Annotated in this window: 48 protein-coding genes and 2 pseudogenes (1 of these 50 running past the window's edge); 20 read left to right on the top strand and 30 right to left on the bottom strand. The window is 62.4% G+C overall.

All coding sequences use genetic code 11. The features are described 5' to 3' along the window. From WM94_RS14600 to WM94_RS14570, 7 genes are all read right to left on the bottom strand, one after another. A protein-coding gene (locus WM94_RS14600; RefSeq protein ID WP_024086601.1) for an acetyl-CoA C-acyltransferase crosses the window boundary here: on the bottom strand, positions 1 to 1,024 show its 5' portion. Its footprint begins 170 nt before the window's first position; only the first 1,024 of its 1,194 coding nucleotides appear in the window; the start codon lies at positions 1,022 to 1,024; its stop codon lies off the left edge, out of view. An 11-nt stretch (positions 1,025 to 1,035) separates the two neighbouring features. After that, a complete protein-coding gene (locus WM94_RS14595) occupies positions 1,036 to 1,803 on the bottom strand; it encodes an SDR family NAD(P)-dependent oxidoreductase (RefSeq protein ID WP_013971831.1) in 768 nt (255 codons plus the stop codon). Between the two features lie 13 nt (positions 1,804 to 1,816). After that, positions 1,817 to 3,463 (bottom strand): acyl-CoA synthetase, encoded by a 1,647-nt coding sequence (locus WM94_RS14590; RefSeq protein ID WP_061551519.1) that lies wholly within the window; start codon positions 3,461 to 3,463, stop codon positions 1,817 to 1,819. Between the two features lie 122 nt (positions 3,464 to 3,585). Further along, entirely contained in the window at positions 3,586 to 8,016 is a 4,431-nt protein-coding gene (locus WM94_RS14585; RefSeq protein WP_061551518.1) for a dermonecrotic toxin domain-containing protein, read from the bottom strand. A 120-nt stretch (positions 8,017 to 8,136) separates the two neighbouring features. Beyond that, positions 8,137 to 12,645: an NEL-type E3 ubiquitin ligase domain-containing protein gene (locus WM94_RS14580; protein WP_061551517.1), complete on the bottom strand. Its 4,509-nt coding sequence runs from the start codon at positions 12,643 to 12,645 to the stop codon at positions 8,137 to 8,139. A 78-nt stretch (positions 12,646 to 12,723) separates the two neighbouring features. After that, positions 12,724 to 13,746, bottom strand: a complete 1,023-nt coding sequence (locus tag WM94_RS14575; protein WP_061551516.1) for an AraC family transcriptional regulator — start codon at positions 13,744 to 13,746, stop codon at positions 12,724 to 12,726. Between the two features lie 57 nt (positions 13,747 to 13,803). Further along, a complete protein-coding gene (locus WM94_RS14570; protein ID WP_015269648.1) occupies positions 13,804 to 14,667 on the bottom strand; it encodes a LysR substrate-binding domain-containing protein in 864 nt (287 codons plus the stop codon). Positions 14,668 to 14,779: 112 nt separating this feature from the next. On the opposite strand from WM94_RS14570, the gene WM94_RS14565 reads away from it, so the two are divergent. Together WM94_RS14565 and phnX are read left to right on the top strand one after the other, a co-directional pair. Next, on the top strand, positions 14,780 to 15,886 hold the full coding sequence (locus WM94_RS14565; protein ID WP_061551515.1) for a 2-aminoethylphosphonate--pyruvate transaminase: 1,107 nt from the start codon (positions 14,780 to 14,782) through the stop codon (positions 15,884 to 15,886). 34 nt (positions 15,887 to 15,920) lie between these two features. Continuing rightward, positions 15,921 to 16,748, top strand: coding sequence for a phosphonoacetaldehyde hydrolase (gene phnX / locus WM94_RS14560; protein WP_061551514.1), 828 nt, complete (start codon positions 15,921 to 15,923; stop codon positions 16,746 to 16,748). A gap of 189 nt (positions 16,749 to 16,937) precedes the next feature. On the opposite strand, the gene WM94_RS14555 is transcribed toward phnX, so the two are convergent. After that, positions 16,938 to 18,002, bottom strand: a complete 1,065-nt coding sequence (locus WM94_RS14555) for an AI-2E family transporter (protein ID WP_061551513.1) — start codon at positions 18,000 to 18,002, stop codon at positions 16,938 to 16,940. A 133-nt stretch (positions 18,003 to 18,135) separates the two neighbouring features. On the opposite strand from WM94_RS14555, the gene yegQ reads away from it, so the two are divergent. Further along, on the top strand, positions 18,136 to 19,455 hold the full coding sequence (gene yegQ, locus WM94_RS14550) for a tRNA 5-hydroxyuridine modification protein YegQ (RefSeq protein ID WP_061551512.1): 1,320 nt from the start codon (positions 18,136 to 18,138) through the stop codon (positions 19,453 to 19,455). A 9-nt stretch (positions 19,456 to 19,464) separates the two neighbouring features. On the opposite strand, the gene WM94_RS14545 is transcribed toward yegQ, so the two are convergent. Continuing rightward, positions 19,465 to 20,115 carry a hypothetical protein gene (locus tag WM94_RS14545; protein WP_061551511.1) on the bottom strand — a complete coding sequence of 217 codons (651 nt, stop codon included), beginning with the start codon at positions 20,113 to 20,115 and terminating at the stop codon, positions 19,465 to 19,467. A gap of 24 nt (positions 20,116 to 20,139) precedes the next feature. Between WM94_RS14545 and WM94_RS14540 the strand changes: the two genes are divergently transcribed. The 4 genes from WM94_RS14540 to WM94_RS14525 all read left to right on the top strand — a co-directional run bounded on the left by WM94_RS14540 (position 20,140) and on the right by WM94_RS14525 (position 22,324). Next, positions 20,140 to 20,370, top strand: coding sequence for a hypothetical protein (locus WM94_RS14540; protein ID WP_061551510.1), 231 nt, complete (start codon positions 20,140 to 20,142; stop codon positions 20,368 to 20,370). A 14-nt stretch (positions 20,371 to 20,384) separates the two neighbouring features. Then, a complete protein-coding gene (locus tag WM94_RS14535; RefSeq protein WP_015269641.1) occupies positions 20,385 to 20,813 on the top strand; it encodes a DUF411 domain-containing protein in 429 nt (142 codons plus the stop codon). Further along, entirely contained in the window at positions 20,813 to 21,250 is a 438-nt protein-coding gene (locus WM94_RS14530; RefSeq protein WP_013971818.1) for a YqaA family protein, read from the top strand. The genes WM94_RS14535 and WM94_RS14530 overlap by 1 nt, the downstream gene beginning before the upstream one ends. A gap of 75 nt (positions 21,251 to 21,325) precedes the next feature. Beyond that, entirely contained in the window at positions 21,326 to 22,324 is a 999-nt protein-coding gene (locus WM94_RS14525) for an alpha/beta fold hydrolase (protein WP_061551509.1), read from the top strand. 128 nt (positions 22,325 to 22,452) lie between these two features. Here WM94_RS14525 and WM94_RS14520 read toward each other — a convergent pair whose 3' ends face one another. The 6 genes from WM94_RS14520 to WM94_RS14495 form a co-directional block, all read right to left on the bottom strand. Further along, complete coding sequence (locus WM94_RS14520) at positions 22,453 to 23,034, bottom strand: DinB family protein (RefSeq protein WP_061551508.1); 582 nt, start codon at positions 23,032 to 23,034, stop codon at positions 22,453 to 22,455. A 14-nt stretch (positions 23,035 to 23,048) separates the two neighbouring features. Further along, positions 23,049 to 24,155 (bottom strand): cell division protein ZapE, encoded by a 1,107-nt coding sequence (gene zapE / locus WM94_RS14515; protein WP_061551507.1) that lies wholly within the window; start codon positions 24,153 to 24,155, stop codon positions 23,049 to 23,051. Between the two features lie 129 nt (positions 24,156 to 24,284). Next, positions 24,285 to 25,433 (bottom strand): PQQ-dependent sugar dehydrogenase, encoded by a 1,149-nt coding sequence (locus WM94_RS14510; protein ID WP_061551506.1) that lies wholly within the window; start codon positions 25,431 to 25,433, stop codon positions 24,285 to 24,287. Positions 25,434 to 25,456: 23 nt separating this feature from the next. Continuing rightward, positions 25,457 to 25,774: a hypothetical protein gene (locus tag WM94_RS14505; RefSeq protein WP_003256290.1), complete on the bottom strand. Its 318-nt coding sequence runs from the start codon at positions 25,772 to 25,774 to the stop codon at positions 25,457 to 25,459. A 209-nt stretch (positions 25,775 to 25,983) separates the two neighbouring features. Then, entirely contained in the window at positions 25,984 to 26,949 is a 966-nt protein-coding gene (gene speB / locus WM94_RS14500; protein ID WP_061551505.1) for an agmatinase, read from the bottom strand. Positions 26,950 to 26,974: 25 nt separating this feature from the next. Beyond that, on the bottom strand, positions 26,975 to 28,054 hold the full coding sequence (locus WM94_RS14495) for an extracellular solute-binding protein (protein ID WP_061551504.1): 1,080 nt from the start codon (positions 28,052 to 28,054) through the stop codon (positions 26,975 to 26,977). Between the two features lie 102 nt (positions 28,055 to 28,156). On the opposite strand from WM94_RS14495, the gene WM94_RS14490 reads away from it, so the two are divergent. Further along, positions 28,157 to 29,047 carry a LysR family transcriptional regulator gene (locus WM94_RS14490; RefSeq protein ID WP_061551503.1) on the top strand — a complete coding sequence of 297 codons (891 nt, stop codon included), beginning with the start codon at positions 28,157 to 28,159 and terminating at the stop codon, positions 29,045 to 29,047. A gap of 114 nt (positions 29,048 to 29,161) precedes the next feature. On the opposite strand, the gene WM94_RS14485 is transcribed toward WM94_RS14490, so the two are convergent. Beyond that, positions 29,162 to 31,588, bottom strand: coding sequence for a TonB-dependent receptor (locus WM94_RS14485; RefSeq protein WP_054573653.1), 2,427 nt, complete (start codon positions 31,586 to 31,588; stop codon positions 29,162 to 29,164). A 213-nt stretch (positions 31,589 to 31,801) separates the two neighbouring features. Then, complete coding sequence (locus WM94_RS14480) at positions 31,802 to 32,923, bottom strand: sigma-70 family RNA polymerase sigma factor (RefSeq protein ID WP_013971808.1); 1,122 nt, start codon at positions 32,921 to 32,923, stop codon at positions 31,802 to 31,804. A 135-nt stretch (positions 32,924 to 33,058) separates the two neighbouring features. Between WM94_RS14480 and WM94_RS14475 the strand changes: the two genes are divergently transcribed. Beyond that, on the top strand, positions 33,059 to 33,541 hold the full coding sequence (locus tag WM94_RS14475) for an LEA type 2 family protein (RefSeq protein WP_013971807.1): 483 nt from the start codon (positions 33,059 to 33,061) through the stop codon (positions 33,539 to 33,541). An 18-nt stretch (positions 33,542 to 33,559) separates the two neighbouring features. Here the strand turns inward: WM94_RS14475 and WM94_RS14470 are convergent, their stop codons facing one another. Then, positions 33,560 to 33,823 (bottom strand): hypothetical protein, encoded by a 264-nt coding sequence (locus WM94_RS14470; RefSeq protein WP_003256287.1) that lies wholly within the window; start codon positions 33,821 to 33,823, stop codon positions 33,560 to 33,562. Between the two features lie 129 nt (positions 33,824 to 33,952). Here WM94_RS14470 and WM94_RS14465 point away from each other — a divergent pair, with 129 nt between their 5' ends. Then, on the top strand, positions 33,953 to 34,273 hold the full coding sequence (locus WM94_RS14465; RefSeq protein ID WP_003256286.1) for a YqjD family protein: 321 nt from the start codon (positions 33,953 to 33,955) through the stop codon (positions 34,271 to 34,273). A gap of 22 nt (positions 34,274 to 34,295) precedes the next feature. Here WM94_RS14465 and WM94_RS14460 read toward each other — a convergent pair whose 3' ends face one another. Beyond that, positions 34,296 to 34,913, bottom strand: coding sequence for a tRNA-(ms[2]io[6]A)-hydroxylase (locus tag WM94_RS14460; protein WP_013971805.1), 618 nt, complete (start codon positions 34,911 to 34,913; stop codon positions 34,296 to 34,298). Positions 34,914 to 35,067: 154 nt separating this feature from the next. On the opposite strand from WM94_RS14460, the gene WM94_RS14455 reads away from it, so the two are divergent. Then, positions 35,068 to 35,931: a universal stress protein gene (locus tag WM94_RS14455; RefSeq protein WP_061551502.1), complete on the top strand. Its 864-nt coding sequence runs from the start codon at positions 35,068 to 35,070 to the stop codon at positions 35,929 to 35,931. Between the two features lie 315 nt (positions 35,932 to 36,246). Here WM94_RS14455 and WM94_RS14450 read toward each other — a convergent pair whose 3' ends face one another. The 8 genes from WM94_RS14450 to WM94_RS14415 all read right to left on the bottom strand — a co-directional run bounded on the left by WM94_RS14450 (position 36,247) and on the right by WM94_RS14415 (position 43,998). Next, the gene (locus WM94_RS14450; protein WP_013971803.1) at positions 36,247 to 36,450 is read right to left on the bottom strand and encodes a formate dehydrogenase subunit delta; all 204 of its coding nucleotides are present in this window, start codon (positions 36,448 to 36,450) and stop codon (positions 36,247 to 36,249) included. Then, entirely contained in the window at positions 36,447 to 39,329 is a 2,883-nt protein-coding gene (gene fdhF, locus WM94_RS14445; RefSeq protein ID WP_061551501.1) for a formate dehydrogenase subunit alpha, read from the bottom strand. The genes WM94_RS14450 and fdhF overlap by 4 nt, the downstream gene beginning before the upstream one ends. After that, positions 39,326 to 40,894, bottom strand: a complete 1,569-nt coding sequence (locus WM94_RS14440; protein WP_061551500.1) for an NADH-quinone oxidoreductase subunit NuoF — start codon at positions 40,892 to 40,894, stop codon at positions 39,326 to 39,328. Before WM94_RS14440 ends, fdhF begins: the two co-directional genes overlap by 4 nt. Next, a complete protein-coding gene (locus WM94_RS14435; RefSeq protein ID WP_061551532.1) occupies positions 40,888 to 41,370 on the bottom strand; it encodes a formate dehydrogenase subunit gamma in 483 nt (160 codons plus the stop codon). Before WM94_RS14435 ends, WM94_RS14440 begins: the two co-directional genes overlap by 7 nt. Before the next feature lie 466 nt (positions 41,371 to 41,836). Next, the gene (locus WM94_RS14430) at positions 41,837 to 42,412 is read right to left on the bottom strand and encodes a hypothetical protein (RefSeq protein WP_023660676.1); all 576 of its coding nucleotides are present in this window, start codon (positions 42,410 to 42,412) and stop codon (positions 41,837 to 41,839) included. A gap of 110 nt (positions 42,413 to 42,522) precedes the next feature. After that, on the bottom strand, positions 42,523 to 42,810 hold the full coding sequence (locus WM94_RS14425) for a DUF3077 domain-containing protein (RefSeq protein ID WP_015269622.1): 288 nt from the start codon (positions 42,808 to 42,810) through the stop codon (positions 42,523 to 42,525). 103 nt (positions 42,811 to 42,913) lie between these two features. After that, positions 42,914 to 43,168 (bottom strand): hypothetical protein, encoded by a 255-nt coding sequence (locus tag WM94_RS14420; RefSeq protein WP_015269621.1) that lies wholly within the window; start codon positions 43,166 to 43,168, stop codon positions 42,914 to 42,916. Between the two features lie 431 nt (positions 43,169 to 43,599). Further along, positions 43,600 to 43,998: a hypothetical protein gene (locus WM94_RS14415; RefSeq protein WP_223998079.1), complete on the bottom strand. Its 399-nt coding sequence runs from the start codon at positions 43,996 to 43,998 to the stop codon at positions 43,600 to 43,602. Positions 43,999 to 44,048: 50 nt separating this feature from the next. Here WM94_RS14415 and WM94_RS14410 point away from each other — a divergent pair. Then, positions 44,049 to 44,363: pseudogene (locus WM94_RS14410) on the top strand (chitin deacetylase); the annotation flags it as partial. A 33-nt stretch (positions 44,364 to 44,396) separates the two neighbouring features. On the opposite strand, the gene WM94_RS14405 reads toward WM94_RS14410, so the two are convergent. Continuing rightward, positions 44,397 to 45,434 carry a sterol desaturase family protein gene (locus tag WM94_RS14405; RefSeq protein ID WP_061551499.1) on the bottom strand — a complete coding sequence of 346 codons (1,038 nt, stop codon included), beginning with the start codon at positions 45,432 to 45,434 and terminating at the stop codon, positions 44,397 to 44,399. 406 nt (positions 45,435 to 45,840) lie between these two features. Between WM94_RS14405 and WM94_RS14400 the strand changes: the two genes are divergently transcribed. The 5 genes and pseudogenes from WM94_RS14400 (at position 45,841) to WM94_RS29140 (ending at position 50,879) form a co-directional block, all read left to right on the top strand. Continuing rightward, positions 45,841 to 46,710, top strand: a complete 870-nt coding sequence (locus WM94_RS14400) for a GyrI-like domain-containing protein (protein WP_061551498.1) — start codon at positions 45,841 to 45,843, stop codon at positions 46,708 to 46,710. A gap of 202 nt (positions 46,711 to 46,912) precedes the next feature. Then, a complete protein-coding gene (dusA, locus tag WM94_RS14395) occupies positions 46,913 to 47,923 on the top strand; it encodes a tRNA dihydrouridine(20/20a) synthase DusA (RefSeq protein ID WP_061551497.1) in 1,011 nt (336 codons plus the stop codon). 345 nt (positions 47,924 to 48,268) lie between these two features. Beyond that, a complete protein-coding gene (gene tal, locus WM94_RS14390; RefSeq protein ID WP_061551496.1) occupies positions 48,269 to 49,195 on the top strand; it encodes a transaldolase in 927 nt (308 codons plus the stop codon). Between the two features lie 207 nt (positions 49,196 to 49,402). Continuing rightward, a pseudogene (locus WM94_RS14385) lies at positions 49,403 to 50,332 on the top strand (alkaline phosphatase family protein); the annotation flags it as partial. A 235-nt stretch (positions 50,333 to 50,567) separates the two neighbouring features. Beyond that, positions 50,568 to 50,879 (top strand): hypothetical protein, encoded by a 312-nt coding sequence (locus WM94_RS29140; protein WP_082810576.1) that lies wholly within the window; start codon positions 50,568 to 50,570, stop codon positions 50,877 to 50,879. 357 nt (positions 50,880 to 51,236) lie between these two features. Here the strand turns inward: WM94_RS29140 and WM94_RS14375 are convergent, their stop codons facing one another. Beyond that, on the bottom strand, positions 51,237 to 52,700 hold the full coding sequence (locus tag WM94_RS14375) for a P-loop NTPase fold protein (protein WP_061551494.1): 1,464 nt from the start codon (positions 52,698 to 52,700) through the stop codon (positions 51,237 to 51,239). An 823-nt stretch (positions 52,701 to 53,523) separates the two neighbouring features. On the opposite strand from WM94_RS14375, the gene WM94_RS31125 reads away from it, so the two are divergent. Then, positions 53,524 to 53,790 (top strand): antitoxin Xre/MbcA/ParS toxin-binding domain-containing protein, encoded by a 267-nt coding sequence (locus tag WM94_RS31125; RefSeq protein ID WP_082810574.1) that lies wholly within the window; start codon positions 53,524 to 53,526, stop codon positions 53,788 to 53,790. Positions 53,791 to 54,258: 468 nt separating this feature from the next. Then, positions 54,259 to 54,468, top strand: a complete 210-nt coding sequence (locus WM94_RS30455) for a Gfo/Idh/MocA family oxidoreductase (protein WP_371264025.1) — start codon at positions 54,259 to 54,261, stop codon at positions 54,466 to 54,468. 346 nt (positions 54,469 to 54,814) lie between these two features. Here WM94_RS30455 and WM94_RS30135 read toward each other — a convergent pair whose 3' ends face one another. After that, positions 54,815 to 55,309 carry a hypothetical protein gene (locus WM94_RS30135; RefSeq protein ID WP_156485971.1) on the bottom strand — a complete coding sequence of 165 codons (495 nt, stop codon included), beginning with the start codon at positions 55,307 to 55,309 and terminating at the stop codon, positions 54,815 to 54,817. An 812-nt stretch (positions 55,310 to 56,121) separates the two neighbouring features. Here WM94_RS30135 and WM94_RS14370 point away from each other — a divergent pair. After that, on the top strand, positions 56,122 to 57,243 hold the full coding sequence (locus WM94_RS14370; protein ID WP_061551493.1) for a hypothetical protein: 1,122 nt from the start codon (positions 56,122 to 56,124) through the stop codon (positions 57,241 to 57,243). Positions 57,244 to 57,425: the final 182 nt, after the last annotated feature.

Raw genomic sequence — 57,425 nt, 5'->3', positions numbered from 1 at the left:
TGACCTTGTCATGCGGCAGGTCGAGGTGCTTCATGGCCGCCAGGGTGACCACGGCGAAAGCCTCGTTGATCTCGAACAGGTCGACCTCGGCCAGGTTCCAGCCAGTGCGTTTCATCAGCTTGTCGATGGCACCGATCGGCGCGGTCGGGAACAGTGCCGGGGTGTCGGCAAAGGCGGCGTGGCCGTGGATCACCGCCAGCGGCTTGAGGCCGCGCTTGTCGGCTTCGGAGCGGCGCATCAGCACCAGCGCCGCAGCACCGTCGGAAATCGAGCTGGAGTTGGCGGCGGTCACCGTGCCGCCTTCGCGGAAGGCCGGCTTGAGCTGCGGGATCTTGTCCAGGCGCGCCTTGGGCGGTTGTTCGTCGTCCTTGATGACGCGCTTCTCCTTGCCCTCGGTAACCTCGACCGGCACGATCTCGGCAGCAAAGCGACCACTCTTGATAGCGTCCTGGGCGCGGGTCAGCGAGGCGATGGCGAACTGGTCCTGGGCTTCGCGGCTGAAGGCATTGGCCTGGGCGCAGTCTTCGGCAAAGGTACCCATCAGGCGGCCCTTGTCGTAGGCGTCTTCCAGGCCGTCCATGAACATGTGGTCGATGATCCTGCCGTGGCCCATGCGGTAACCGCCACGGGCCTTGTCCAGCAGGTACGGCGCATTGGTCATGCTTTCCATGCCACCGGCCACCACCACATCGGCGGTACCGGCCAGCAGCAGGTCATGGGCCATGATCGCCGCCTGCATGCCCGAACCGCACATCTTGTTCAAGGTGGTGCAGGTGGTGTGCTTGTCCAGCCCGGCGCCCAGCGCGGCCTGGCGCGCCGGTGCCTGGCCCTGGCCAGCCGGCAGTACGCAGCCGAACAGCACCTGCTCGACACTGGCAGCATCGATGCCGGCACGCTCCACGGCACCACGGATGGCGGCGCTGCCCAGCTGCGGCGCGGTCAGGCTCTTGAGGTCGCCCTGCAGGCCGCCCATGGGCGTGCGCACGGCGCTGACGATAACGATCGGGTCATTGGCGAGGGTCATGTTCGCTCTCCTTACTTGGCAGCCATGCGCAGTGCGCCGTCGAGGCGGATAACCTCACCGTTGAGCATGCTGTTCTCGATGATGTGGCGGGCCAGCGCGGCATATTCCTGCGGGCGACCCAGGCGCGGAGGGAATGGCACGCCGGCGGCCAGCGAGGCGCGTACTTCCTCGGTCATGCCGGCCATCATCGGCGTTTCGAAGATGCCCGGGGCGATGGTCATCACACGGATGCCGAAGCGCGCCAGTTCGCGGGCGGTCGGCAGGGTCAGGCTGGCGATGGCGCCCTTGGAAGCAGCGTAGGCCGCCTGGCCGATCTGGCCGTCATAGGCGGCGATGGAGGCGGTGTTGATGATCACCCCGCGCTCGCCACCCTCATCGGCCGCCCCTTCGGCCATGGCCGCGGCGGCCAGGCGCAGCAGGTTGAAGCTGCCGATGAGGTTGACGTTGATGACCTTGGCAAAGCTGGCCAGGCCATGCGGGCCCTGTTTGCCCAGCACTTTCTCGGCACCGACGATGCCGGCGCAGTTGACCAGCCCGTGCAGGCTGCCAAAGGCGCTGACGGCCGCATCGACCGCCGCCTGGGCGGCCTGCTCGTCGCTGATGTCGGCCACCGCGAAACGGGCGTTTTCGCCGAGTTCGCGGGCCTTGGCTTCGACGGCCTGGGCATTGAGGTCGACCAGCATGACCTTGGCGCCGGCCTCGACCAGCATCTGCGCGGTGGCAGCACCCAGCCCGGAGGCGGCGCCGCTGACGATGAAGTGTTTGTTGGCTATTTGCATGATCGGTTTCCTTTCAGGCGCTGGCAGGGGTGGCCTGTTGCGCTTGTTGTTTGGCGACTTCCTGGTTGCGCAGGATGAAGCGTTGCAGCTTGCCGCTCGGGGTCTTGGGCAGCTCGCTGACGAATTCGATTTCCCTTGGGTAGGCATGGGCATACAGGCGCTGGCGCACGTGCTGGCGCAAAGCCTCTTCAAGCTCGGCGCTGCCCTGGTAACCGCTGGCCAATACCACGAAGGCCTTGATCAGCTCGGTGCGCTCCGGGTCCGGTTTGCCGATCACCGCCGCTTCGATCACCGCCGGGTGCTCGATCAGTGCACTCTCCACGTCGAACGGGCCGACCCGGTAGCCGGAGGTGGTGATCACATCGTCGCTGCGGCCGACGAAGCTGATGCTGCCGTCCTGGTTCAGTTCGACGGTGTCGCCGCTGAGGTAGTACTTGCCGACGAAGGCTTTGGTCGGCAGGCCGTGATAGCCCGCGAACCAGCACAGCGGCGACTGCTCGCGGTCGACCGCGAGGATGCCCGGCTGGCCGGCGGGCAGTTCGTTGCCCTGCTCGTCCAGCACCACGATGCGGTGGCCGGGGATGGCAAAGCCGGCCGAGCCGAGGTGTACCGGGTGCTGCAGGCCATGGTGGTTGCACAGCACCATGCCCAGTTCGGTCTGCCCGTAGTGGTCATGGATGGTCACGCCCAGTTCGTCGGCGAACCAGCGGATCACTTCCGGGTTGAGCGGTTCACCGGCACTGCTGACCACCCGCAGGCGGCCCTTGATCGGTGCCGAGAAGTCATCCCCGGCGGCAATCAGCAGGCGGTACGCGGTGGGCGAGCCGGCCAGGTTGGTGATGCCCAGCTTGTCGATCACCCGTGCGCAACTTTCAACACTGAACGGGCCATCGTAGAAGGTGGTGGCATGGCCCAGCGACAGCGGGCCAGTGACCGCGTAATACAGGCCATAGGCCCAGCCCGGGTCGGCCAGGTTCCAGAAATTGTCCTCGGGGCGCAGGTCGATGGCATCGCGCATGTAGCCCTGGAACGCGACGATGGCACGCAGCGGCACTTCCAGTGGCTTGGCCGGGCCGGTGGTGCCGGAGGTGAACATCAGCAGGAACGGGTCGTTGCCCGAGCGCATGACCGGCTCGCATTTGCCTGCGGCTTTGTCCAGGCACTGCTGGAAGTCCAGCTCGCCACTGCGGGCATTGACGGTGATGATGGTCGGGCAGGCGTGCACATCGTCCAGCTTGGCGCGGTTGTGGCTGTCGGTAACGACCACGCGGGCGTGGGACTGCTCCAGACGATGTTCGATGGCCTTGGGGCCGAACGCGGTGAACAGTGGCTGGTACACCGCCCCGAGGCGCCAGGTGGCGAGGATGGTGACCAGCAGTTGGGGGGTGCGCGGCATCAGCCCGGCGACCCGGTCACCCGCACCAACGCCTTGCGCTTGGAGCACATTGGCGAAACGGGCCGCCAGTGTTTGCAACTGATCGAAGCTCAACCGCTCGCTGTTGCCCTCGCGGTCTTCCCAAACCAGTGCGGTCTTGCCCTCACCGGCATGGCGATCGCAACATTCGACACAGGCATTGAGGGTTTCGAGGTTGCCATGCAGCGCCGCCGCAGCGGCCTGGCCATGGTCGAACGCACGAGCGGCCTCGGTGTAATCGCGCATCGTCGGACTCCTGGTTTCTTGTTTTTGGAGTTGAACCATCGGTCCGACGATGTTCGCGCCGCGTTGGCGTCGCGGCAATGGCCTAAGTTGTCAAACTGGATGACCGGTTTGGCCGGTGGCCATCAGCCCGGTGCGCGCTCCAGGCTGATCACGTAGTGCCGGGTCAGCTGCTGTTGCAACGCCAGCCGATCGGCCTGCAGCTGCGCATCCAGTGCCTGTGCCTGGTTCAGATACTGTGCCTCACCCAGTTCATCGCGCCGTACCGCCAGTGCCGCCCGCTGCTCACCGGCGAGTTGCTCCAGGTCGTTGAACGGCTGCGCAAAGTGCTGTTGCACAAAGCGCTGCCAGAACGCGCGCGTGCACAGGTCGGCCACTACATCATCGAGAACGTCCGCCCTTCCCACGGCTGCCTCTGCCGCCTGCAGCCGATGCTCGCTCAACCCGACGGCTGCCGCCCTGATGCGCATTCTGGCAGGCTGGAACGGCAACCTGAGCCTGGTGCGCAAGCGCACCCTGTAGCGCATCGCCAACGTCGCCAGTACTGCAGGCTCAGCGAAGCCTTCGAGGTTTTGCCGCTCGGCTTCGACATACTCGTCAAGGCGGTCCAGGCGGTGCAAGGCGCGCCCCAACGCCAGCAACCTCGGACCATGGGTCTGAGCACCATCGCCTGCCGCGTCGCGCTCGGCATGCAGACGCAACAGTCGGCTGAACAGTTCGATGGCACCGTTGTCATCCTTTACCGCACCGGCTGCCGCCAGTTGCACCTGGCGAGCGAATTCGGCGTCTGTCTCCATCATCGACAGGCACTGCCAGCCCATGCGCAACAGATAAGCCTTGGGCCAGCTGTAGTCCGCCAGGCCTTGCAGAAGCTCCAGCAGATCGAACAGGCGGGCATTTTCGTCGCGGGTGCTCAGCCGGTCCCAAAGCTCACCACGCCCGTGGCTGGCGGAGTCGGAACCGACCCACCAGGCTCGGCCGATCTCTTCCTCCGGGTCCTCCAGCAGCGGCTCCAAGGCATAGAGCTTGCCGTAATCGGCCATGCTCAGGCGGTTGCCATCGACCAGGATGCGCTGGCGAAACTCCAGCGGCATGGCCAGCACGCCGTCAGGCACACCCCGCAGGAAATTGTCTCGCAGGTCGGCTCGTTGCAGGAAGCCACACAGCTCGAGCCCTCTGGGCCACTCGCTGAGCCCGCAGCGGCGCAAATTCAGCTCGATCAGATGAGGCAGGTGATGGAAGCGCATTTCGTATACCCCCAGTGGGCTGTTGTAGCTCAGGTCGAGGTGGCTGAGCAGCGGCAACCCGTTCAGTGCTTCGATGGCATGGGCATCCAGGCGAATGCGGTTATGCCCCAGGCGCAACCGGCGCAGGTTGGTCAGGTAGCCAAGCCCGCGCGGGCAGCGCAACAGCTGGTTGTGGCTCAGGTCCAGCTCCTGCAGGTAGGTAAATGCCCGCAGAAACTCCTCGTTCACCACCCCGATGGTCGTCTCGCTCAGTACCAGGGTGGTTACGTGATAGAAATCGATAGGTGCAGGCATGACCGGCAACGAATCGGTTGGCAAGTCATTCAGGACCAGGCGCAACCCCTGGCGCTTGCCGTCACTGTCGACCTCCACTTGGTCGCCAAGCGCCTGCCAGGCACGCAGCATTCGTTCGGCGAACAACTGACGCCGCGCCCGCGATGTGTCACCCAGCGCAGCGGACACCCAGCGATTGAGCGCGCGGTTCAACTGCTCGTAATCATCCTGCAGCGCCATGAGCGCATCGGCGACCGGCACATTCTGTAGCAGCCAGCGATCAACTTGCGTTTCCAGCGAATCGCCCAGCCCAGGGAAGAATCGCCTGAGGCCTGCACGCAGTTGTTCCCTGGGCGTGGTGGGCAGTGCCGCGCGCCCGCTGAGCAGGTAGCCGACGCGGCCATCGGCAAGACGCTGCCCGGGGTTGAACCAGCGTTCCGTCGGCGCCCAGCCCAGCATGCGGGCGATTTCCCCGTGGGTACCCAGGTGCGCCATGAGTTTTTCGCGCAGGCGCTCGGCATTGGCGTTCTCGGCCAGGCCCAACCGCCCCAGCAGGTTGCGCGACTTGAGCGCGGCCAGCACGGCCTGGAAAACGTCCGAGGACGCAGGTGGCTGCATCGCGAGTTTTCGGCCTCGCCCGTCGTACAGGGCAAAAACACCTTGCTCACGTACCAGCACCCGCTGGTCGACCATGTCAGCAACCGAACCGATGCGCTTCAGCTCCACGGCATCGGAAACAGCTTTTCTCAATGCCAGGCTGAACGCATCCATGGCCTCGACATTCAGCAATGCCAACACCAGCATGCCCGTTTCGTCGCTATATGCGCTCGGCAGATAAAACCCTGCCATCGCCCTGCTCACCTTCGCCACCGAGCACAACGACCTGGCCTGGATGGCCAACCTGTGCGACAGCTGCCCACTGTTGACGAACTGCTGACGGGCCTCGTGACTTGCCCCATCGGCCAGATCGCGCGCATAGGGTTCAGGCAACCCCAGCGCCATCAGCGGCTTGAGCAAAGGCTCCGCCGATTCTGGCAGGCGTGTCAGCCGAGCGAACAGCAGGTCGCTTGACCTTGGTCGGTCCGCAAGCACTGCGGCACGCCCTTTTTTACTGCCCGGTCGGGCCTCGCACCAGGCCAGCAGCTGCAAATCCTGATCGGAGACAGTGTCGCGCTCCAGATCGCGAAAGAATGTGTCGATCCGAGCATCGGCATCGAATGCCCTGAGGGTTTCCCGCAAGCTGGCGGGCGTTCGCCGGTTTTCCACCAGCAGGCCGCGCAGTTCGTCCTCATCGATGCCGGCCATGCGCAAGATCCGCTGCGCCTGCTGGCTATCGAAAGGTTGATTGCGCGGCCAAAGGGTGTCGAGCATCTTCGCAGGGTCGCGCCAGCGCTGCGGCTCATCGTGCATCAGGCGCCAGCCACGTTCGCCATTGTGCAGCACGACCGGGCCATACGCCTCTTCGCGACCGGGATGGCGCAGACGCCAGGGACCATCGGGGTCAGGCCGGTGAACCTCGTAGAAGACTCCGTCGGCCTTTATCCAGCGGCGCCCTCCATCGGCATAGGCACCGTCCGCGCCCAAGGTGACCGTTCCAGGTGTCGAGGCAAAGACCGCCAAGTCACCGGCCCACAAGCGCCCCGCCCCATTGGCGAGCCTTACCGGCTCCAGCGCCGCGACGAACGCGCTGCGCACGAAGGTGACGCCCGCCACCGTCGCGGCGGTGCCCGCCAGTATCTCGGCAACGCCCAGCATGTGCTCCAGCGCCTCGTGCTGATGGCCTCGCAACCAGTCCTGCGTGCCCTCGAAAACCTCCGAGAGGGTGTGGGCCACCAGTTGCCCGAGCAGCAAGCCGCCCACCACCGGAACGAACAGGCCCGCAAGATTGAGCACATCAAGGCCGGCGGCCTTCCACGCCTCATGCCGTTCACGCGACGCGGCTTCATCGGCATCGGCGGTCGGCACCAGCAACAGGCGGCCATCCTGCTTCACCCGGTTTGTCTGCTGTGCAGCCAGCGCCTGGAAAATGTCATGCTGCGGCACGCTGCCATCGAGCTCCAGGTCCGGCTGGTCATCCTCCAGTCGGGCCCGCAGCTTGTGCATGAACCCGGCACGCTGATCCAGGCCGATCAACTGGCTGAATGACTGGCGATAGGGTTCATGGCGCAGCTCGGCCACCAGCGCGCGGTTGATCGAGGCATGGCTGTCGAAGTGTCGCAACGCCTGTACCGGGTCGCTGGGCAGGTAGAGCACGCCACCCTGCGTTTGCCCATGCGTGTCGCGAAGTTGAATCCACACACCATCCGCCACTGGGCAACCGAGGGCTTCGAGCAGGCCCGGGTGGCCCGTGAGGCTGGCAGATCGCCGATCCGCGGGTTTATCCACCAGGGCGTGCAATGCCTCCTTGACCGGCTCGGTAATCTCGCCTTTCAGCGCGGCAACCTGCACGGCCAGGCGCAGCCCGGAGCGTTTGTCTTCACACAAGATGCGCTGTGCCGCGGCATCGAATGTGCGGTCCAGTTCCTGCTGGTACAGGCGCCCGGCATCGAGCTTGCGGCACGCCTCGACCAGTTCATCGGTGCCTCGGGAAAGTACCCGTTCCTGCCCAGGCGCGACCAACCCGGTTCCCAGGTAGAAATCGTTGCTGGCGGCAAAGTTGCGCATCAGGCGGAGCAAGCCGTTTTCACGCCGTTGCCCGTACGTAGGAAATGGCGGCTCAGCGCCGAGCGTGGACGAGAAACGATGGGAAACCTCCAGCCACTCCAACTGCCAGAACGCTACGTCACCCGGCAGCGGCTCGCGCAACAAACTGGCGAATTGCCGTTCGGCGAACTGCTGTGGTGACGGCAGCGCCAGGGTGATCCCGCGCAACCGGGCCTGGGTGGCATGATGGGCTTCCAGGCTTTCGCGCAAGGTGCGTATCTGGCTTTGCGTGGCCTGTTTGAGCCAGGCAGGCAACCGGTCACCGATGAAACCGTCGTGCAAGTGGCTGGAAGATGCAGAGGGGGGCTGTGGGGCGTGTGGTTCGCGGGTCATGGCAGGTCCCTGGATGACTGTCGAAAGCCACGCATGGTGTGCATCCTGCCGGCGCTTGCGCAGAGGGAACCCCTGCGGTAGAAGCAGGGCGGCACACTGCGTGCCGCCCCTGAAGGGCCGTCACTTTGCCTCTGGCACCATGAACGCTTCGCGCGTAAGGCGCTGGGCAAGGCTGGCCAGGGCCTGCTCGCGCTCGTCGCGCAGAGCGTTGCTCAGGTTCCAGTACTCGTCACTGGTCAAGGCCTCCCTTTGCTCGTCCAGTGTTTCCAGCCGCAGGGAGAATTGCGTTTCCAGGCTTTCGAAGTCGTCCGCATGCTCTGCCCGCAGTACCGGCAACCAGAAATCACGCTCGCTTATGAACACGATCCGTTGCTCGCCCGCCTCAACCTCAAGCACTTCCTTGAAGGCCTCCTCCAGTTGCAGCGGCGACACGTTGGCCAGCCTGCCAAACTGCATGTGGCGAGGTTGGCCCAACAGGTCCAGGCGCTGGGCCAAGCCGCTGAGGTAGGCAAGATTGACCTCCACCTCCTCTTCATCATGGTTCCCGCGGCTCCAGCGTCCATCCTGGTAGCGGGCGTCGATTTCTCGCCGGGCGATTTTCTCCACCCAGTGCACGCGAAACAGCCGCTTGGCCAGCTGCAGGCGTGCCGAGCGGGTCGAGATCGGGTCGCCGCCGCGGGTGGCCTGCTCGACATGCATGCGCACCTCAAGGCGGCTGAACACGGTGGAAACGCTGTCCACACAGGTGGTGGGCTCCGCTGCCAGGTCAAACAGCGCCATGCGCGTGGTGGTATCGGCATGGGCGGCATCCAGCATTGCCCATACCCTGAACCCGAGTTCGGCCGGCGCCTTGCTGAATTCGGCCGTGCTCGTCAGTTGCCTGAGCAGCTCGAAGAAAGCCAGGCTGCCGGGCTCGGCATTCAGCGCATCCCATTTCCCTTGCTGCTCCTGCCGCGCCGCTGGGTCCAGGGTCTGCAGCCATTGTTCCCGGGCCGGGGCGTGCCGTTGCGGGCGGGGCGTGGCCAGCAGGCGTTCGGCGGCATAAAGGCGATCGAGATCCTGCACTGGCAGTGCATTGCCCTCCAGGTGCATGGCACGGCGCAACTGCAACGGGGCCTGAAACAAGGCTGCCGGCAACTCGGCTATCTGGTTGTTGCGAAGGTCGGCGAACACCAACAGGCCACACCACTCCAGGCCCCGGGGCAGCGCCGTCATCTGCACGCGGTTCAAACGCAGGATCCGCAGGCTGGGCAACCGCTCGAACTGTAGCCTGATATCGCCGAGCGGGTTGTCACTCAGGTCTAGCGAACGCAAGAGCGCCAGGCCAGTCAGCACATTGGCCTGCGGCTCCGAGATACGAATACGGTTGCGCGGCATCAGCAACTGGCGCAAGGCGGTCAACCGCTCCAGCCCCGCAGGTAGCGCACGCAAGGCGTTGTCGCTCATGTCCAGGCACAGCAGATCGGGGAAGCAGGCGAGGAACCCCGACGGGATGGCATCCAGACCGAGCGCCGACAGGGTCAATTCCGACACGTGCGAGAAGTCCGTCCCGATCGGCAATACAGGCAGGCTGCCCACCGGTACGGCGACGATGCTCAGGCTGAGCACCGCATCGTTGCCGATAGCCCCGACGGCGCGGTCGCTGCGCATCTGCCAGGCACGCCGCAACGAATCTGCGACGCGTCGGCGTGCGCGGCTGGCGCTGCCCGCCACCTCTGCAACCCAGGCCAGCAAGCTGTCATCCAGGCGGCGGTATTCCTGCTCGACACGCAGCAGGTTCTCGAACAGGCCCCCGCGCATGTCCAACAGGCTCTGGACATAGCGATCGACGCCGACATCCCCGATACCGGGGTACAAGGCGCGCACCCGCTGCCGCACCACACGCTCCGGCGAGCCGATGCACGACTGGCAGCCACCCAGTGGATAGCCCGCTCGGCCATCGGCCAAACGCTGCATGGGCGATGCCATGGGCCTTGCCTCCCGCCAGCCGAGCAGGCGCAGCAGGGCCTGCCGGTCACCGGGTAGCCAGGCCTGCATCTGCTCGCGGATTCTGGTCGGCGCATCGGTGCCATTCCAACCCTGTCGCACCCGGTATTCCACGGGCAGGCAAGCGGCCAGCACCTCGAACAGCCCCTCGGGGGCGGCGACCTCGCGCTCATCCGGCAAGCCTCTGTCGTTGTAGAGCTGGAAGCGCCCTTCCCGCCTGACCAGCACCACGTCCTGCTCAAGGTCGGTCTCGGCGAACAGCCGTTCCATCGCCGCCCCAGCATACGGGTCACGACGCAACACCAGGTTGAACCCGGCAGCGCCGGGGCCATGCCGACGCAGCAGGGCAAAGGCCAGCGCCACCACTTCCGGCCGGTAGCTGCCTTGCAGGTACAACGCTTCGCGCATGCGGGTCAGGCGCGCCAACTGTAGGGCCACCCGCGCCTGCTCGGCCAACACCAGCGGCAGGCGAGACTCTGCCTGCATGCGCAAGCGCACAGCCTCGGTGGCATGCTCCAGCACATCGAGGGCATAGGCCTCTGGCAGCGTCGGGAAGTCTCGCTGAACCAATCTCAGCAGCGGGTCGTCGGCCAGGTAAAGCCTGGAGAAATGCTCGAGCATCGCCTCACGCAACTCGACTGCCGCGTCACCGATCGACAGCGCCTGTTCTTCGACGGTTTCATCCTGCAGCTGCAGCCTTTCGATGCACCATTGCCACAAGTCGGAATCGGTATCGGCCTCCCCCGCTTCCAGCTGGCTGAAAAAGGCTTGCGCGCGCGCGTCCACGGCAAAGCGCTGCAAGGTATCGCGCAGCTGCACTGGCATCGCTCGCCGCTCCACCAGCAGGCCACGCAGGTAGGCCTCGTCGACATCCGCGACTTTCAGCACCTGCTCCACCCGCACAGCGTCCATCGCGGCCGCAGCCGGCCAGAGCCGCCCGAGCAACAGCGCGGCGCCCTGCCATTCCAGTGGCCGCTCATAAGCCAGCCGCCAGCCACGCGCAGAGCAGCGTTCCAGCACCGGCCCGAACGCTGCCTCACCATCGGCATGCAGCAAGCGCCAGACGCCATTGGCGGTTTGCCTTACCCGATACAAGGCTCCATTCAACCGCCACCAATGGCGCTCACCCTCGGCTAGCAAGCCGTTGTCGAGCTCCGTCAGCTGTACTGGTGGTGTAATGTCCTGGTAAGGCGCCAGCTCATTGCGCCAAAGCCGTTGCCGGCCATCCTCGGTGATAATCGGCTCCAAGGTTTCGACGAATGCGCTGCGGGCCAGATGGACACCGACAACCACCGCACCGGTGGTTGCCACGCTGAAGGCCACCTGAAGCATATGCGTCAAGGCCTCATGCTGATGGCCCAACTGCCAGTCACGCACGCCCTCGAAAGTTTCGGTCAACAGTTGCCTGGCAAGGTCCGCCAGCAGCAAAGCCCCGATGACCGGCACCAACAGGCCCGCCAGGTTCAGCAATACCAGGCCGGCGCCTTTGAGCTCGTCCAGGCGCTGCTCCGAAGCCGCGTCATCGGCCTGGGCGGTGGGCACCGCAAGGAAACGTGCATCGGCCTTGATTCGCTGAATGTGCCAGGCGGCCATCGACGCAAAACCGTCCCCCGCTTCCAACACCCTGCGGGGCTCCAGGTCAGGTTGTGCATCCTGCAAGCGGGTGGCCAGGGCCTGCTCACAAGTGGCGCGATCACCCAAGGCAATGCGCCGCACGAATGCCTGCCGATAGTCCTGGGTGCCCATCGCCGTGGCCAGGACGCGGTTCGCCTCATCCCAGTTGGTGAACGCGCGCAGGGGTTGCGCCTGATCGTCAGGGGTGTACAGGATCACTCTTTTCAAGCGCCCAGGTACCCCGAAGGGAAACGTGGACTGGTGGCGGGACTGCTCGATCAATTCAACCGCCAGCGCGCCATCCACCCGGCAGCCAAGGACCTGAAGCGCACCGATCTCCAGCTGCAGCGGCCCCTTGATCACGGCGTGTTCATCCTTGCACGCGACACGCAGCAGCAGCAGGTCTTGCGGATCCAGCTGCTGCTTGATGGCCGCGATCTCGACCGCCACGGCCAGTTCCAGGCGCCGGTCGGTGGTCAGGGCTTTTTCAAAGTCAGGGGTCAATACCTGCGCCAGGTGCCGCTGGTAGGCGCTGCCGACATCCACCTCGCGGCACAGGCTGACAATCCGGTCGATGTCTTCGCTCACCACCTGCTCGTCCTGGTGGGCTCCCGGGAGGGTCAAGGCGGTGCCGAGGAAGAAGGACTCGTTGGCCTTGAAGTTCTGCAACAGCTTTTGCAAGGCCGGCATGCGCACGAAGTACGGTTGATAATCAGGGATCAAGCCGGTTCTCACATCCAGCCGTGCGCGTGTTTCGCGCCACACCAGCTTGTCCAGGTCAACCTGCAGCTTCAGCTGGCTGTCCTGACGCAAGGCAGGCTCGAACAGTTGCTTGGCAAAACGGTCCAGAGGCTGCAGGCGGTCGGCGAACCCTGCCATCTGCCGCTGACTCGCAAGATAGGCATTGAAACGCAGTTGCAGCCTGGCAAGCTGCTTGGGCTTGGCCGCCTTCAACCAGGCGGGCAAGCTTTGCGCGATGAAATCTTCGGCGGGGTGAAGCAACTTGGGGTGCAAGGCAGGTTGAGACATCGTCGATTTCCTGGTCAGTGATCGACTTGTCACGATGCTCGCCAGCGGTGGCGACCGGCATTGGGAAGGCGTGGTCCCTTAGCCACCACTACCGCGCTTGAGGACCAGCGCTCGATAATGCCCGGGGTTGCAGCCGAACCACTTGCGAAACGCCTTGTAGAACGAACTGCTGTCGGCAAAACCCAGGCGTTCGGCGATTTCGCTCATGGCTGCGTCTTCCTGGCTCAGCCAGGCAATCGCCAGCTCACGCCGCACACTGTCCTTCAACCCCTGGTAATTCTGACCCTCTTCGGCCAGCCGCCGGCGCAGGGTAGAGGGCGACAGGCACAACTGCCGCGCCAGGCTGTCACCATCGGGCCACTGCCCCGGATCCAGGCGCAGCAGGTCGGTGCGAATGCGCCGCCCGAGGCTGGCCGGGTCACGGTACTTGACCAGGATGTTGCCCGGCGCCTCGGCCAGAAAACGCTGCAGTTCTTCTTCGCTGCGCCGCAGCGGCAGCTCAAGGCATTCGGCAGCGATGATCATGCGTGTGCGCGGGCGCTCGAACTGCAGGTTTTCCGAAAACATCACCCGGTAGTCATCGCAGAACGGCGGTTCGGCACAGCGCAGATCGATGGCCAGGATCGGGATACGTCGCCCGGCCAGCCAGCAGGTCACACCGTGCACGATCATCCAGAAGGTGAAATAGGTGAAAGCGCGGCGCGGGGTGTCACGCGGTTCATTGATGACGATTTCGGCCAGGCCCTGCTGGCGCACCAGGCTTGGCTGCAGGTCTTCAAGCATCAGTGACAGAAACGCCAGCGCGGTTTCCAGGCCAACGCCCAGGGTCGGCTGGCCCATGCTGGCACGGCACATGAACGCCAGGCTGCCGCTGCGCAGACCGCGCGGGTCCATGGCGAAGAACTCATCGTTGCAGCGCCGCGCCAGCAGGCGCCAGAGCCGGGCATAGGACTCGGCGCTGACTCGCGCCGCAGGCAGGTGCAGCTGTTCGACGGCGATACCCGCCCGGGCCAGCAAGCCGATATCGGGCTCGCCAGCGGGGCAGGTCTGCAACAGCGCCTCGCGTACCAGCTGCATGGAAATGGTGTCTTTCTCGCTCATCAACGGTCCTGTCGGCTCAATGCCGGCCATCTTAGGCCGCCCGATTGAAAACAGCCATCACAGCCCAGCCGCCAGACCGAGGAACGCCTGGATCAGGCGCAGCTCACGGCGGCGCTCCAGGCAGCCGATCAGGTGCTGGTTGACCAGGCCGTCACCGGCCAGCGGCCGTGCCACTACCCGCGGGTCATTGGCCACTTCGGTGGACGACACCACGCCAATGCCCAGCTCCGAGGCCACCGCTTCGGTCACCGCCTCGCGGCTATCCAGCTCCAGCAGCACCCGAGGTTGCACAGCGGCCTTGCTGCAGGCCTTATCGAAGGTGCGCCGGGTGGTGGAGCTGGGCTCGCGCAACACCATGATCTGCTGGTGCAGCTCGGCCAGCGGCAAATCACCTTCGCCGCTGGCCCAGGCATGCCCCGCCGGCAGCAAGGCGCACAACCGCGACTCGCACAGGTTCTGCAGATGCAGGCCTTTGCGCGGCTCGATCTCGGTCAGCACGGCCACGTCGGCATGCTCGCTGAGCAATGCCGCCAAAGTTTCCTGGGCATTGCCCAAGCGCAGGTTGACGGTAATGCCCGGGTAGCGCTCGCGCAGCAGCGCCAGCATCGGCATGACCCGGTGCGGGCCATCGGCCGCCACCTCCAGGCGCCCGGTCAGCAATTGGCGATTAGCCTCGAGCATGGCCTGCGCCTCTTCGGCCAGCCCGAACATGGCGCGGGTGATGGCTGCCAGGCGGGTGCCCTCTTCGGTCAACTCAACCCGCCGCGCGGTACGCCGCAGCAAGGTGATCTGGTAGTGCTCCTCCAGCGCCTTCACGTGCCCGGTCACTGCCGGCTGGCTGATGAACAGGCGTGCGGCGGCACGGGTGAAGCTGCCCTCACGGGCCACGGCATCGAAGGCACGCAACTGGAACAGGTTCATATTTATCGGCCTTACTTATAGCTCGGATAACAACAAACAATTTGATTGATGACAGCGCCAATTGCAACCTAGGCCCCGTAGTTTCAGCCCACCGCTTGTGAGGAATAACGGAATGAGCAACGCCCCGATTCTGCTGACCCCCGGTCCCCTGACCACATCAATCCGCACCCGCCAAGCCATGCTGGTGGACTGGGGCTCCTGGGACCGCGACTTCAACCAACTGACTGCCAGTGTCTGCGAGCAACTGCTGGCCATCATCGACGGCAGCGCCAGCCACCACTGCGTGCCCCTGCAAGGCAGCGGCACCTTCGCCGTGGAAGCGGCCATCGGCACCCTGGTGCCGCGTGACGGCAAGGTCCTGGTGCTGATCAATGGCGCCTATGGCCAGCGCCTGGCGAAGATCTGCAAAGTGCTGGGCCGTGCCTACAGCACCTTCGAAACCGCCGAAGACCAGCCGACCACCGCCGCCGACGTCGACCGCCTGCTGGCCGCCGACCCGGCCATCACCCATGTCGCCCTGATCCACTGCGAAACCAGCACCGGCATCCTCAACCCGCTGCCCGAGATCGCCCAGGTGGTCAAAGGCCACGGCAAGCGCCTGATCATCGACGCCATGAGCTCGTTCGGCGCACTGCCGATCGATGCCCGCTTCATCCCCTTCGAGGCACTGATCGCCGCCTCCGGCAAATGCCTGGAAGGCGTACCTGGCATGGGCTTCGTGTTCGCCGAGAAAACCGCCCTGGCCGCTGCCGAAGGCAACGCCCACTCGCTGGCCATGGACCTGCACGACCAGCACACCTACATGGCCAAGACCGGCCAATGGCGCTTCACCCCGCCGACCCATGTGGTCGCTGCCCTGCACGAAGCGCTGCAGCAATACAACGAGGAGGGAGGCCTGCCGGCACGCAACCGGCGCTATGCCGACAACTGCAAGACTTTGCTCGACGGCATGGCCGCCATCGGCCTGCGCAGCTTCCTGCCCGCCGAGATCCAGGCGCCGATCATCGTCACCTTCCACGCACCGAACGATCCCCGCTACCAGTTCAAGGACTTCTACGAGCGGGTCAAGGCCAAGGGCTTCATCCTCTACCCGGGCAAGCTGACCCAGGTGGAAACCTTCCGTGTCGGCTGCATCGGCGTGGTCGGAGCGGATGGCATGCAGGCCGCCGTGAATGCCGTGGCCGAGGTGCTGCGGGAAATGGAAGTGCTGGACATCTGACCCTTTGCCCACCCAATTTCAGGAACAAGCGCACATGAACTACAGCAACCCTACCCAGCTGCAAGCCGCCATCCTCGACTGGGCCGGCACCGTGGTCGACTTCGGCTCCTTCGCCCCGACCCAGATCTTTGTCGAAGCCTTTGCCGAATTCGATGTGCAGGTGTCCATCGAAGAAGCCCGTGGCCCGATGGGCATGGGCAAGTGGGACCACATCCGCACCCTGTGCGATGTGCCGGAAATTGCCGAGCGCTACCGCAAGGTGTTCGGCCGTACCCCGACCGACGATGATGTCACCGCCATCTACAACCGCTTCATGCCGCTGCAGATCGAGAAGATCGCCGAGCACTCTGCGCTGATCCCCGGCGCCCTGGACACTCTCACCGGGCTGCGCCAGGACGGCCTGAAGATCGGCTCTTGCTCGGGCTACCCGAAGGTGGTGATGGACAAGGTGGTGGAGCTGGCCGCGCAGAACGGCTACGTGGCCGACCATGTGGTGGCCACCGACGAAACCCCGAACGGCCGCCCATGGCCGGCCCAGGCCCTGGCCAACGTGATCGCGCTGGGTATCGACGATGTGGCGGCGTGCGTGAAGGTCGACGATACCGTGCCGGGCATTCTCGAAGGCCGCCGTGCCGGTATGTGGACCGTGGCCCTGGTGTGCTCGGGCAATGCCCTGGGGCTGACCTGGGAAGGCTATCGCGCGCTGAGCGCCGAGAAGCTGGAAAGCGAGCGCCAGCGCATCCACGCCCTGTTCGCCGGCTCCCGTCCGCACTACCTGATCGACACCATCAACGAACTGCCCGAAGTGATCGCCGACATCAACCGGCGCCTGACCAAGGGTGAGATGCCGCAAACATCCTGAACGTTTGCGTGATACCTGAAGGTTTGCGCGATAGATGTAGGAGCGGCCTTGTGTCGCGATCGGGCTGCGCAGCAGCCCCAGGGTTTCTGCGTCAATGCGAAATTTGCTGGGGCTGCTGCGCAGCCCGATCGCGACACAAGGCCGCTCCTACAAGGATCGCCGTATCGGCAGACCTCTCTCGAAAAAGTGCTACTCCGGCAACTGCACCCGGGGTTTGGTTGCCGCGAAGATCGCCCAGCTCGACACGAACAGCGCCGCGATCAACGGCCCGATCACGAAGCCGTTGAGCCCGAACACCGCCAACCCGCCCAGCGTCGACACCAGAATCAGGTAGTCCGGCATGCGCGTGTCCTTGCCCACCAGGATCGGCCGCAACAAGTTGTCCACCAGACCGATCACCAGCACACCGAACGCGGTCAGTATCACCCCCGACAAAATCGCACCGGTCAGCAGGAAATACGCCGCCACCGGTGCCCACACGATCCCCGCCCCCACCGCCGGCAACAGCGACAGAAACGCCATCAGCACCGCCCATACCAGCGCACTCGGGATATCCAGCACCCAGAAAATGAAACCGCCCAGCGCCCCCTGGGTAATGGCCACCAGCACGTTGCCTTTTACCGTCGCCCGCACCACACGGTTGAACTTCAGTTGCAAACGGCGCTTCTGGTGTTCGGGCAGCGGCACTGCCAGACGCACCTGGCGGGCGACCTCCGCGCCTTCGCGCAGGAAGAAGAACAACAGGTACATCATGATGCCGAAGCTGATCACGAACTCGAACGTGCCCTGCCCAAAGTTGAACGCCTGGCTGGCCAGCACCTGGCTGCCCTGGGTGGCCCACTTGCTGATCTTGTCGCGTAGCCCGTCGAGGTTGCCCATGCCCATGCTGTCCAGCCCCCGCTGGGCAAAAGCCGGAAGCATGTCCTTGCCGCGCTCGACATAGCCGGCAATATCCAGCTCCCCGTGCTCGATGCGCTGGTACAGGGCGGCTCCCTCCTGCACCAGCAGCGCGCTGGTGATGATCACCGGCAGGATCGCCACCAGCAGGCACACCAGCAAGGTGGCCGCCGCAGCCAGGTTGCGCCTTCGGCCGAAACGCAGCAGCAGGTGGCGCTGCAGAGGGGCGAACAGGATGCCGAGTATCACCGCCCAGAAGATCGCACCGTAGTACGGCAGCAGAATCCAGATGAAGGCAATGGTCACCAGCGCCAGCAGTACTGCCAGGGCTTTGTTCTGCAGGGCGGTCTGGTTCATCGCGGGTCCTCGCATGGCTTATGCGTTATTAGTGCACCGCGCCTTGGCAAAAGTGCCGCCATTTCCTTGATGCAAATCAATACGCGCCGTATCTGCCAGCCCTAGCATCCGCGCCTTTTGCTCCGGTGCGCACATGACCCCTATCGCCAAGCCCGAACTGCTGGCCCCCGCCGGCACCCTCAAGACCATGCGCTACGCCTTCGCCTATGGCGCCGACGCGGTCTACGCCGGCCAGCCACGCTACAGCTTGCGGGTGCGCAACAACGAGTTCGACCATGCCAACCTGGCCCTGGGCATCCAGGAGGCGCATGCCTTGGGCAAGCGCTTCTACGTGGTGGTCAACATTGCCCCGCACAATGCCAAGCTCAAGACCTTCCTCAAGGACCTGGCGCCGGTGATCGAGATGGCACCGGACGCGCTGATCATGTCCGACCCAGGCCTGATCATGCTGGTACGCCAGCATTTTCCGCAGATGCCGGTGCACCTGTCGGTGCAGGCCAACACGGTCAACTGGGCCAGCGTGCAATTCTGGCAGCAACTGGGCCTGAGCCGGGTAATCCTGTCGCGCGAACTGTCGCTCGAAGAGATCGAGGAAATCCGCCAGCAGGTGCCGGGCATGGAGCTGGAGGTGTTTGTCCACGGAGCCCTGTGCATGGCCTACTCCGGCCGTTGCCTGCTGTCGGGCTACCTCAACAAGCGCGATGCCAACCAGGGCAGCTGCACCAATGCTTGCCGCTGGAAGTACGACGCCACCCCGGCCACCGAAAACGCCACTGGCGACATCGTGCGCGAAGTGCAGCCGACGCTGGGCCTGGGTGCACCGACCGAGCAGGTATTCCTGCTGCAGGAAAGCAACCGCCCCGGCACCGAAATGCCGGCGTTCGAAGACGAGCACGGCACCTACATCATGAATGCCAAGGACCTGCGCGCCATCCAGCACGTCGGGCGCCTGGCCGCCATGGGCGTGCACTCGCTGAAGATCGAAGGCCGCACCAAGTCGCACTTCTACTGCGCCCGCGCCGTGCAGTCGTACCGCCAGGCGATCGACGATGCGGTGGCCGGGCGACCATTCGACCGCTCGCTGATGGACAACCTCGAATCCCTGGCCCAACGCGGTTACACCGAAGGCTTCTTGCGCCGCCATGTGCACGACGAATACCAGAACTACCAGCGCGGTAACTCTGTGTCCGAGCGCCAGCAGTTCGTCGGCGAGCTGACCGGGGCACGCGTCGACGGCCTGGCCGAGGTCAAGGTGAAGAATCGCTTCGCCGTGGGCGACCACCTGGAACTGATGACCCCGCGCGGCAACTACCACTTCGATCTCGAGCACATGAGCAACGGCCAGCAGCAACCGCTTCAGGTCGCCCCAGGCGATGGCCACACCATCTACCTTCCTGTTCCCGAGCAGGTGCCGTTGGCCTATGGCCTGTTGATGCGTGACCTGCCAGCTTGAGCGAGGTGGCTAGAGTTCAATCCTGGTAATGGCACCAAGCCGCCGGTCGCCCAATTCCTTACGAATCTGCTGACGAAAAGCGGCGAAACGTTCCAGGTCAAAACGGTAAACAGTGCCGGTGTTCCACACGACGATGTCACGCTGGGTCTCGCTCCAGAATCCGAAGTCGCGCATCTCCATGGTGCCATTGAAGCGAAACGAGTAGACCGCCAGATGGATCTGGCCCTCCTCATCCTTCTGGCAGGGTGTGATCAGAAACGATGAGGCGACGTCGTTCTGCCAACCAGACTGCAGGAACTTGCTGGCGTGTGCACTGATTCGCAGTTCTTGCATGGATGCGCGCGCCAGTTGGGCCAACAGCGTCGGTGTGCTGCCTGTGCCGATGGGCTCGAGACTGGTATCGAAATCGTCATGGTCCCTGATGACCTGGGGCGGTAACTCCAGGGCGGCCGTCCTTACGCAGCCATGTTTCTCCAGGCGATTGCGGAAGCGGTCGAACCAGCTTTTCCATAGTTCGTCCCGGTCGAGAAAGCGGCTTGCGAACTCATCGGCATGGTCCAGCAACGTTTGCACGTCCAGGCGTTCCTCTTCGGACAGGTTTGGTCCGATGCCGATCAGATTGGTCTTGGAGTACAACAGGCAGTCCAGTGGTAGGGTCATGATCAAGCAGGCTCTCAGATAGGTGTGCCGCACGTTAGCCAGCGTGATGACAGGCCGGCATCCGGAACCAGTACCTGGCAGGTAGACTGGCTGCCTGGCAACGCTGGTGAAGGGCAACAGGCCGCGCTGCGCCTGAAGGCCGCTTGCGCTATGCTGCTGGCCAACCGCTGGATACCGGACCGCCCCTGGGGCCGCAACGACACCGGGCGCGAGCAAGCCACAGGCCTGGTCGCCGGTATCCGCCCACATTTTTGAAGGAGTGTTTCATGATGCTGCGTAAACACCTGCTGCCCCTGGGCCTGCTGGCCATCACCGGCCTGGCCCAGGCTGCCGAGACCATCGACGTCTACCGTGACCCCAACTGTGGCTGCTGCAAGGCCTGGATCAGCCACCTGCGCGACAACGGCTTCACCGTCAACGACCATGTCGAGCCGAACATGAGCGAGGTGAAGCAACGCCTGGGCGTGGCGCCACGCCTGGCGTCGTGCCATACCGGGGTGATCGACGGCAAGTTCGTCGAAGGCCATGTTCCGGCCGAGCAGGTGCGCCTGCTGGCCAAGCGCAACGACCTCAAGGGCCTGGCCGTGCCGGGCATGCCCATGGGCTCGCCCGGTATGGAAATGGGTGACCACAAGGATGCCTACCAGGTCATCGGCGTGACCCAGGACGGCAAGGACACCGTGGTCGCCAACTACTGATGCTCAGCCTGTGGGCGCTGTTCCTCAGCGCCTTCGGCGCCGCTACCCTGCTACCGCTGCAATCGGAGGCCGTGCTGGTCGGCCTTTTGCTGCGCCAGCCCGAGGCCTGGGCCACCCTGCTGCTGGTGGCGACCCTGGGCAATGTGCTGGGCTCGGTGGTCAACTGGGTGCTGGGCCGGGCCATTGAGCATCTGCGTGACAAGCGCTGGTTCCCTTTCAGCCCTGCCCAGCTGGAACGCGCGCAACAACGCTACCAGCGCTGGGGGCAATGGTCGCTGCTGCTCAGCTGGATGCCAGTGATCGGCGACCCGCTTACACTGATCGCCGGCATCATGCGTGAGCCGTTCTGGCGCTTCCTCTTGCTGGTGACCCTGGCCAAGGCCGGCCGCTATGGGGTGCTGGCGATGATTACCCTGGGCTGGTTTCACGCCTGGTAACACCTTTCACGTTCCGCGTGGTCCACTGACTGCTACAGTCGCCCCTTCCTACATGGCCCTACACGGAGTGCCCCCATGCTGCGCGCAACCGCCCTGGCCCTGGCCTGCCTCGCCGGCAGTTCGGCCATCGCCGCCGAATCGCCCACCTACGGCCCCCAGCTGGAGGGCTTCAGCTACCCGCATCCGCTCAAGCATTTCGACTTCAAGTCCCAGGGCCAGGCCCTGCAGATGGGCTACATGGACGTGCCCGCCCAGGGCCAGGCCAACGGCCACAGCGTGGTGCTGATGCATGGCAAGAACTTCTGCGCCGCCACTTGGGAAACCACCATCGACGCCCTGAGCAAGGCTGGCTACCGGGTCATCGCCCCCGACCAGGTCGGCTTCTGCAGCTCCAGCAAGCCGGCGCATTACCAGTACAGCTTCCAGCAGCTGGCGAGCAACACCCATGCCCTGCTCGAACAGCTGGGCGTGAAGCAAAGCATCGTGCTCGGCCACTCCACCGGCGGCATGCTCGCCACCCGCTATGCGCTGATGTACCCGCAGCAGGTGGAGCGCCTGGCGATGGTCAACCCCATCGGCCTGGAAGACTGGAAAGCCCTGGGCGTGCCCTACCGCACGGTGGACCAGTGGTATGCGCGCGAGCTCAAGCTGGATGCCGAAGGCGTGCGCGAGTATGAGCGCAAGACCTACTACGCCGGGCGCTGGAAGCCGGAGTACGAGCGCTGGGTGCAGATGCTGGTGGGCCTGAACAAGGGGCCGGGGCATGAAGCAGTGGCGTGGAACTCGGCGCTGATCTACGACATGATCTTCACCCAGCCGGTGTACCACGAGTTCAAGGACCTGCAGATGCCCACCCTGCTGCTGATAGGTGACCAGGACACCACGGCCATCGGCAGTGATATCGCGCCGCCGGAGGTGAAAGCGAAGCTGGGCAAGTATGCAGTGCTGGGGCCGCAGGTGGCCAAGCTGATCCCCAAGGGTGAGCTGATTACCTTTGAAGGCATGGGGCATGCGCCGCAGATCGAGGAGCCGGTGCGGTTCAACCGTACGCTGGTCGAGTGGTTAGGGCGCTAGATCTAAATTGGGGGCCGCTTTGCGGCCCTTCGCGGGCTCGCCCGCTCCCACGGGTAGTGCACAGCTGCCAAAACCTGTGCAGTACCTGTGGGAGCGGGCGAGCCCGCGAAGGGCTGCAAAGCAGCCCCCTACACTTTCCAGACCTGCTCCTCGGTCCAGCCCAGCTCGGCAAAGTCCGCCGCCCGCAACCCCGCCTCTTCCTCGCAGAAAAACTCATCCAGCTGCGGCGGCCTCACTGCCGTATCACTGAGCATCGCATGCACCTGCCCACGATGATGTATCTGGTGCTCGAACAGGTGCGCCAACAACCGCAGCCGTTGCTCGCGCTGTACCCGCTCGGGGCGCACGATGCTCACATAGCGCGCCAGCTCACCATCGCGCAGGCCCCGGCAATAGGCGATCAGCCGGTGATCGGCCTGGGCCTGTTCGGCGTGCAGGTCGGTGCAGGTGGCAAACGGCTGTTCGGGGTCGAAGAAGCGCTCGCCGTCGGCGTCGGGCTGCTCGCCACGCTGCTCGCACTCGAGCATGTGCAGGTAGAACCAGTCCACCGTCAGCAGGTGGTTGAGGGTGGCCTTGATCGACGGGAAAAAACTGCAGCGGGGGGCGACGAATTCGTCCTGGGTCAGTTGCAGGCAGGCCTTGTACAGACGGTGGTTGGCCCAGCCATTGTTGTAGGCCTGGGTCAGCAGATGATGCGACAGCGGCTCCATGGTTCGGCTCCTTTTCAGGCGAAGCGTTGCAGTTGCATCTCCCGTAGCCGGCTCAGGGTCCGTTGGTACGGGAACGCCAGATACCCTTGAGTGTAGAGGGCATCCAGCGGCACCTGTGCCTCCAGGTACAACGCCACCCGGCGGTCGTAGCATTCGTCGACCAGGGCTATGAAGCGGCGCACCGCGTCGTCCTTGGGCGACAGCGCCGGCAGCTCGCGGTCGCCCGCCACCACCCGCGCCGCAGCATCCTCGGTGCCCCGGGCAATACGCCCGGCCCGCTGTTCACCCCCCAGCGCCGGAATGCCCGACACCAGGATGGCCGGGAACCGGTCGCACAGGGCCATGAACTCCATGGCCGCCAGCGGCTGTTCGCACAGGTCGGTGAAACGGCACCAGATGGCCTGCGCGCTGCGCCGCACCACCTGCACCTGCCGGGAGCCGATCGCCAAGGGCTGATCGTGGCCTTCGTCGCCGGGGCTGAGCTGGCGGAACACCTCGCCCAGCTGGCTGGCCTGCCCCGCTTGCGCCACCCAGTAACGCTGGCGCTCGGCGCCGGGGTGCAGGCGGTGGTCCTGCTCGCCGGCTACCGGCAGCACCTGCATGTGCCGCTGGATGGCGGCGATGGCCGGCAGGAACCGCTCGCGGTTGAAACCGTCACGGTACAGCTGCTCGGGTGGCTGGTTGGAGGTGGCGACAATCACCACGCCTTGGTCGAACAGTACCTGGAACAGGCGGCCGAGGATGATCGCGTCACCGATGTCGTTGACGAACAGCTCGTCGAAGCACAGCACGCGAATCTGCCCGGCCAGTTCCCCGGCCAGCGCCAGCAGCGGGTCGGCGGTGCCGTTGAGCTGGAACAGGCGCTGGTGGACCCAGGCCATGAAGTGATGGAAGTGCTGGCGCCGGCTGGGTACCCGCAGGCAGCGGTGGAACTGGTCCATCAGCCAGGTCTTGCCGCGGCCGACCGGGCCCCAGAGGTAGATACCCTGGGTGGGGCGGCCCTGTTCGACGGCCTGGAAACAGGCCTGCAACGCCTCGACGGCGCGGGCCTGGGCGGGGTCGGCGACATAGCCCTGGGTAGTCAGGGCCTGCTGGTAGAGGGAATGGGGATCGATAGCCATGCGGCATTATCTGCACCGGCCTCATCACCGGCAAGCCAGCTCCCACCTCGACCGCATTGGCCCCAAGCCATGCGCTATCCCTGTGGGAGCTGGCTTGCCGGCGATGAGGCCGGTGCATGTGACTTTGGCTCAGCTATCTCCCAATCCAACTTTCAGCAGCGCGCCGTCCTTGTCATCGGTCAGCACATACAGGTAGCCATCCGGCCCCACCCGCACATCGCGGATACGCGCCTTCAGCTCACCCAGCAAACGCTCTTCATGCACCACCTTGTCGCCATCCAGTTGCAGGCGGATCAGCTCCTGGGTAGCCAGCGCGCCAATGAACAGGTTGTGGTCCCAGGCCTTGAACCTAGGGCTGTCGTAGAACGCCATGCCGCTGATCCCCGGCGACTTCTCCCATACATGGTGCGGGTCGACCATGCCCTGCACATGCTCGCCCTTGGCCTCGGGGATCGGCAGCAGCGAGTAGTTGATGCCGTGGGTCGCAATCGGCCAGCCATAGTTCTTGCCGGGTTCGGGAATGTTGATCTCGTCGCCGCCGCGCGGGCCATGCTCGTGGGTCCACAGCTTGCCGGTCCAGGGGTTGAGTGCGGCGCCTTGCTGGTTGCGGTGGCCGAACGACCAGATCTCCGGCCGCACATTGTCCTTGCCGACGAAGGGGTTGTCCCTGGGCACTTCGCCGTCCGGCAAGATACGCACGATCTTGCCTTGCAGCTTGTCCAGGTCCTGGGCAGTCGGGCGCTGGTTGTTTTCACCGAGGGCGATGAACAGGTAGCCGTCGCGGTCGAACACCAGGCGCGAGCCAAAGTGGTTGCCCTCCGACAGTTTGGGCTGCTGGCGGAAGATGACGTTGAAGTTTTCCAGCCGGGCGCGGTCCTGGGACAACTGGCCACGGCCGACCGCCGTACCGGCCTTGCCGTCACTGCCCTCTTCGGCGTAGGACAGGTAGACGGTGCGGTCCTTGGCGAACTCCGGCGACAGCACCACATCCAGCAAGCCGCCCTGGCCCTCGGCCCAGACCTTGGGTACACCGCTGATCGGCGGGCCGACCTTGCCTTCGGCATTGACCACCCGCAAGTTGCCAGCACGCTCGGTGACCAGCATGTCCTTGCCGCCCGGCAGGAACGCCAGGGCCCAAGGGTTGCGCAGGCCATCGGCCAGGGTGCTGACGGTCAAGGTGCCTTCTTCACTGCGGAACTGCTGTTCGGCCGCCGCCTGCGCCAGCAGGGGCAGGAGTGCGGCGGCGGTCAGGGTTACAAGCCAGGGTGCTCGAAGCATGCAGGATTCCTTTCGTAGGGCGCTCATGGCGCGCGCGGGTTGTCGCGCGGTGGTCGGCTGGGCTCCAGGTTCGGGGTTTGTTGCTGGCGGCGCAGGTTGTCGCCATTGCCGATGCCGCGGTTGTCCAGGGTGGGCGTGCGCTGGTACGGGTCGGTGGACGGGCCGCGCACGGGAGGCGTGGCCGGCATGCTGCCCTGGCGGCTGTTGGGGTTGGCGCGCTGGATCGGGCTGTTGTAGGGGTTGTTGTTGCCGGCGGCGAGTTGCAAGGGCGGCTCGGGGGCCGCTTGCGCGGGCAGGCACAGCACCAGGCCGAGGGCCAGGATGGGCAAGGTCGGGGTCATGCTTCACCTCCTGTACGAAAATGCCGCGCCTGGTGGGTTTGATAGCCTAAGGCGCGAAGGGTTCGCGGCAAAAGTGTGAATGCGGGTGGAGATGATTCCTGATGTTTCAGTATGGGCCTTGGGGGCTGCTGCGCAGCCCTTTCGCGACACAAGGCCGCTCCCTGCAGGAGCAGCCTTGTGCTGCGAATGGGCCGCAAAGCGGCCCCAGGTTACTGACCCTTGTCCACCTTGTGCCGCGCCGCATACAGGCACAGCATTTCCATCGCCAGGGTCGCCCCGGCCAGCGCGGTGATGTCGGCATGGTCATAGGCGGGCGCCACCTCCACCAGGTCCATGCCCACCAGGTTGATGCCGCGCAGCCCGCCAAGGATCTCCAGCGCCTGCACCGTGCTAAGCCCACCGCACACCGGCGTGCCGGTACCGGGCGCATAGGCCGGATCGAGGCAGTCGATATCGAAAGTAAGGTAAACCGGCCGCTCGCCCACCCGCTGGCGAATCGCCGCAATCACCGCCTCGGTGCCCTGCCGGTGCACCTGGCGGGCGTCGAGGATGGCAAAGCCCTGGCTGTCGTCATTGGTGGTGCGCAGGCCGATCTGCACCGAGCTGGCCGGGTCCACCAGGCCTTCGCGGGCGGCATGCCAGAACATGGTGCCGTGGTCGATGCGCTTGCCTTCCTCGTCCGGCCAGGTGTCGCTGTGCGCATCGAAGTGGATCAGCGCCAGCGGGCCATGGCGGCGGGCATGGGCCTTGAGCAGCGGGTAGCTGATGAAGTGGTCGCCACCCAGGGTGAGCATGGCGCAGCCTGCTTCCAGAATATGCGTGGCATGGGTCTCGATACTGTCCGGTACCGACTGCGGGGTGCCGCTGTCGAAGGCGCAATCGCCATAGTCGATCACCGCCAGGTGGTCGAACGGGTCGAACGCCCACGGCCAGTGCCGGGCCCAGGCCTGCTGCACCGAGGCGGCGCGGATCGCCCGCGGGCCGAAGCGCGCACCGGGGCGGTTGCTGGTGGCAGTATCGAACGGCACACCACTGACCACCACATCGACACCACGCAGGTCGCGGCTGTAGCGGCGGCGAGAGAAACTGGTAATGCCGGCGTAGGTACTTTCCGCAGCGGTGCCATACAGGCTGTCGCGGGTCATGGCCTGGTCGTTGTTTGCGGCTTGCTCCACGGTCGGGTTCCTTTGTCGTTATCGGTTACTGGCGGCTGCGGAACGCGGTCCACAGGCGGTTGCGCTGGCGCAGGTCGGCCAGGGCCATGCTGCGGTCGGCATACAGACGCTGGCGCACCGCGGCCGACGGGTAGATGTCCGGGTCGTTGCGCACTGCTTCGTCCACCAGCGGCGTGGCCGCCTGGTTGGCGTTGGCGAAGAACAGCGTGTTGGTCAGCGCGGCGACCGACTCGGGCTTGAGCATGAAGGCGATGAACGCCCGCGCGGCCTCGGGGTGCGGAGCGTCCTTGGGAATGACCAGGTTGTCCTGCCACACCAGCGTGCCTTCGCGGGGGATGCGGTAGATCAGCTCGAATGGTTTGCCAGCGCGACGCGCCTGGTCGGCGGCCATCGCCGCATCGCCGTTGTAGGTCAGCGCCAGGCACACGCTACCGTTGGCCAGGTCGCTGATCTGCCGGCCATTGGCGACGTAGCTGATCGACGGCTGCAGCTGGCTCAGCAGGTTCTGCGCGGCGGCCAGGTCGTCCTTGTCCTGGCTGTAAGGGTCCTTGCCCAGGTAGTTCAGGGCCACGCCGATCACCTCCTGGGGCGAGTCGGGCATGGCGATGCCGCAGTCCTTCAGCCGGCTGGCGTACTCGGGCTTGAACAGCAGGTCGAGGCTGTCCAGCGGTACATCCCCCAGGCGCTGGCGCACCGCTTCCACATTCACTCCCAGGCCCAGGGTGCCCCAGGTGTAGGGCACGGCATGGTGGTTGCCGGGGTCGGCCTCTGCGAGCTTGGCCAGCAGGTCCTTGTCGAGGTTGGCATAGCCGGGCATGGCCTGGGGATCGAACGGCTGCAGGGCATTTGCCTTGAGCGCCCGGGCCAGTACGGTTGACGACGGCACCACCACGTCATAGCCGCTACCACCGGTCAGCAGCTTGGTTTCCAGCACTTCGGTGGTGTCGAAGGTGTCGTAGCGCACCTTGTAGCCGGTTTCCTGCTCGAAGCGCTGGAGGGTTTGCGGGGCGACATAGTCGGCCCAGCTGTAGAGGTTGACGACCTTTTCTTCGGCCTGCAGCGGCAAGGCCAGGACCAGGGACAGCAGGCACAACGATCGACGCATGGCGGACACCTCGGCAAATGGGTGGATGCCGCGAGCATGCCAGCCGGGTTACATTGCAGGAATGGCAAGTTTTCAAAGCTGACATTCATCAGGAGCAATGTAATGCTCGGACAAGTGCACGACCCCGATCTGCACCTGCTGCGGCTGTTCGTCACTGTAGTCGAGGCCGGTGGTTTCAGCGCCGCGCAAGGCGTGCTGGGCCTGAGCCAGCCCACCATCAGCCAGCGCATGGCGCAGCTGGAAGCGCGGCTGGGCTACCGCTTGTGCAGCCGCGGCAAAGGTGGCTTTCACCTGACGGAAAAGGGCGCGTTGTTGCTGGACGCCGCCCGTGGGCTATTGCTGAACATCGAACAGTTTCGCCAGCAGGCCAATGGCGTTGCCGGGCGGCTGCTGGGGACCGTGCGCATAGGCATGGCGGAGAGCCAGGACAAGGCGGTGAGCCTGAAGCTGGCGGCGGCCATTGCGGCGTTTCGCAGGCGCGAGGAGGCGGTGCAGCTGGAACTGATCAGTGCGCCACCGGCAGAGCTGGAGCGCTTGTTGCTGGAGCAGCGGCTGGATTACGCCATCAGCTACTTTTCCGGCAACCAGGCAGCCTTCGACTACCAGCCGCTGTTCCAGGAGCGGCAACGGCTGTATTGCGGCAAGGGCCATGTGCTGTTCGGTGAGGCTGGCGTTGGCCGGGAGCGGTTGCTGGCGATGGACCAGGTGCGCCATCCGTACCGGTTTCTCAAGGGCGGCGAGCCGTTCCAGAGCCAGCGCAGCATGGCGGTGGCGGAGCAGATCGAGAGCGTGCTGACGTTCATTCTGTCGGGGCGGCATATTGGCTATCTGCCATGCCATTGTGCGCAAGCTTGGGAGGCTGAGGGGCTGTTGTGGGCGCTGGACCCGGGGCTGGACTTTGTGGTGCCGTTTACCCTGGCCAGGCACCGGGCGCAAGCGGTTGGCGAGGCACAGCAGGCGTTTTCGCAGGATTTGCTGGCGGCGTTTGCCTGAACCGGCCTCTTCGCGGGTAAACCCGCTCCTACAGGGTTCTCACACAGCCTGAGGGCTGCGCCGTGCCTGTGGGAGCGGGTTTACCCGCGAAGAGGCCGGGACAGACAACACCCATCAGTAAGCCATGCTCCAGGTCAGGGTGTAGGTACGTCCACGCCCCTGGTAGTCATACAGGTAAGCCGGCCCGTAGGTCGGCGAGTAGAACAGCGTCGCACGCTGCCCCCAGACCGTGCTGTATTGCTTGTCCAGCAGGTTCTGGATGCCGGCGCTGAAGGTGCCGAAGCCGGTATCCTGGCTGCCCAGCAGGTCGAAGGTGGTGTAGCCGTCGATCTCGTGGTCGGCATCGTCCTTCAGGCTGAAGGCATGGTTGGCCTGTAGCCGCGCACTGCGGCCATCGCCCTTCCAGCCGACGAACGCGGTAGCCTTGGACAACGAGGCATAGCGGGCATCGCGCTTGATCCAGCCGCCATCGACATCCTCCTCCTCGGAGCGGGTCAGGTGCAGGGTGCCACCGGTTTCCCAGCCGGTCTGGAAGTGCCGGGTCAGCGCGCCCTCAAAACCAAAGTCGCGGCTTTTCTGGTCTTCCACATTGATGGTCAGCGTCTGCGAGTCGACGTTGATGATCTTGTCCGACCAGATGTAGTACAGCGCCGCCTGGGCATCCCAGTCCAGGTCGGCATAGCGCCAGCCCAGTTCCACCTGGCGGCTCTTGATGCCGGCCAGCGGGTTGTCGGCCACGCTCAGACCGGGCTTGCCGTAGTACTTGGCCGGGTCGGGCAGGTCGAAGCCTTCGCCGTAGTTGGTCCATACCTGGTGGCCATTCTTGAAGTCGTAGATGGCACCGACGTTGAACAGGTTGACCTGGTAATCGTTGCTGCCACCCGGCACACCCTTGAAGTCGCTGACGTCCACATCCATCTGCTGGCGCCGGGCGCCGCCGGACAAGGTAAGGTTCTCGGTGGCATGCCAGTCCAGCTGCGCGTACACCGACACGCCATCGACCCGGTAGCTGGGGTAGCGTGCGGCCTTGCTTTCCTTTTCCAGCTCCAGGCCACCCGACTCGGACGACGTCTGGGCGTTGAAGGTGGTCTGCTCGGCGTTGAAGCGCTCGCGGTCCAGGTCGACGCCGTAGGTCAGCTTCAGCGCGTCCCACTGCTTGGCGAACAGGCCCTTGAGGCTGGTGACTTCGAAGTTCTGCTGCGAGGCGGCGAAGTACACCCCGCGCGAGCCGGTGGGCGTGGCGCGGTTGTAGTACGGGAACGGGTAGAAGTTGTCGTCTTCCTTGCGGTACGAGGCCTGCAGGTAGAAGTCCTGCCCCAGCACGTCGGTGTGGTGGTAGTTGGCGTTCAGCAGCAGGCGCCGGGTGCGCGGCTCCAGGTCCGACGAGTAGCCGCTACGCAGTTCGGCGTCTTCCAGGTCGGATGGGGCGTTGTAGTTCAGGTTAGGGAAGTAGATACCGGTACTGCCATGGTTGCCCGAGTCATAGTACTGGGCCAGCAGGTCGAGGCTCTGCTGGTCGTTCAGTTGCATCCCCAAGGTGCCGAGCACGTCGATGGTGCGGTTGTATTGCAGGTCGGTCTGGGTGTTGTCGATGAAGATCTGGTCGCCGGCGCCGTCGTAGAAGGCTTCGTTCTGCTCGCCGGAAACCCCCAGGCGGGCGTTGAACCGTTCGTTGCCGCCACTGATCGACTGGGCGAAGCGGGTGGCCAGGTCGTCGCTGTTGTTGAAGCCGCTGCTGGCACCGAGCTGGGTCTCGAAACGCGCCGGGCCGGGTTCGCCCTTCTTGGTCACGATGTTGATGATGCCGCCGGTGGCGCCACCACCGTAGATGGCACTGGCGCCAGACAGCACTTCGACGCGCTCGACGTTGAACGGCGAAATGCTGTCGAACTGGCGTGACAGGCCGCGCGAGCTGTTCTGGCTGACCCCGTCGATCATCACCAGCACATTGCGCCCGCGCATGTTCTGGCCGTAGTTGGTACGGCCTTCCGGCGCCAGGTCGAGGCCTGGCACCAGCTTGCCGATGGCTTCCTTCAGGCTGACGCCGCTGTCGATCTGCTCGCGCAACTGCTGCTGGTCGACCACCCACACGGTGCCGGGGATTTCACTGATCGCGGTGCTGGTGCGCGAGGCCACGCTGACCTCGATCGGCTTGAGATTGACCGCCTGCGGCGCAGCGTCGGCCTTGCGCAGGGTCACCGTGCGGGCATCGCTGAAGTGCCAGCTCATGCCGCTGCCGGACAGCAACTGCTGCAGGGCCTGCTCGATGCTGTAGCTGCCCTGCAAGGCCGGGCTGGATTGGCCGGCGACGTCGCCGGTGGTGTACAGCAGGTGCAGGCCGGCCTGGTCGGCGAACGTGGTCAGGGCGTGGTCCAGCGGCTGGGCCGGCAGGTCGAGCTGGACCTGGCGGGCCTGAGTCTGGGCCTGTTCGGTGGCGGTCGAGGCAAAAGCCTGCAGCGGGCCGACCAGCATGGCCAGGGCACTGCAGGACATCAGGGCATGGTGAAGCGGACCGCGGCGGCGGTGCAAGGGCTTGAGCATCAGAGGCACGAATGAGCTTCCTGACAAGTCGTAAATGAGAATTGGTTGCTGATCAGTCCCACTACGACGATCTGGCTTGCAGGAACTTGCAGTGCCAAATGGAAAATATTTTTATTTCTGTGCCGGCCTCTTCGCAGCACAAGGCTGCTCCTACAGGGATCGCAGTTCGCTGTAGGAGCAGCCTTGTGCTGCGAAGAGGCCGGCACAGGCGAATCAATGAACCACGGCCAACCACGGCAGGTAGGTCACCTTCAGCCCATAACGCTGCTCAAGGGTCCGCAACAGGGCCTCCGGCTCATCGAGGTCGAACACCCCGCTGACCTGCATCGCCGCCAGCTTGCTATCGGACAACACGATCCGCCCATGCCGGTAACGCTCGAGCTCCGCCAGCACCTGCCCCAGCGGCTTGCCGTTGAAGATCAGCTTGCCGCGCTGCCAGGCCATCTGCGTACCGGCATCGGCCGCTACTGCCAGTTCATGCTCGCCAACCTTGGCTTCGCCATGGGCCAATACCACGCGGCCATCACGACGCACGCTGAAGGTGGCCGCACTCCCCTGCACCCGCTCACCGGCCGTGTCGACCACAAAGGGCCGTGAATCATCGGCGGTCTCGAACAAGGCCTCACCAGATTCCAGCACCACCCGCCGCTCACGGTCGCTGAACACCACGCTCAGGGCTGTGGCACTGTTCAGCGTCACCCGCGTGCCATCTGCCAAAGTAATCACCTGTCGCTCACCTACCCCGGTGTGGTAATCCGCCAGCAGCATTGGCGCCTTCTGCCAACCCGCCACACCAACGGCCAACACCAGTGCAGCAGCCACCCCCGCCTGTTTGAGCCAGTTGCGGCAATGGCGCAGGGCCTGGCCGATGTATTTCGCCACCATGCTTTCGGAAACCCCCAGGCGCTGCGCGATCTGCGCCTGGGTCAGGCCGTCGACGCGGTTGAGCAACAGCGCCTGGCGGGCATTGTCGGACAGCTGCAGCAGCGCCTGGTCGAGGATCTGCAAGCGCTCCCGGGCCAGCAAGGCCGCTTCCGGGGCCGGCGCCGGGCAGGCGACCTCACCTGCCCGCTCGCTGTCGTCGTGGCTGGCGGCAATGCGCTGCTCGCGGCGCAAGGCATCGATCGCCAGGTTGCCGGCCACGCGGAAGATGAAACTGCGCGCGTGCAGCACCGGCACCGCCTGCTGGTCGATGTTGACCAGCTTCAGGTAGGTTTCCTGCGCGACATCGGCAGCGCGCTGACGGTCGCTCATGCGCCGGGTCAGGAACTGAAGCAGGTCGTCGTAGTGCTCCTGGAAGCTTGCCAGCAGGCCCGGCGCGGGAGAAGTCAGCATGGGTTCGGGAACGGCCAGTAGGAGAAGTTATCGGGCGTTAATGAGAAACAGTATCTTTCATCTGGACGGTGACTTTCAACGCCGACGCGTATTTGCCACACTGCCCATTCGCCCACTCTGGCAAGGTCGCACCCCATGGCTGCCCGTCTGCACCGCTACGCCCGCCTGTTCCTGGTCCTGCTGCTGGCCTGCGGCCTGGGGGCCTGTGCGCTGTTCCAGGCACGCGACCCGGTCAATATCAGCGTGATCGGTATCGAGCCGCTGCCCGGGCAGGAGCTGGAACTGCGCATGGCGGTGAAGATGCGGGTACAAAACCCCAACGAGGCGCCGATCGACTACAACGGCATCGCCCTGAACCTGGAGGTGAACGGCCAGCCTCTGGCTGCCGGGGTGAGCGACCAGCAGGGGCACATCGGCCGTTATGGCGAAGCGGTGATCGTGGTGCCGGTGAGCATCACGGCGTTTTCCTTCCTGCGCCAGGCCTATGGGCTGGGCCAGGTGGACTCGCTGCAAGGCCTGCCCTATGTGCTGCGCGGCAAGCTGGCCGGCGGGCTGCTGGGGACCGTGCGCTTTACCGACGAGGGCAAGCTGGACCTGCCCAAGGGCGCCTACTGGTAGGCGCCTGGCGGGGTGTGATCAGCGGCTGGCGCTGGCTGCGGCCATCAGCTTGTTGACTTCGCTGCGCACCATGTTGGCGTATTCGGGCGGCGACATGCCATCCAGCTCGGCGCGCACCCACTCGGCCCATTTGCCTTTGCGCCGTGGTTTCTCGGCGATCAACCGTGCCGCTTCGCCCTTGGCCTTGCCCAGGTTGTTCTGCCACAGCTCGAACAGCCGGGCCTTCTCTGCCTCGATCTGCGCCCGTTCCTCGAAGCTCATGTTGGCCAGATTGAAACTCATGAAGGTACCTGCAGGTTTGAAAATGGCCGCTATCTTACACCCAGGTACTGCAACAGCCCAAAGCCGCCGCAACTTTCCCGACGCGCCGGCATCCATTGTTCAAGCCACACCATCGACGAGGACGAGTTCATGGCCCGGAAAAACGCCCCGCTGACCGACAGCGATCAGATCAAGGACCAGGTATTCAGCGAACTGCAGGCGCTGATCGAAGAGTCGGAAAAACTGCTGAACGACAGCGCCGCCCTGGTGGGTGACGAGGCGGAAACCCTGCGCGCGCAGGTAAGCCTCAAGCTACGCCAGGCGCGCAATGCCGCCGACAAGGTACGCAGCAAGGCGCAACCGGTGATGGACGCTACCCAGGACTATATCGGTGGCCACCCGTGGCAGACCGTGGCCATTTCCGCTGGCCTCGGGCTGGTGGTCGGCCTGCTGCTGGGCCGCCGTCACTGACGCCTGGGCCGCCTGGTGCGAATCAGGCGGCCTGCGCCATCGGGATACCGCTGTGGAAGCGCAGCTCCTGGTCCGGTGACTGGATCAGCTCCACCTCCGCTGCACGCACCAGGTCCACCCGGCGGGCAATGTCTGCCTCTTCGCCATAGTTGTGCGCCAGTTTCAGATAACCCTGATAATGGCGCGCTTCGCTCTTCAGCAGGCCGTGGTAGAAGCGGCCCAGTTCCTCGTCCAGATGCGGTACCAACGCGGCAAAGCGCTCGCAGCTGCGCGCCTCGATGAACGCCCCCACCACCAGCGTATCCACCAGCTTGACCGGCTCGTGGGCGCGCACCAGCCGCCGCAGCCCCGACGCATATCGCCCCGCCGACACCGGGCGCAGCGGCACGCCACGACGCTTCATCAGGCGCAGCACCTGCTCGTGGTGCACCAGCTCCTCGCGGGCCAGGCGCGACATCATGTTGATCAGGTCGAGGTGGGTGTTGTACTTGGCGATCAGGCTCAGGGCGGTGCTGGCAGCCTTGAATTCGCAGTTCTTGTGGTCGATCAGCAGGGTTTCCTGGTCGGCGAGCGCCGCTTCGATCCAGGCGTCTGGTGTCGGGCAACCAAGAAAGGCGTCGATTTCGGGGATCAGGGACATGAGCGTGCAACCACAAAGAACTGGCAGGGCCGGCGATTATACCGGCGGCGGCGGGCAGCGCCAGTGACTATGCTTGATGTACATCAAGCGCCAGCGGGGGAAGCGCCGACTATAGTCAGGCATTGGTCGCCACCTTTGAAGGGAGTTAACGCCCATGCAAGCCGTTCGCAGCATCCTCGTCGTCCTCGACCCCGAGCACGCCCACAGACGGGCACTGACCCGGGCCAAGCTGATCGCCGGCGTCACCGGCGCCCGCCTGCATCTGCTGATGTGCGACAAAAGGCATGACCACAGCGCGCTGCTGAGCCTGCTGAGCAGCCAGCTGCATGATGACGGGTACGACAGCGTCACCCATGAGGAGGCCTGGCGCGACAACCTGCACGACACCATCATCTACGTGCAGCAGGCCGAGGGCTGCGAGCTGGTGATCAAGGAACACCGCCCGGACAACCCGCTGAAAAAGGCCCTGCTCACCCCCAGCGACTGGAAGCTGCTGCGCCAATGCCCGTGTGCCGTGCTCATGGTCAAGAGCGAGCGGCCTTGGACCGGCGGCAAGATCCTGGCCGCGGTGGACGTGGGCAACCAGGACGAGGACCACCGCCGCCTGCATGCCAGCATCATCGACCATGGCTATGCCATTGCCGGGCTGGCCAAAGGCGAGCTTCACGTCATCAGCGCCCATCCGTCGCCGATGCTGTCGGCGTCGGACCCGGTGTACCAGCTGAGCGATACCATCGAAAAGCGCTACCGCGAGGCGTGCAAGGCGTTCCAGGCAGAGTACGACATCAGCGAAGACCGCTTGCATGTGGCCGAAGGGCCGGCGGATGTGCTGATTCCGCATACCGAGAAGAAGCTCGATGCCGTGGTAACGGTGATCGGCACGGTGTGCCGCACGGGGATTTCCGGGGCGTTGATTGGTAATACCGCGGAGGTGGTGCTGGATTCGCTGGAGGGGGATGTGCTGGTGCTCAAGAGCGAGGAGGCAATTGCCCATCTGGCGGAACTGGCCCGCGGCTGAGTTCAATCTGCCAGGGCCCTATCGCCGGCAAGCCAGCTCCCACATCGACAGTACCTGTGGGAGATTGCCCAGCCCTTTTGATCTGCGCTGTAGGGCAGAAAACAAATATCGCTCGTTTGAAGCGTCCTTTGTAGGAGCAGCCTTGTGCTGCGAAGAGGCCGGTACTGACAAAGCCTGTCTATGGCTTGTACCGGCCTCTTCGCAGCACAAGGCTGCTCCTACAGAGCCTCGCTGAACCAATGAGTCATGTGCAGTACCTGTGGGAGCTGGCTTGCCGGCGATGGGCTGCGCAGCAGCCCCATTCGACACCAAACGCTAGGCCAACGCTTCCTGCACCTTCGGGTCCAGCCCCTCCCCTGCATTGGCCTCGGCCCATTCCGCCAGTTGCCGGCGCATCGCAGGCGTCCAGAAGCTCTGCAGATGCTGCCGTATCCCCTGCACCGCCAGCGCCCGGTCTGGCTCGCTGTCGAAGTAATGGGCAATCTGGTTGGCCATCTTGACCAGATTCTCACTGCTCATCGGCGCACCTCGGTTTTCTCGGCAATACGACGCTCCTTCAACAACCGCCGCTGCTCGTCACTGAAGTCCTGGTAGCGCTTCTGCCACTGCGACGGCTGGAACACTTTCACCACCTCCACCGCCGTCACCTTGTACTCAGGGCAGTTGGTGGCCCAGTCGGAGTTGTCGGTGGTAATCACGTTGGCCCCCGACTCTGGGAAGTGGAAGGTGGTGTACACCACACCCGGCGCCACCCGCGTGCTGACCTTGGCGCGCAGCACCGTCTGCCCGGCGCGGCTGCCGATGCCGACCCAGTCGCCATCCTGGATGCCACGGCTTTCGGCGTCGGTCGGGTGGATTTCCAGGCGGTCGGCGTCATGCCAGGCGACGTTGCCGGTACGCCGGGTCTGGGCGCCGACGTTGTACTGGCTGAGAATGCGCCCGGTGGTCAGCAGCAGCGGGTAGCGGTTGTTGACCTTCTCCTCGGTGGGCACGTAGCCGGTGAGCATGAAGCGCCCCTTGCCACGTACGAACTGGTCGATGTGCATGGTCGGCGTGCCATCCGGCGCTGCGTCGTTGCACGGCCACTGCAGGCTGCCGTGGCGGTCGATCTCGGCGTAGCTGACGCGGTGGAAGGTAGGCGTAAGGCGGGCGATCTCGTCCATGATCTCGGACGGGTGACGGTAGCTCATCGGGTAGCCCAAGGCATTGGCCAGGGCTATGGTCGCCTCCCAGTCGGCCTTCCCGGCCAGCGGCTTCATGACCTTGCGCACCCGCGAAATACGCCGCTCGGCATTGGTGAAGGTACCGTCCTTCTCCAGGAACGAGCTGCCCGGCAGGAACACATGGGCGAACTTGGCTGTTTCGTTGAGGAAGATGTCCTGCACCACCACGCACTCCATGGCCAGCAGGGCCGCAGTGACGTGCTGGGTGTTGGGGTCGCTCTGGGCAATGTCCTCGCCCTGGCAGTAAAGGGCCTTGAAACTGCCGTCCAGCGCAGCCTCGAACATGTTGGGGATGCGCAGGCCCGGGTCAGGCTGCAGGGTCACGCCCCAGGCCTGCTCGAACTCGGCGCGCACAACTTCGTTGGAAATGTGCCGGTAGCCGGGCAGTTCGTGGGGGAACGAGCCCATGTCGCACGAGCCTTGCACGTTGTTCTGCCCGCGCAGCGGGTTCACCCCTACCCCTTCACGGCCGATGTTGCCGGTGGCCATGGCCAGGTTGGCGATGCCCATCACCGCGGTGCTGCCCTGGCTGTGCTCGGTCACACCCAGGCCGTAGTAGATCGCCGCGTTGCCGCCGGTGGCGTACAGCCGGGCGGCGGCGCGGATCTGCTCGGCAGGCACGCCGCAGACCGGGCCAAGCACTTCGGGGGCGTTTTCCGCCAGGCTGACGAAGTCGCGCCAGCGGGCGAAATCTTCGGTTTCGCAGCGGGCATCGATGAAGCGCTGGGCCAGCAGGCCTTCGGTGACGATCACGTGGGCCAGGGCGTTGAGCATGGCCACGTTGGTACCGGGGCGCAGTTGCAGGTGCAGCTCGGCGCGGGCGTGCGGCGAGTCGACCAGGTCGATGCGCCGTGGGTCGATCACGATCAGCCGCGCGCCCTGGCGCAGGCGGCGCTTGAGCTGCGAGCCGAATACCGGGTGGGCGTCGGTGGGGTTGGCGCCGATCACCAGCACCACGTCGGCCTGCATCACCGAGTCGAAGCTTTGTGTACCGGCCGACTCACCCAGGGTCTGCTTCAGGCCATAGCCGGTGGGCGAATGGCATACCCGCGCGCAGGTGTCGACGTTGTTGTTGCCGAACGCCGTGCGCACCAGTTTCTGCACCAGATAGGCTTCTTCGTTGGTGCAGCGGCTGGAGGTGATACCGCCGATGGAATCGCGACCGTACTTCAGCTGGATGCGGCGGAACTCGCTGGCGGCGTAGGTCACCGCCTCGTCCCAGCTGACTTCCTGCCATGGGTCTTCCAGGCGCTTGCGGATCATTGGCTTGGTGATGCGGTCCGGGTGGGTGGCGTAACCCCAGGCGAAGCGGCCCTTGACGCAGGCGTGGCCGTGGTTGGCGCCGCCGTTCTTGTCCGGGACCATGCGCACCAGCTGGTCGCCCTTCACTTCGGCGCGGAACGAGCAGCCGACGCCGCAATAGGCGCAGGTGGTGATGACCGCACGCTCGGGTTGGCCCAGCTGTACCAGGCTCTTTTCGGTCAGGGTCGCGGTCGGGCAGGCCTGCACGCAGGCGCCGCAAGACACGCACTCGGAGGCGAGGAAGTTTTCACCACCCGCCGCCGCCACCCGCGATTCGAAACCGCGCCCGGTGATGGTCAGGGCGAAGGTGCCCTGGATGTCCTCGCAGGCACGCACGCAGCGGCTGCAGACGATGCACTTGCTCGGCTCGTAGTCGAAATACGGGTTGGATACATCCTTTTTCTCGGCCAGGTGGTTGGCGCCGTCGTAGCCATAGCGCACCTCGCGCAGGCCCACCTGGCCGGCCACGGTCTGCAGCTCGCAGTTGCCGTTGGCCGAACAGGTCAGGCAGTCCAGCGGGTGGTCGGAGATGTACAGCTCCATAACATTACGGCGCAGGCCTGCCAGGCGCGGGGTTTCGGTGTGCACCACCATGCCTTCGCTGACCGGGGTGGTGCAGGAGGCCGGGTAACCGCGCATGCCTTCGATTTCCACCATGCACATGCGGCACGAGCCAAAGGCTTCGAGGCTGTCGGTGGCACACAGTTTGGGGATGCTGGTGCCGAGCATGGCCGCGGCACGCATCACCGAAGTACCGGCGGGCACAGTGATGGCGCGGCCATCGATGCTCAGGCTGACCTGTACCTCGCTGTCACGGGCCGGGGTGCCGAGGTCGCTGCTTTTATCAGAAGCGGGGTCGAAGAAATTGATCACTGCGCGGCCTCCGTGTGGATCAGCCCGAAATCGGCGGGGAAGTACTTCAGCGCGCTGGCCACCGGATAAGCGGTCATGCCGCCCATGGCGCACAGCGAGCCGTATTGCATGGTGTCGCACAGGTCGCGCAGCAACAGGGCCTGGTCATGCCGTTCGGTCATGTCGCTGGTGGCGATCAGCCGGTCGACCACTTCCATGCCCCGGGTCGAGCCGATGCGGCACGGGGTGCATTTGCCACAGGACTCCTCGGCGCAGAACTGCAAGGCGAAGCGCGCCATGCTGGCCATGTTCAGGGTGTCGTCGGCCACTACCACACCACCATGGCCGAGCATCGCGCCCATGGCGGCAAAGGCTTCGTAGTCCAGCGGCGTATCGAAGTGGCTGGGCGGTACCCAGGCACCGAGCGGGCCACCAACCTGCGCGGCCTTCAACGGCCGGCCGCTGGCCGTGCCGCCGCCATAGCCTTCCACCAGCTCGCGCAAGGTCAGGCCAAAGGCGCGTTCCACCAGGCCGCCCTGACGGATGTTGCCGGCCAGCTGGAACGGCATGGTGCCCAGCGAGCGGCCCATGCCGAAGTCGCGATAGAACGCCGCGCCCTTGGCCATGATGACGGGTACCGAGGCCAGGGTGAGTACGTTGTGCACCAGCGTCGGCAGGCCGAACAGGCCCTGCAGCGCGGGTAGCGGAGGCTTGGCGCGAACGATGCCGCGCTTGCCTTCGATGGATTCGAGCAGCGCGGTTTCTTCGCCGCAGATATAGGCGCCGGCGCCGACCCGCACTTCCAGGTCGAAGGCCTGGCCGCTGCCGGCCACGTTGCTGCCGAGATAGCCGGCGTCACGGGCGATGGCGAAGGCCTGGTCAAGCACGCGGATGGCGTCGGGGTATTCCGAGCGCACATAGATGTAGCCCTTGTCGGCACCCACGGCGAGGCCGGCAATGATCATGCCTTCGATCAGCAGGAACGGGTCGCCTTCCATCAGCATGCGGTCGGCGAAGGTACCGGAGTCACCCTCGTCGGCGTTGCACACCACGTACTTCTGCCCGGCCCCGGCGTCACGCACGGTGCGCCATTTGATGCCGGCCGGGAACGCCGCACCGCCGCGGCCGCGCAGGCCGGAATCGAGCACGGCGGCGACCACCTCGGCACCGTCCAGGGCCACGGCCGCTTCAAGGCCGGCGAAACCGCCATGGGCACGGTAGTCGTCCAGCGACAACGGGCGGGTGATGCCGGCGCGGGCGAACAACAGGCGCTGCTGGGTCTTGAGGTAAGGGATGTCCTCGACCGGCCCCAGGGCCAGCGAGTGGCCACCAGGTTCACCGGGCTCACCGGTAAAGGCGTCGAGCAAGGACGGCACGTCTTCCGGGGTGACCGGGCCGAAACCCAGGCGCCCTTGCGCGCTGTCGCACTCCAGCAGCGGCTCCAGCCAATACAGCCCGCGGGAGCTGGTGCGCTGGATATCCAGCGGCAGCTGGCGGCGCTCGGCCTCACGCTGCAATGCATCGGCAACCTGGTCGGCGCCCACGGCACGGGCTACCGAATCGCAGGGGATATACAGCTTCAGCATGCTGCGTCCTCCCGGCAAGCGTTGACCAGCGCGCGCAGGCGCTCCGGGGTAAGGCGCGCATGCACCTGGCCGTCCAGTTCCAGCGCTGGCGAGCAGGCACAGGCGCCCAGGCAGTACACCGGGCGCAGGCTGATGGCGCCGTCGGCGCTGGTGCCGTGGTCGTCCAGCGCCAGCTGTTCGCGCAGTTGCGCGGCCAGCGCCTCGGCGCCCCGGCTCTGGCACGACTCGGCGCGGCACAGGCGCAGGGTGTGGCGCGCCGGTGGCGTGGTGCGGAAATCGTGGTAGAAGCTGATAACCCCACGCACCTCGGCCAGGCTGAGGTTCAGGGCATGGGCAATTTCGGCGACAGCGGCATCGGGGATGTAGCCGATGTCGTGCTGGATGGCATGCAGGATCGGCAACAGCGCGCCGGGGATATCCTTGTCACGGGCCAGAATGCGTTGGATCACAGGCAGGTGGAGCAATTCATCAGGCATACAGCGGACCTCGGCATCACGGACCCTGCCTGAATTGTTGTGAGGGCAGGTATCCGGCGTGTTCTGCTGCGGCGCGCCGGCCACGTCACGGTTGCGTGGAGCCAGCGGCCTCCTTGCCTGCGGCCGTACGTCTGCGCGCACTGGTCCGAGGCATCCTGCAAGCATGGCACTTGTGGCGCCGGGGGGTTGCGTGCGAACGACCAGGCGCATCCTGAAACCGACGCGGGTTGTTTCTGGCCTTATACAGTCTGCTGCGCTGTCGCTTGGAGAACTGAATTCGCAAGCGGTACGCGTACCCTGTGGGAGCGGCTTTAGCCGCGAAGAATCCAACGCGGTGCATGGCACCGGCTGCGCCGGTGTTCGCGGCTAAAGCCGCTCCCACAGGGTCCCTGCTAATTCAATGAGTTATGTGCAGTCCCATGAATGCATGGTATGAGCAAGCTTCAAAGCTGCACGGCTTTGTCGATCAGTGCTTGCCTTCCACCGCCTTGGCCGTCTCGATCAGCTTGTCGAACTTGCGGTTCAGCTGGGCAAAGCGCTCATCGCTCTTGGCCCGCGCTTTGACGTTCTGGTCCGAGCTGGCCTTGTCGGCGATGGTCACCACCGTCCAGTCCCGGTCCTTGGCCACCCAGTACACCAGCTCACCGTCTGCGGAAAACGCCTCGAGTCGGCCACCGCTATTCGGCACAGGCTTGGCCTGCCTGGTCATCGGCAGCAGTTGCTGGACCCGCGCCTCGTCGGTGCTGGCCAGCCGCACCTCCACCTGGCGAAGCTGGTCGGCCTCGTTGAACGATGCTTTCACTTGCGTGATGGCAATACCGCCCAGGTTGAAATCGCCCTTCGGGTTGCTCCCCTGAAAGAACTCGGTGGGCACCTGGTAGTGATAGCCGGTGAAATGCTCAACTTCGCCGAACTGCTGCTGCAGAATGGCCATGGCCTGGGGCTTGGGCATGCCCAGGGTGAACTGGCCGACTTCCAGCGCCGAACAGGCTTGCAGGGGGAAAAGCGCGCAGGCGAATACCAGCGGCAGGGTCCGTTTCATCGGTCATCTTCCTTGAAAAGAGCCCAGCAACCTAACCCCTGCATGACAATCAGACAATACTGGCAGGGTGCCAAGCCCACACTGTCTCGGCTTCGCGACGCCTGGCTGGGTCAGCGGTTCTTGCGCATGCCCATATGCGCGTCATCCATCAGCGCCTTGGCCATGTCGCAGAGAAAGTGCGAAGCCCAGACCAGCACCGGTTCGTTGTCCATCACCCCGATGAACGACGCTCGCCGTGAGCAGTCCATCAATACCGACGCTTGTTCGATGGCATGGTCGCAGCAGTTTCCCGGTTCTACGCGGAACAGTTTCTTGCCGTCCAGCACACCGTCCAGGAACGTGGCCGCGCCTACGGTCAGGCCCAGTGTGCCGGTGTCGTCATCCAATTCCTTGTCCATCTGAAACCCTCTTTTGAATCTGCCGGCCAGTGCGATTTCCCGGTTGCAGTCCCCGGCAAGAAAACCGCACCGCCCAGGCTGGCAAAATTTGAAAATCAGCCCATCAATGCAATGTATGCACCGGCTGCCCGCCCCGGAGCTGCACCTGCGCAATCGCCGACTCCAGCAGCGTGCGCACAGCCTCCATTTCATGCATGACCGCCAGGGTCATGATCGTGGCGGGAGATCTGGGGAGCGAGGCTATCGCGTGATGGCCTACAGACAAGGCGCACAGCACGTATTCCGTGGCCTGGATCAGGGTGTCTTCCAAGTGATGGGGTGAGTCGGAAATGGGGGGATCCGGGACTATTTTGAGCATGGTCACATCTCGATTTCGTGAGAGAAAACCACACCCCATCCCTTGCAGAGAATGGGTGGCGGCTGCGTACGGGCCTGCAAGACCGGGGAAGATCGAGAAAAACCCGGCTGACCCGAAGGTCACCCGTACGCAGCCACCATTAAGCACAACCATTGGCACAAACCAACGGCTCGATGATGAGCACGCTTTCGATACTTCCCCAGGCTTGCAGACCCGGTCGTTGAATTTGCAACGACAGGGCGAGACTAGGGGGCTCAGGTTTCCATCGCAATGGTGAAACGGCTTGAAAAGGATGATTCAGAAATGGACTACGAGGAAGGGGAAAAATCTGATTAGTTCTTGTAGGAACTGATATGAGTTTCTCTAAAAGACTCGAAGAACCGTGTGAAACACAGCGCTTGGCGGTACGCTGTGCTTCTTTCAAATGCTCACTACAACGCCAGCCGCGCCAGTCGCTGCAAAGCTCGAATCACCTCCTGATCCCGGTTCTCCAGCACATCCGCCTGAATGCGCGCGATCACAGCCTTCAGCAATTCGGTCTGGTTCATCTCTGTATGCTGCTGAAGCGCAAGCATGTCCTCCGCCATGTACGGATTGACCTTCATCGACAACCGCCGAGTAACATTGGAACGCGCAAGCCCGCGCTGCTCTCGCTGTTCATCCAGCGCCTGAAGGAACGTTTGATGCGCCGCATGCAACTGCCCACACTGCTGCGCCTGCACCAACTGTTGGAAATAGTGGGCAAGAAACACCTTGCGCAAATTTGCCCCCGCCTCATTACTGACCGCATGCATGGCCGCATCGAGCACATCCAGATAGACCGCCGGCAAACGCGCCTCGATCGACTTGAGCTGCTGCTTGCGCGCCTCGCGGATGGCCGCTCCCAGGCTCGCCCGCCCACCTGGTGGTTCCGTACACACTGGTCAACAACGACGCCCGCTATCTGCTGCTCAATGGTTTCGCCTGCGGTGAAGACTTCTTCCGGCTGCTGAAGGATGCTTTCGACCTGTTGTGGCAGGAGGGCGCGCACCACCCGAAGATGATGAGCGTGGGCCTGCATGGGCGGATCAGTGGCCATCCTGGCCGTGCGATGGCGCTGGCGCGCTTTCTCGATTACGTGCAGGGCCACGACGGGGTGTGGGTCTGCCGGCGCGAAGAGATTGCCAGGCACTGGATAGCCCAGTTCCCCGCCTGAGCGGTCAGTCGTTCGCAACAAACACGGGATCAGCTAACGGCCTGCCCTGCCGGACGCGCCGAGCACAGCCTTGCGCTGGCATTTCATCAGGACCTTGCGACCGGTTTCGACAAAGGGCGTGACGATCAGGCTATAGACCGTCAGGTAACGCTGGTGGTCCTGCTCACCGGTGCCGAAGCGGATGCTTTCGGGCGTTGATGTAGTGACATAGAGCGTGCCGAACATCCAGTCCCAGAGGGACAGGTTGGTGCCGAAGTTCCGGTTGAAATGGCGTGGGGCGTCACTGTGATGGATCTGGTGCTGGGCCGGGCTGTTCAACACATGTTCCAGCTGCGGGCCGAACGACAGCCAGACATGGCTATGCCGCAGGTTGGCCGCCAGGCTGTTGAAGATGAACACCAGGTAGGTCACGCCGAACAGGGTGTAGCGGCTGACTTCACCGCCGCAAAGGTACCAGAAGCATCCGGCGTAGAAGCCGATGCCAATGCCGGTGCTCAGTTTCTCGACGATCTTTTCCACGAAATGCACCCGGCTCGCTGTCGCCGGCACCAGCACGGGCGCCGAATGATGCACCTTGTGAAAGGCCCAGAGCCAGCGGGAGTGAAAGGCCCGGTGCGCCCAGTAATGGATGAAGTCCTTTAGCAGGAACACCCCCAACCCGTAGAGCAGGGCCAGTGCAAGGTTCTCGCCCAGGCGCGGGCGCGCGCCCCAGAGGTTGCTGAAAAAGGCCAGGTAATCGCCGGAGCGCAGGATGTAAGGGTCGACCAGATGGACGACGGGCAGCACCAGCGCAACCTTGAGGATGGCCCGCACGAAGTAGTAGCGGTAGTCCAGCAGCGCCGAGGGATGCAGATGTACCCGGGCGCCGCCGATGAATTGCCAGAACGACTGGGCGTCGCTCAGGCCGCGCCGCTTCCTGAAACGGAACAGGCCGTAGGCTGCGCCATAGGAGATGCAAAGGAACAAGGCCCCGAAACGGCCGTTCATATTGAAAATGCCGAGAAACTGGTCGGTAACGGGCGTAATTACCCACTCGGTCAGGTGCTCAAAGACAAGCGACAGGGCATCCACGAAACGTCAGCCTCGGCAAAAGGGACGCAATTGTAAATCAGATTGATTTACTCCAGTGGTTTTATGCATTGCCTGGTGCTACCTCACCAGCTCCCGCCTGCAGGCACTGCCGCAGTTGAAAGTGGGCGGCGGAGTGCGCTGGCGAGGCTCGGAGTTCATTGATCAGCGTGAACGACCCGCTTCGCCCAGTCGACCGATCATGCCAGGCCGGTTACGCTGGTGCTTCCCCTTGCACGAAAGGCCAGCGACCGCATTCACCCTGCTGCCCTCCCCTGCGAACACCGAAAGCACCGGTGCCATCCACGGCACGGTCAAGACAATCCCCGATACAGCAATCCCGGCTAGGCGCCTGCATGGCTGAACAACGGATGCTAGCGCTCACCGCACCTCCCGGAGATTCCGTTCGTTGACTGATTCACAGCACAAAGCGACCTACGCGAAACGGTTCGAAGCCGTGCTTGCCTACATCAACAGCCACCTCGAAGGTGACCTGTCGGTAAATGCCCTGAGCCGCGTCGCGCACTTCTCGGCATTTCATTTCCATCGGCAGTTCACGGCATACATGGGCGTTCCGGTTTCACGGTATGTGCAACTGATGAGGCTTCGACGCGCGGCGCACCAACTGGTCGCCTCGCCGGCCATCTCCGTGCTGGAAGCAGCTTTCGGCGCCGGCTTCGAAAGCCCCGAAGCCTTTTCCAGGGCCTTCAAGCGTGCTTTTGGCATGGCGCCGAGCGTATTCGCCAAGGCCCCGAACTGGCAGGCCTGGAGTGCGGTTTTCGTTGTTCCTCATCTTTCAAGGAGTATCACCATGCAGATCCGCATCGTGGATTTCGCCAAAACCCATGTGGCCGCGCTCGAACACCAAGGGGCGCCCGGCCTGGTCAGTGAAAGCGTTGCGCGTTTTCGCCAATGGCGCATTCAGAGCGGCCAGTCACCGGTGGCCAGCAGCCGAACCTTCGGCATTGCCTACGACAACCCCGACACCACCCCGGCGCACGCCTTTCGCTTCGCCGTGTGTGGCGAGATATGCGAAGCCGTGCAGCCCAACGATTTCGGCGTGCACGAACGCATCATCCCGGCAGGCCGCTGCGCCGTGTTCCGACATACCGGCTCGCCTGACTACATTGGCGAAACCATCTATCCGCTTTATCGGGACTGGCTGCCTTCGAGCGATGAGGAACTGCGGGATCATCCGTTGTTCTTTCACTACTTGAGCGTGTATCCGGAAACGCCGATCGAGCAATGGCAAACGGATATCTACGTGCCGCTCAAGTAAGTTGGCTGGTGGCTAATCTGGGAAGAAGGCTGCAGGGTCGCGCATAGATCGAGTCCAGACGGATGCCCGGCTCTCTTGGTAAACTAGCTGCCTGCCCTGGCTGTCACCGAGCACTTGCCGTCGACTTTTGCCAGGGCGCGCAACCGGATTGCTACAAACACCTTCGAAACTGCTGAATTTGGTACAAGACACGTTGAACGATATGACCACAAACCCAGGCTCTAACCCAGCAACCACGCGCCCTGAGCCTTCCCGTCGCTTCAGCGTTGCACCGATGATGGACTGGACAGACCGCCACTGCCGCTTCTTCCTGCGCCTGCTTTCCAAAAACACCCTGCTGTACACCGAAATGGTCACCACCGGTGCCCTGCTGCACAACGACGCCCACCGTTTCCTGCGCCACGACGTCTCCGAGCACCCGCTGGCCCTGCAACTGGGCGGCAGCGTGCCGGCCGACCTGGCCGCCTGTGCCCGCCTGGCCGAGGAGGCTGGCTACGACGAGGTCAACCTCAACGTCGGCTGCCCGAGTGACCGGGTGCAGAACAACATGATCGGCGCCTGCCTCATGGCCCACCCGGCGCTGGTGGCCGATTGCGTGAAAGCCATGCGCGATGCGGTGTCGACCCCGGTGACGGTCAAGCACCGCATCGGTATCAATGGCCGCGACAGCTACGCCGAGCTGTGCGACTTCGTCGGCCAGGTGCGCGAGGCAGGTTGCCGGAGTTTTACCGTGCATGCGCGCATCGCGATCCTGGAAGGGCTGTCGCCGAAGGAGAACCGTGAGATTCCGCCGCTGCGCTATGACGTGGCGGCGCAGTTGAAGACGGACTTCCCGGACCTGGAGATCGTGCTCAACGGCGGGATAAAGACCCTGGCCGAGTGCCAGGCGCACCTTGAAACCTTCGATGGGGTGATGCTGGGGCGTGAGGCGTACCACAACCCTTACCTGCTGGCCGAGGTGGACCAGCAGCTGTTCGGCAGCGAGGCGGCGGTGGTCAGCCGCAGCGAGGCGCTGGCGCAGTTGCGGCCTTATATCGTCGCGCACATGGAAAGTGGTGGCGCGATGCACCACGTTACCCGGCATATCCTGGGGCTGGCCCAAGGGTTCAAGGGGGCGCGGCGCTTCCGCCAGTTGCTGTCGGCGGATATCCACAAGGCGGCGGAGCCGTTGGCAGTGTTCGACCAGGCGGTGGAGCTGTTGCAGGGGCGGTAATTCAGCAGGTGAGCCTGATCGCCAGCAAACCATCCCCTCCAGGATGCCGCAGGGGTTCAGATATATGCAGATGCTGTGGGAGCGGGTTTACCCGCGAAGAAAACAACTCGGTACATGGCACCGGCTTCGCCGGTGTTCGCGGGTAAACCCGCTCCCACAGGGATGGCGCAAACCACCACATTTTGTGTAAGCCAGTTGTATCTCCAGCGGCCCTTGCAAGCAGATGCGGAACCTCGGGGCCGCTTGCGACTCGAATCCTCACCTTTCGCACCGCGCTTCGCGAGCCCTTGAGTGGCCGTCGGGGCTCGGGTAATGTCGAGTCATTGCACAGGACAGAGCACGCCCATGACCTCCAAGCTGGAACAACTCAAGCAGTTCACCACCGTGGTCGCCGACACCGGGGACCTGGACGCCATCACCCGCCTGAAACCGGTCGATGCCACCACCAACCCGTCGCTGCTGCTCAAGGCTGCGGCCATCCCGGGTTACGCCGATCTGCTCAAGCAGGTGAAGGCCGATGCCAAGGGTAATGTCGACCTGGCCTGCGACAAGTTCGCGGTGGCCGTGGGTTCGGGCATCCTCAAGGTCATCCCGGGGCGTATCTCCACCGAGGTCGATGCCCGCCTGTCGTTCGATGAACCCGCGCTGCTGGCCAAGGCGCGCAAGCTGATCGAGCTGTACGAAGCCGCCGGTGTTGGCCGCGAACGCGTGCTGATCAAGCTGGCCTCCACCTGGGAAGGCATCCGCGCCGCCGAGAAGCTGGAGAAGGAAGGGATCCAGACCAACCTCACCCTGCTGTTCTCCTTCGCCCAGGCCCAGGCCTGCGCCGATGCCGGGGTGTTCCTGATTTCGCCGTTCGTGGGCCGTATCTACGACTGGTACAAGAAGAGCACCGGCCAGGAATACGTGGGCGCCGAAGACCCGGGCGTGCAGTCGGTCACTCGCATCTACAACTACTACAAGGCCAACGGCTACAAGACTGTGGTCATGGGCGCCAGCTTCCGCAATATCGGCCAGATCGAACAGCTGGCCGGCTGCGACCGCCTGACCATCAGCCCAGAGCTGCTGCAGCAGCTCAGCGATGACCAGGGCGACCTGCCACAGGTGCTGAAGCCGGGCAATGCTGGCGAGGCCAAGCAACAGCTGAACGAAAGCCAGTTCCGCTGGGCCATGAACGAAGATGCCATGGGTACCGAAAAGCTGGCGGAAGGCATTCGCCAGTTCGCACGGGACCAGGAGAAGCTGGAGAAGTTGATGGCTGAAAAGGCCTGATACATTTCGGGATTGCCTGACGGGCGGGAAGTGTTCAGCATTTTCCGCCCGTTTTTGTTTTACCTGGCCTTAGATTTGTATTGAATTCCAGGGCCTCTTCGCGGGTAAACCCGCTCCCACAAGGATTCCCACAGGCCAGAAGTTGGCGCTGTACCTGTGGGAGCGGGTTTACCCGCGAAGGGGCCCGAGAAGCCACCTGAGCTGTCGATGACCTCCTCTACCCCATTGCCCCTCGTACTCGCCGGCCCGGTACTGCGCCGCCTGGAACCCCAGCGCCTGGCCATCTGGCTGGTCGCCACGCAACCGCTGCAACCCGAATTCATCTTCCCGGCAGGCGAGGCCCAGGTCGATTGCCAGGTGGTCGCGGTGGGCCAGCACGCCTTCATCCACCTGCTGGACATCCACTTCGCCCAGCCGCTGCCCTGCAACCAGCTGCTCGACTACGACCTGCTCATCAACGGCCAGGGCATCGCAGGCTGGGCGCCGCACCTGCTTTACCCCGGCGCCCGGCGCCCAAGCCTGGTACTGCGCGATCGGCTCGACCACCTGCTGCACGGTTCCTGCCGCAAGCCGCATTTCCCGGCCGCCGATGGCCTGCTCTGCGCCGACCGCCTGCTGCAGGCCTGCGAAAGCCCCGCGGACCGCCCCGCCGTGCTGCTGATGACCGGCGACCAGGTCTATGCCGACGACGTTGCCGGCCCGATGCTGCGCGCCATCCACAGCCTGATTGCGCGACTGGGCCTGTTCGACGAGCAACTTGAGGGCGCGGTGGTGCCCGACAGCCAGGCGCTGTACCAGCACCCGGCCTGCTATTACCACCGCGCCGACCTGCTGCCGGCGCAGGAACGCAACGAAACCCTGCGCGAGCGCTTTTTCGGCGGCAAGCGCAAGCCGATATTCTCGTCCAGCAACGCCGACAACCACCTGGTGACCTTCGCCGAGGTCATGGCCATGTACCTGCTGGTGTGGTCACCGGTGCCCTGGCAGCTGGTGAACCTGGACATGCCCGACGGGCTCACCGCACCGCGCCAGGCACGTTACCGGCAGGAGCTGCCGCTGATCCAGGCGTTTGCCGACAACCTCGGCCAGGTAGCGCGGGTGATGGCCCACCTGCCGTGCCTGATGATCTTCGACGATAGTCCGAACGTAGGGGTGCGGGCAGCGTAATCCGAACGTACAGCAGTTATGGACACCATCTCTTCCCTAGATCTCTGGGAAATACCTTCAATGTCCTGATTTCCATCCATGCGATCATGAGTGACGACAACTGTGTTAAGTCGGTAAACGTCTAGAAATGCTTCGGCTAGCCTACGCTCCGTCCTGGAGGCTATATGCTGAAAGCGAAAGTCAGGAGCGCTTGTAGGAGTCAGCGATGAAAATAACCGGAAGAGTCGAAGTCGAGACCGTTACAGACATCGTGTGCGACGTATGCCGTTGCTCCACCCGCTTGGATACTGGCGGGCATCAGTTCGGCACCCTACAAGCTCACTGGGGTTATGGCACTGCCCATGATGGGGAGCGCTATGAACTGCACCTGTGTGAGGATTGCTTCTTCCAAACATTGGCTTACCTCAAGCAGGAACGGCGAACTCAACATCTGTTCAGCGAGGATGGCCAAGATCTCACCGATAATCTCGGTCTGGTCGCAAAGGATGATTATTTCGGTGACGGAGGGAGCCGGTAGATACACTTTGCAAATCGCAAGCGGGCGGATATGAAGTAGTGTTTGCCCAGCACACTTCGCATGGTTAAGGGTGATCGCGTTCGCTTGAAAATACGCGGACACCATCGCCTTAATGCGGGAGTTCAGCTTCACGTCGCCATCATCGTAAACATCGGCCTAGACCTTTTATGGTAAGCGAATGCAAAGACGCAACGTGAAGCACGTTGGTCCGCCCTACATTTCCAAAAGTGGCCTAGTAAGCGACATTGAGCCTGACCAGTCAGGAGGTGGCATACGAACGTGACAGTGATTAGCGATTGTCATAAGATAACTCTTTCCCCACGGATGCGGTTAGACACCCATGGGGTCAGCACAGAGTTATGAAAAATTAATTTCTCCGGCTAGCTCGATTCGATTAAAGACCACCGTGCTTAAACCTCTACGGCCTCTGAACTCACGATCATCAGTGGCAAATTCCAAAACCGCTTTAATTGCGCGCTGGAAGTCCGAGGGATATGAAGACTTTTCCATTTCCGCTACTTGACCATGCCACTCTTTCCAGGGAGCCAGTACTTTTTCCATACCTTCTTTGGACTGCGAGTCTATAGCCGGCCTTAGTAGATAACCAAACATGACAGCGATCCGATGCTCAAATGTGCCCTGTCCAATTCGACTGCCTGCCAAAAACTCAATCACTTCATTCACACAAAATGGATCTTTTGAATATCGGGTGTAGAGCGCCGGTGCTTCCTGCCTCAGCACTAGAAGCGGTATCATGATCGACTCTTCAAGGTAATGATTGGCAGGAATGCTACGAAATATTAATTTAAGCCTCCCAACCAGCTGATTAACATCACGAGGTGTGTACTCAAAGCGAGACGCCAAATACGCCATCAGCTCAATGATATGTTCATGATCATACTGCCCATCTCGGCGCGATTTAAAATAACTTTCAATTTCCGGCTCGTGCAACCTTACCGAAATATATTCCTTTATGGAAGGCGTTCGCAGATGATAGTCAACGTCTATGAAGCGCTTTAAATAATGAGCTCCATTGAACGACGAACCATAGACACCCTGAATACTCTTACCTAGCTGATCGCGATTCATTGCTATTATGAAAATAATGCGGTCAAGATCAAAAAGATGCTTTACGCGCTCTAAAGTCTCGATCGCATAGGTAGGTCGGCACCTATCAAGTTCATCAATAAATATTACGAGGTTTTTTTGGCCGTCAGGCAACCCCTCCAAAGCGATAGAAAGCTGCTTCTTAAACTGCTCAAGTGATTTCTGTTTAACATTAAAGCTATCAACAATATCACCAACAGCGCCTCCAACCACATCGGCCGCCAGCTTCTCAAGCTCTTTATCTATATCTAGCATACCAAATGAAGCGGCCTTAGCCGCAGCGACAGCTGTCGACTTAATTATACCAGGCACCACCCTCTTCGCTTTACTCCAGGCAGCTTTCGCTTTGGATTCATCTAGCTCAGCTGAAATCCATTTATCCAGCGTAGAAATCAGAGGCAATAGAGGGTCTTCGGCGAAATCACTCTCCCATGCATTTAAATATAAATTAGCCACATTAATCGTTCGGAGATATTCTGACCAAAGCCTAACGAAGGTTGTTTTTCCCGCACCCCACGGAGCATCCAAACAAATAACAAGTGGGGCTTGCGCATTAACCAAGAGCGGAGTCAGATTCTCAATCTCCTTTCGCCTTGAAAGCTTGTCCTCTCCGCTCGGCCAACCGCCATTTTCTATGTCTAGCTCTTTATACCTAACAAAAAAAATTTTGTTTGCGTCAGTACTACCCTGCTCCATCTCGTCATCCTTAATCATACGAATCTCATAAGTTATATTCACCCCGGCATATCGATAGGCCTGGATAATTCTTGAAAGGTAGGGATAGCACGAAGCCATTTAGCTCGTCACTAATAAACACACCCCTCCCCTTACGCAAGACTGAAGCCTGCTTATTGATTTTATAGTCAATCCGCAATTCCACTTCCCACTTTGCTCCGAAGTCACGACCAAAAAACAAATCTTGTCAAAGATAACACCACTTCGATGGCCAGTGGATACTAGTATCTAGAAAAGGAACGCGATTCAGGAGGTATGCGGCCACATAGGTGTCGCCAGTAGTACCAGCACTTCGAGCCACCCAAGACAGCGCGCCGCTACCGGGGGGTAAATGTGCGAGCATTACCCAATCAGATTTGCGTGGAAAAGGAGGCCAGTGCATCAGGCATGTCAGACATCTCATCAGCAGAAGGCGACCTAGGTAGCTAGGCTAGGAAAGGGTGCCATCCATAAGCCGTACCGTCACAGCCTATACACGAGCGTAGCTGTCATACCCATATTGAATGGAGCCCACTGCGAGAGCCAAGCTGTTCTGGCTGGCGTAACCAAGGTTTGCGAGGCCCTATCAGTTGGTGTCCCCAAGCCCTAGAGGCGGAGATATGCGATGAAGGGCCGACGGAAAATAAAGACTGACAGATGGCTTCTAAAATCGACAATTGAGGACGGCGCACGAGAGCTTCTGCTTGCTCGGTCCGATAAACAAGGAAGATTGCTCGACATTGCCGCGAAAAATGGCAAAAAAATGGAGCCCGCTGGGCGACTTTGTGGCTGAAAGGCAGAATTCACCTTCGAGGGGTGCAACATGAACAAAACTGAAATAATCGCGTTTTGCCCCATTGCACCGCTGGGTTGCTGGAGCCTCCTCCACCGGTGCTTCGAGGGAAGGCAGCAGCAAATTTTAGCCCTAGCCACATGCGTGCTTGGATCTCAAACGCTTGCAGCGCTCTGGCTGCACAAATCCGCCATCGGACTAGAACATCAAGTGCCTTGCAGCATCCTGACGACTCGGTCGGGCTATGAACAAGTGAGCACGCTTTTGGGGCGAATTGAGCATTGTGTTTACACTTAACGCCTTAAGCCTGGGGCGAGCGCGCATTGAGCTGCTCTATTACGCCAATCGTCCGGTGGCAGCCCATCGCCTCAGCCAAGGGCGTCAACGGATCGAACTCTGATGTTCACAAATTGCTGCAATCGACATGTTGCGGACGCCCGCTTCATTACGGCCGCGACCATTCACGCGTGTCACACGCTCGGGTGGCATTTCGAAGTGTGATCTCGGCACACATGATCCTTTACGGACTTGGCCAGAGCCGACCGCATCCAGCCAGGTATCTTGCACGCCATAAGCTTGTGGAATTCCTCAGCGCTAAGTGAATCCGCGATCTTGCTCAGAGTGAGCTCATTCAGCCCTGCTTTGCCAAGGTACAACAATGCAGTCAAGGCCACACCTACTGGGGTGCCAGCTTGCTGGAGTCGTAACCGAGAAACATGACGCAAGCGAACTACCGCGTTCCGCTTTGATGAAGGCGGCGATGACATCTGGCAGTCGGAGGTTTCGTACTACAGCCAGGCGCACACCAACCAGATCCACGAGTTTGTCGAAGCCTTGAAAGCCGGCAAGAAACCTCGCTATACGGGTGAAGACGGCTACCGCGACATCAAAACCACCATGGCAGCCATATGCTCGGCCAAAGAGGGCCTCCCTGTGAAAGTGGCGGAGATTACAGATAAGCGCTTCAACGCTTAACGCTAGGGACAAAGGCCCGGTAAAGTGGAAACTCCCCTGCCCCATTCAGGGTTAAGGGGAGTTTTCAGTTGATATGGATGCCCCATACTTGCCTGAGTAAATGGATACAATCAGAATCTGAGCGGTCGGGAGACTAGCTTGAGGGGGCATGCCCTTATCGTTTTAGCCTGTCTAAAGGGGGGATGAGTTTAGAGCGAAAATTATCTCACCAATGACAAAAAGACGACCAAGATCTTCATTTTGATTTAACAAGCGCGAAGATGTTCAGCATACTGATATACCTATCTGGATTTATACCTCGCGTCATGGACATTATTTTTAGCGCAAGGTTTTAGAAACAGATTATTTACTTTTCGCTGTCGATTGGTAGCCTTATCACGACAGCGTTATCTATATATATAAAATCCTTTTTAGCTGAACCACTACCGACCAGCAAATAAGCTCCTTCTACGCTCAAAAGCACATGATACTGCCCTTGATATTTTTCGCCTTTAAATTCAACAGGTTTTTCGGTAGCTATCTTCTCAAACCTTAGCATTCCCGCGTAGTAGGAGAGCGCCAGAGCTAGACCCGCAATTAAATAACTGTAGTCTCGCACAAGTGACTTTCTAAGGGCAATTCTTTTTTTATTAAGAACTCTTTTAATTTGCGTTCTGGGCCTAATTAATACCCCACACTTCAGAAAAGCGGCTGCAAATATCCCGCCTGCCCATACCCATGTCACTTTCCCAACTGATGAATAGTGAAATTTTAGGTAAGAAAAGTTAAGCGTAAAAAAGAAAATAAATGCAAAAGACACCCAGTAAATGAGCTTTTCTGCTGCATTGGTTTCTCTGTGCATTCTTCTTGCCGGCTTTTTAACCAATTTGGAAGTAGCCTGCTTGCCGCAAATGTTAAGGCTGCAAGCGGGGCGAGCACAGAGTAGTAGAGTTGCGATATGGCAAAGGAAAGAACCTTCGCGACCAAGTAGCAGAATGTGAGATAGAAGGTAAATGTGGCAACAAAGCTTGCCATGAATTTAAGCGAGACTATCGAAAGAATCTCAAGTGGAACCCCCATGAGGAATCCAACATAGTGAACTGTGCCAAGGGAGAGGAACGCTAATGCGGCTTTTCCTATAGATATAGCAGTGGCTCTATCTCGTGGCATTTTAGCTTGGGATATGATTTGTTTTAACAAAACTTGTCGCTCTTTGTTCTATGCAATAGCGTGGCCACGCTTTGGAAAAATTCGGAAACCAATGCCACTTACAGGCTCGAAATCTTAATTGCGCGCTATAAACCTTCTATGAGTACAGGCTCTGTCTTGAACCATCAATTAGCCATTATAGGGCTGATCAAATGACTTGACAAAATTTTCAGAGAGCGCGCCGGAGTTGATGATTCGTGGCTATCGCAGCTGACTCGATTGAAGATTTAGGGCTTCGTCGTACTATGGAAGTGCAGGCTGGTCCAGTGGCACGTGGATGGGGCAGCAGTGGGGCGTTGGCACCTAATCGCGACTGACCGCTATCGACCCCAAGCTAGGTTCGCCGAGGCCGGATAACCTAGCTTGCGCCCCTTAAATACCATGGTTCTAAGCTCCTATCGTGGTAAAATCGCCCTACCACGGCGCGTGAGCCAATTGCTAATATTTGGAAACAAGGTACCTGGGATGCGCAAGGATGTTCGCTGTGCTTTTTGCAAAAATATAATAGACCAACATGATGTCGAGCACTTTTACCCAAAACATTTTTGGACCGAGAACTTAGACCCCAAACAAAACTTATTACACATTTGTAGCAATTGCAACACCCTGAAACACCCGACCTCAACAGACGTTGATTTCATCGATTTTCTCTCTGACTTAATGAGAAGAAACGATGAGTATTCTGACGTTGTTCAAGATGCCATCTTCGGGAGCACGAGCCGTTATCGAGCAGACATCCTGGCCAGCTATGGAAAAAGAAGCAAGAAGACGAAATTATTAATTGAATGTAAATCCTCTGGATTTCCACAACTCACCAGAATCCAAGATCAGATAGAACAGCTGAAGTCTTACGCAGAAACTTATGGTAAGTGCCAGCTCGTTCTTGCCATTCCGGCAACTCTGAATGAGTCGGATCGAGAGGCTATCAAGGACACGGGCATTGAATTGTGGGATTTAGATTTTTTGGCCCATCGCTTCTCGGAGCAATTACCCGATGCAGAGCCTGGTTACTTCAATTGGCTTCTTGCTAAGCGACTGGAGCGTGGTCCTAAAGTAACCAGAGAAGATCAACTAGCGCTTAAGTTAAAAGAATGCGAACCGGGAAAGCGGGATTGGAGTCTCTACCAAGATCTTATTGGAGATATTCTGGAGCATTTGTTCTGTCCCTCGCTCAAAAAGCCGTTGCCCGAGCACTCCGACAACACAAAAACCAACCGCCGAGACTTTATTCTTCCGAACTATGCGAAGAGCGGATTTTGGAAGTTTTTGCAACGAAACTACATGGCTGACTTCGTTGTTGTTGACGCCAAAAACTATACGAAAAAAGTTGGAAAAAGCGAGGTTCTTCAAATTGGAAACTATCTGAAGCCTCATGGAGCCGGACTGTTCGGGATGATCTTCTCCCGACACGGCTGCGATGCAGCAGGCGGGCTGCATACACTACGGGAACAATGGATGATCCACAGAAAGCTGATTCTTATTTTTAGCGACGACGACGTCCACGCCATGCTCATCGCGAAACGAGACGGTTACTCTCCAGAGGAAGTGGTCGAGCAGAAGATTGAGCGCTTCAGGCTCTCGATCTAATCCGCCCACCTAATGATGAGCTACTGTACCGTGAGCGAGTAAAAAAGATGCCTAGGGATTCTCCGATCAAGTCAGCACAGGCCATCTGACCTGTGCTGAAATAGCCCTCCGTCCAACTGCCCTCTACAAGCCCGCCATCCCATGAGCCAGATGAGCTTTTCCGATTTCGAGTACGCCGGTAA

This window comes from Pseudomonas sp. ABFPK (genome assembly GCF_001586765.1).
Taxonomy (GTDB): domain Bacteria; phylum Pseudomonadota; class Gammaproteobacteria; order Pseudomonadales; family Pseudomonadaceae; genus Aquipseudomonas; species Aquipseudomonas asiatica.
Note: the sequence above shows the minus strand (reverse complement) of the source record. Positions and strands in the feature narration are given on the sequence as shown.

What these genes read in the sequence shown, in the direction of transcription:
- WM94_RS14505 (WP_003256290.1), bottom strand. Translation starts at nt 25,774, where the DNA reads ATGACCCCGACCTTGCCCATCCTGGCCCTCGGCCTGGTGCTGTGCCTG.
- WM94_RS14510 (WP_061551506.1), bottom strand. Translation starts at nt 25,433, where the DNA reads ATGCTTCGAGCACCCTGGCTTGTAACCCTGACCGCCGCCGCACTCCTG.
- WM94_RS14585 (WP_061551518.1), bottom strand. Translation starts at nt 8,016, where the DNA reads ATGACCCGCGAACCACACGCCCCACAGCCCCCCTCTGCATCTTCCAGC.
- WM94_RS14595 (WP_013971831.1), bottom strand. Translation starts at nt 1,803, where the DNA reads ATGCAAATAGCCAACAAACACTTCATCGTCAGCGGCGCCGCCTCCGGG.
- WM94_RS14435 (WP_061551532.1), bottom strand. Translation starts at nt 41,370, where the DNA reads ATGCCTGATGAATTGCTCCACCTGCCTGTGATCCAACGCATTCTGGCC.
- WM94_RS14590 (WP_061551519.1), bottom strand. Translation starts at nt 3,463, where the DNA reads ATGCGCGATTACACCGAGGCCGCTCGTGCGTTCGACCATGGCCAGGCC.
- WM94_RS14535 (WP_015269641.1), top strand. Translation starts at nt 20,385, where the DNA reads ATGCTGCGTAAACACCTGCTGCCCCTGGGCCTGCTGGCCATCACCGGC.
- WM94_RS14520 (WP_061551508.1), bottom strand. Translation starts at nt 23,034, where the DNA reads ATGGAGCCGCTGTCGCATCATCTGCTGACCCAGGCCTACAACAATGGC.
- zapE (WP_061551507.1), bottom strand. Translation starts at nt 24,155, where the DNA reads ATGGCTATCGATCCCCATTCCCTCTACCAGCAGGCCCTGACTACCCAG.
- tal (WP_061551496.1), top strand. Translation starts at nt 48,269, where the DNA reads ATGACCTCCAAGCTGGAACAACTCAAGCAGTTCACCACCGTGGTCGCC.
- WM94_RS14475 (WP_013971807.1), top strand. Translation starts at nt 33,059, where the DNA reads ATGGCTGCCCGTCTGCACCGCTACGCCCGCCTGTTCCTGGTCCTGCTG.
- WM94_RS31125 (WP_082810574.1), top strand. Translation starts at nt 53,524, where the DNA reads ATGAACAAAACTGAAATAATCGCGTTTTGCCCCATTGCACCGCTGGGT.
- WM94_RS14575 (WP_061551516.1), bottom strand. Translation starts at nt 13,746, where the DNA reads ATGAGCGAGAAAGACACCATTTCCATGCAGCTGGTACGCGAGGCGCTG.
- WM94_RS30135 (WP_156485971.1), bottom strand. Translation starts at nt 55,309, where the DNA reads ATGCACAGAGAAACCAATGCAGCAGAAAAGCTCATTTACTGGGTGTCT.
- WM94_RS14580 (WP_061551517.1), bottom strand. Translation starts at nt 12,645, where the DNA reads ATGTCTCAACCTGCCTTGCACCCCAAGTTGCTTCACCCCGCCGAAGAT.
- WM94_RS14570 (WP_015269648.1), bottom strand. Translation starts at nt 14,667, where the DNA reads ATGAACCTGTTCCAGTTGCGTGCCTTCGATGCCGTGGCCCGTGAGGGC.
- WM94_RS14555 (WP_061551513.1), bottom strand. Translation starts at nt 18,002, where the DNA reads ATGAACCAGACCGCCCTGCAGAACAAAGCCCTGGCAGTACTGCTGGCG.
- WM94_RS14530 (WP_013971818.1), top strand. Translation starts at nt 20,813, where the DNA reads ATGCTCAGCCTGTGGGCGCTGTTCCTCAGCGCCTTCGGCGCCGCTACC.
- yegQ (WP_061551512.1), top strand. Translation starts at nt 18,136, where the DNA reads ATGACCCCTATCGCCAAGCCCGAACTGCTGGCCCCCGCCGGCACCCTC.
- WM94_RS14565 (WP_061551515.1), top strand. Translation starts at nt 14,780, where the DNA reads ATGAGCAACGCCCCGATTCTGCTGACCCCCGGTCCCCTGACCACATCA.
- dusA (WP_061551497.1), top strand. Translation starts at nt 46,913, where the DNA reads ATGACCACAAACCCAGGCTCTAACCCAGCAACCACGCGCCCTGAGCCT.
- WM94_RS14455 (WP_061551502.1), top strand. Translation starts at nt 35,068, where the DNA reads ATGCAAGCCGTTCGCAGCATCCTCGTCGTCCTCGACCCCGAGCACGCC.
- WM94_RS14465 (WP_003256286.1), top strand. Translation starts at nt 33,953, where the DNA reads ATGGCCCGGAAAAACGCCCCGCTGACCGACAGCGATCAGATCAAGGAC.
- WM94_RS14375 (WP_061551494.1), bottom strand. Translation starts at nt 52,700, where the DNA reads ATGATTAAGGATGACGAGATGGAGCAGGGTAGTACTGACGCAAACAAA.
- WM94_RS14495 (WP_061551504.1), bottom strand. Translation starts at nt 28,054, where the DNA reads ATGCGTCGATCGTTGTGCCTGCTGTCCCTGGTCCTGGCCTTGCCGCTG.
- WM94_RS14370 (WP_061551493.1), top strand. Translation starts at nt 56,122, where the DNA reads ATGCGCAAGGATGTTCGCTGTGCTTTTTGCAAAAATATAATAGACCAA.
- WM94_RS14450 (WP_013971803.1), bottom strand. Translation starts at nt 36,450, where the DNA reads ATGAGCAGTGAGAATCTGGTCAAGATGGCCAACCAGATTGCCCATTAC.
- WM94_RS14545 (WP_061551511.1), bottom strand. Translation starts at nt 20,115, where the DNA reads ATGACCCTACCACTGGACTGCCTGTTGTACTCCAAGACCAATCTGATC.
- WM94_RS14440 (WP_061551500.1), bottom strand. Translation starts at nt 40,894, where the DNA reads ATGCTGAAGCTGTATATCCCCTGCGATTCGGTAGCCCGTGCCGTGGGC.
- WM94_RS14460 (WP_013971805.1), bottom strand. Translation starts at nt 34,913, where the DNA reads ATGTCCCTGATCCCCGAAATCGACGCCTTTCTTGGTTGCCCGACACCA.
- WM94_RS14485 (WP_054573653.1), bottom strand. Translation starts at nt 31,588, where the DNA reads ATGCTCAAGCCCTTGCACCGCCGCCGCGGTCCGCTTCACCATGCCCTG.
- WM94_RS14430 (WP_023660676.1), bottom strand. Translation starts at nt 42,412, where the DNA reads ATGAAACGGACCCTGCCGCTGGTATTCGCCTGCGCGCTTTTCCCCCTG.
- WM94_RS29140 (WP_082810576.1), top strand. Translation starts at nt 50,568, where the DNA reads ATGAAAATAACCGGAAGAGTCGAAGTCGAGACCGTTACAGACATCGTG.
- WM94_RS14490 (WP_061551503.1), top strand. Translation starts at nt 28,157, where the DNA reads ATGCTCGGACAAGTGCACGACCCCGATCTGCACCTGCTGCGGCTGTTC.
- WM94_RS14420 (WP_015269621.1), bottom strand. Translation starts at nt 43,168, where the DNA reads ATGCTCAAAATAGTCCCGGATCCCCCCATTTCCGACTCACCCCATCAC.
- WM94_RS14470 (WP_003256287.1), bottom strand. Translation starts at nt 33,823, where the DNA reads ATGAGTTTCAATCTGGCCAACATGAGCTTCGAGGAACGGGCGCAGATC.
- WM94_RS14480 (WP_013971808.1), bottom strand. Translation starts at nt 32,923, where the DNA reads ATGCTGACTTCTCCCGCGCCGGGCCTGCTGGCAAGCTTCCAGGAGCAC.
- phnX (WP_061551514.1), top strand. Translation starts at nt 15,921, where the DNA reads ATGAACTACAGCAACCCTACCCAGCTGCAAGCCGCCATCCTCGACTGG.
- WM94_RS14525 (WP_061551509.1), top strand. Translation starts at nt 21,326, where the DNA reads ATGCTGCGCGCAACCGCCCTGGCCCTGGCCTGCCTCGCCGGCAGTTCG.
- WM94_RS14425 (WP_015269622.1), bottom strand. Translation starts at nt 42,810, where the DNA reads ATGGACAAGGAATTGGATGACGACACCGGCACACTGGGCCTGACCGTA.